A 57,418-nucleotide genomic window follows, 5' to 3' on the forward strand; every position below is an offset into this window, starting at 1 on the left:
GACGTTCCCCTCACGGAGTTGCAGCGTCAGCTGCTCAGCCTACTCGGCGTCCCGGAAGATGCCTTTCGCCCGCCAGACTAGCGACGAAATTCGCGCCAAATTGTGTCCTCGACGTGCGGAATGTAAGTCTTGCCACCACCCGATCCTGGCCACCCATTCTCTTCGTCAAATACTACTTTGGCGCACCGCAGGCGCGGCTGCGGCCCTTTGTCGGCGTCGGTGTCAATTACACGTGGTATTCGAATACTCAACTCAATTCGACTTTCGCCTCAGCATTGCGGCAAGTCGCGGGACCGGGCGGCCAGGCAAAGGCTTCGCTGAGCCCGTCATGGAATCCGGCGTTCAATGTGGGGGCGTCCTATAACATCAGCAAGAACTGGTATGCAACCGCATCCGTGACCTATCTGTCCTTGAAGACGAATGCGACAGTCTCGGCCGTTGCCGCCAATGGCCACGCCGTGCTGACCAACAAGACGCGCATCACGGCTAATCCGGTAATCACCTTTGTCGGGATTGGATACCGGTTTTAGCGGATGAGGGAAATGTATAGCCTCACGCGTTCGCGCGTTCTGGCCTTAAGCATGAATATCGCAAGCACCGTCGCGAGCTCCACATGACAAAACTGCCCGGATACGGTCCGGGCAGTCCTCAGGGATCCAACTCAGATGTCGGCGTAGTCGATACCGGTCAGCACACCCAGATGAGCAACGGTGGAGAAATGCGATTCCTGCTTCGTATCGATGTCCAGCTCGCGCACGTTGCCGCCCAGATCGGTCACAAATGCGCGGCGCCCCCGTGAGTCCAGAGACACGCCAATCCCCTCTTTCAGCTCGCGGGCGAGCACCTGGCGATCAACCAGTCCGGACGCGGTGATTCTTGCGCGATTCAGTGTATTTCCGTCATGCGTATCGTCGCCACGATCCGTCCAGTACAGCATGGTGTCGCGTTGATCGATATCGAGATCGATCGGCTCGGGCAGATCGGCCAGCAAACATTCGACGTCCGGGCGCCGATCGGGTGTCGCACCAGGCGGCAGCTCAATGCCCGCCCTGAAGATGCGGCCCTCTCCGGCATCCGGTGGTCCCTTTTGCGTCCAGTAGACATGCCCGTTTGCCTTATCCAATACGATGCCTACGCAATGGCGGGTCGCGTCGCCCGTATCCTCGGGGAAATTCCCGGTGCGGACGAGTTCCGTCACCTCCGTGCCGTCCAGCCGCGCGCGCATGACTCGCATGCCTTCGCGATCGCACCAATACAGGTGACCGCCCTCCGTGTCCAGCACGAGTTCCTTGGGCGTTCCGGCCATACCGGAAGGCACCAGCACGCGATGCTCGCTTCCGTCGAGCTTCGCGCTTTCGATCGTGCCGTCGTTCGGGGGAACTGCGCCGGAAGCCGGATCGCCGTCGACCAGATGGATGCCGGTTCCCATGTTGGTCCAGTAGACCACCTGGTTTTCAGCATCGACCTTGATGCCGTCGGGCGTGCGCGTAAGGTTCGCGATAACGACCTCGTGCGAACCGTCCGGTGATAGAGCGATGATCGCCGGTGGACGTGCCTGCAGGACATACAGCGTACCGCCATTCTTCGTAGTCACAGTAAGTACCCTCCATCAGGTTTCTATAACCGTCGTCGTACTGGCGGAGTCGATCCGTCGACCCGCCGCTGCTGAACCGATCCCGACAGACTACTTTAGGTTGTGCGAGAACTTCGTGAACGTTTGTCACTTCGAGCGAAGTGGATAGTCGCATGGTCGTCGCCCCAAAGCTGGCCCCTTTCGCTTTGGAGGATTTCAAGCAGCCGGCAAATAAACCCAAAAATCAAAACAATACAGTAACAAAAACTGGCTTGAGCTAGATACGATAGTGGAAAAAGCTGCCTTTCGGCCATAACACGGGTCCTTAGCAACGGGCCTCCATTCCCTTTCCAAACAAGCCCTCAACACCTCCTATGCCACGCCCGATCGTTGCACAGATTCATCCCGAAGCAGTCAGCCACAATCTCTCCCTCGTCAAGCAGCGGGCGCCTCGATCACGGGTTTGGGCCGTAGTCAAAGCCAACGCCTACGGACACGGAATCGATCGCGTTTTCCCGGCACTCGTGAAGGCCGACGGTATCGCGCTGCTCGATCTCGACGAAGCGGTCCGCGTGCGTGAGTTGGGTTGGACCAAACCGATTCTGCTTCTGGAAGGTGTTTTCAGGCCAGGCGACGTGCAAATCGCTCAGCGGTTCGATCTCTCCATGGCCGTGCATTGCGGCGAGCAACTCGACCTGTTGCGCCTGTCGTCGTCAAGCGAACGCGTCAACGTGCATCTGAAGATGAACTCCGGCATGAATCGCCTTGGATTCCGGCCCGACGCGTACCGAGCCGCGTGGGAGCAGGCTAGATCGATTCCGGGCATTGCGGACATCACATTGATGAGCCATTTCGCGAATGCCGACGATGGCGACGTGGCATGGCAGATGGATCGCTTCGATGCGGTGACGCACGGCATACCGGGCCAACGAAGTCTCGCGAATTCAGCAGCCGTTCTGTGGCATCCCGCGGCGCATCGCGACTGGGTGCGACCGGGTGTCGTGCTCTACGGCGGCTCGCCTACCGGTCAGTCGCGCCACATTGACGACGTGGGCTTGCGTGCATCGATGACGCTCAAGAGCGAAGTGATCGGTGTGCAGTCATTGTCGGCGCAGGAAACAGTCGGTTATGGCCGTGCTTTCGCCGCGAATCGCGACATGCGCATTGGCGTGGTCGCATGTGGGTATGCGGACGGCTATCCCCGGCACGCGTCGACGGGTACGCCAATCGCTATCGACGGCGTCATGACGCAAGTAGTAGGCCGTGTTTCGATGGACATGCTCACCGTCGACCTGTCGCCGTGCCCGCATGCGCAGATCGGTTCAACAGTCGAGCTATGGGGCGACCAAGTCAAGATCGATGACGTCGCTCACGCTTCGGGGACGATCGGGTACGAACTGATGTGCGCCTTAGCAAAACGGGTGCCAGTAGAAGTCGTCTGACATTTTGTGTTTACGTAATAATCGCGAGGCGCGTACTATTCGATCCACTAACCATTAAAAATGCGTAGGTCATGGCTTTCAGCGAACCAAGGTCTCCATTTTTCAAGTGGGTGGTGTCCTCCGCTCAAAACCTGAGCGCTGACAACCGGCAAATATTGCTTGCCAACCTGTTCACTCGAACCGCATCGATTGTATTTGCGTCGATCTGCGAAATCAGTGTCTGCGCGACCGCCTACTATCTGTATCCAAGGGCTCTTTACGCTTGGTGGGGCAGCGCGGTGGTCGCGCTGCTGATTACGCGTCTCACGTTGATCTGGGTGTGCTGCCGGCGCAGCGCCCGCAATCTGCCAACCCCCACCTCGGCCTTTCTCTTTGCGAGCCTTCTCTGGGCCGCCTTATTCGGCTTTGGCACCTTTTTGTGCAATACCAGCGGAAATCAGACGCTTTTTCTGCTTGGCAACGTTTGCGCGGTGGGCGTGATCGGCGGATTAGCGGGACGCAACGCAGGCATCCCTCGGCTGGTGCTTCTCCAGATTTTGTTCATTCTTGGGCTATTGGGTTGGGGGGCGGCGCTTTCTCCCGGCTCCGGCAAGCTCGTGCTGCTGTTTCAGGCACCGTTTTGCGCGGCGGGTTTCTTTACCGTGGCATTGCGCAGCAATCGCGACACCGTTGCGTTACTGTTGGCGCGCGAAAACAGTCATCGGCTCGCTCATCAGGACAGTCTCACTGGACTGCCCAACCGTGCTCGCATTACCGAACTTCTGCTGGAGCGCACCGCGGCAGGCTCGTTAAGGCAGGATCATCGTTTCGCGGTGCTACTGATCGACCTCGATGGCTTCAAGGCGATCAATGACAGCCTGGGCCATGCCGCCGGCGATCAGATCCTTCAGGAGGCCGCGATTCGATTGCGCCAAGTGCTGCCGGACGGCGACCTGGTCGGACGCCTGGCCGGTGACGAGTTCGTCGCCATTACCGACGGCACGGCGTTGATCCGCGACGTCAATTTGCTGGCAGGCTGCATCGTCAAAACGCTGGCGCGTCCTTTCGTACTCAGCGAGGCGTTGGTGCATATCGGCGCGAGCGTGGGCGTCTCGCTCTATCCGGAGCACGCAAAGACCGGGCCGCAATTGCTGATCTGCGCGGACCGCGCGTTGTACGCAGTCAAACGCAGTGGCAAAAGCGCCTTTGCTATCTTCGATGCCGTCAGGCACGCATCCGACGAAAGTTTGAGCCTCCTTCGAAGCGATCTGGAAGGCGCGATGCAGTCTTACAGTGATTTGCGCATGGAGTACCAGGCGATTGTCGATCTCGGCGACGACACGATTTCCGGCCGCGAGGCACTGCTTCGCTGGACGCATCCGACTCGCGGCGAGCTTTCTCCCTCCGCATTCATTCCCACCGCCGAACGTACGGGCCTCATCCTCGCACTCGGCGAATGGGCCTTGCTGCAAGCATGCACGGAAGCTGCCACCTGGCGTGATGCAGTGAGCGTCGCCGTGAATGTTTCGCCGGTGCAATTGCGCGAGGAATCGTTCGCGTCGGCGGTCGCGGCGATTCTTCGCAAGACGGGGTTGCCGCCGGCGCGTCTGAATATCGAAGTCACGGAAACGGTGTTGTTGAGCGACGATGTCGTCACCCGGCACAACGTCGAGAAGCTTCGCGCGTTGGGAATCGGCCTTGCACTCGACGACTTCGGCACGGGGTTTTCAACCATGTCGACGCTCGTTCGCTTCTCGTTCGACAAGCTCAAGATCGACAGTTCGTTCGTGAGGGAGTCCGTGCATCGGCGCGAATCCGCGGCCGTGGTTCGCGGGATTGTGGCTTTGGCACGGGAAATTGGCATACCGACCACGGCGGAAGGCATCGAGACGCAGGAACAACTGAATTTTGTGCGCGTCTGCGGATGCACGCATGCTCAGGGTTTTCTTCTGGGCAAGCCGGTCCGGGGTGAGGAGATCCCGCACCTCGAGCACTTGCTCATGTCCGCTAACGCGCGTTCGTGATTCGATACCGAGGTAGACATGGAACCCACATGGCAATTCCAGCTAAGGATCGCCGTCTCACCCGAACTTGCAAGCGATCTGCGTGCAAACCCGGAAGGTGCTTCGCATGCCGCGCTTCGTGATGTGCTACGCCGGCACAACGCGACCTTGAAGTGTCAGTTCGACGCTTTCGCCGACTACGTGAGCGAAGCGGAAAAGCAGGGCCCGGAAAACTATCCGCTTTATCAATGGACCCGGCAGACGATCGAGAACCCGGAGAAGAAAGCGAAGTACTTGCGCTCGTTCACTGTCTATGTGAATGGCGACGAGATATACGGCAAGGAAATCGCCGACGTGATGGAAGCCGAACTACAGACGCTGGTGAGTGACGACGGCATTGAAAGCGTCGCCAGGTTCGATACCAATCCGGCGAATAACCCGCAGCCGCCCAAGCGCTAGCGGTGACACGTAGTCCACCTGCTTTCAATTACGACACTCGCGCGTAACAAACTGTAATTATCTTCTTGGCACCGCTTGCGCGTGAGCGTGGCGGTTGTCGACGCGCGATCGCGTCCGTCATTCATTACCACGGAGATACTCATGCCGACTTCGGCATTCCGGCTTCTTGCGCTCATCGGCGTTGTTGCGGCGACAGCGCTGCTCGGCGCGTGCGGCGACGGCCTATCGTCCGCCTCGCCGACGCCCGCTACGTCGGCCAAGGCGGCATGCGGCAACGCCACCGTCGCCAATGCGCGCATGAGTTGCCCGCCGGGTTTCGTCCCGCCCGCTTCCTGAGATCAGAATTCAAATTAGGTCCATCGCATGGTCACCAAAACGCGTCGAGATTTTCTGAAGATGTCCGCCGGATTGGCGGGCGCGACAGCCGCCACCACCCTGTTTCCCGAATCGATTCGCAAGGCGTTGGCAATCGAGCCGAGTTCGGTGACAGGGACGATCCAGGACGTGCAGCACATTGTTGTCTTCATGCAGGAGAACCGCTCGTTCGATCACTATCTCGGTCACCTGAGCGGCGTGCGCGGTTATAACGACCGTTTCCCCGTGACGTTGCCGAGCGGCCAGCCGGTGTGGTTCCAGCCGCGCCAGGAGGATCCGACGAAGGTGATCGCGCCGTTCCGCTACGACACGAGCAATCCGAACGTCAACGCGCAATGCATCGGCGGCCTGCCGCACACGCGGGCCACCACGCACGGTGCGATCGACAGCGGCCGTGCCGACAAGTGGGCAGTGCAGAAGAGCAATATGACGATGGGCTATCACGTGCGCGAGGACATTCCGTTCCATTACGCGCTCGCCGATGCCTTCACCGTGTGCGATAACTACTTCTGTTCGATCCCGGGCAACACGCATCCAAACCGCATGTATCTGATGACCGGGATGGTCGACCCGCTCGCCACGGGTGGCGGCCCGCTGCTCGACAATACCGACTTCATCGACAACCAGTTCGACAGCATCAAGCTGAAGCCCTTCAACTGGACCACGTATCCCGAGCGGCTCGAGACGGCCGGCATCTCGTGGCAGATCTACCAGCAGGGCACCGGCTTCGACAATTTCAGCGGCAACTACGGCACGAACATGCTGGCCTCGTTCCAGAACTTCGTGAATGCTCCGGCCGGATCATCGCTGCAAAACCGGGGGATGAGTACGCGCACGCTGACGCAGTTGAAGGCCGACGTGCAGGCCAATGCATTGCCGCAAGTGTCGTGGCTGCTGCCGCCCGCCGCGTATTCGGAGCATCCGAAGTTCACACCGCTCTACGGCGCCAATTACATCTCGACGATCCTCGATGCGCTGACCTCGAATCCCGACGTGTGGAGCAAGACGGTCCTGTTCATCATGTACGACGAGAACGACGGTTTCTTCGATCACGTGGTGCCGCCGCAAGCCCCCACGTTGCCGGGCTCGGGCATGAGCACCGTGGACATCTCGCTTGAACGCCATAACGTCGTGACCGCGACGCAAGCCGGCACTTATACCGCCGACAACCTGCCGTACGGCCTCGGCCCGCGCGTGCCGATGACCGTGGTGTCGCCTTGGTCGAAGGGCGGCTTCGTCTGCTCGCAGGTATTCGATCACACGTCGGTGCTGCAATTCATCGAAAAGCGTTTCGGCGTAGTCGAAACCAATATCTCGCCTTGGCGCCGTGCGATTTGCGGCGACCTGACTTCGGCGCTCGACTTTTCGAAGTCTGACTCGACCGTGCCGTCGCTGCCGAGTACGCAAACCTATGTCGCACAGGCCGATATGCAATGCGCGCGTTCCACGGCGCAGGCCGCGCCGGCCAGCACTGCCCAGCAGTTGGTGGCGGCGCAGGAGGCGGGCACGCGGCCCGCGCGTGCGCTGCCGTATGAACTGCATGTGAACGGGCAGTTGCAGTCGCAAGGATATGCGCTGACGTTTGCGAACACCGGCACGCAGGGGGCGCATTTCTGGGTGTACACGGGCGACCCGACTGCGATGCCGCGCCGCTACACCGTCGAGGCCGGCAAGCAGTTGACCGATACGTGGGCATTCGACGCGAACGGCAATTACATGGTGAACGTCTATGGTCCGAACGGCTATTTCCGACGCTTCGCGGGCTCGTCCACTGCGGATGCTGCCGCAAAGCCGGATGTGGTGACCTGTTACGACGTGGCCAACGGCAACGTCTATGTCACGCTATCCAACGCAGGGACTACACCGCTCACGGTCACCGCGGCCGACGTCGCCTATGGCCAGGCGCCGCTCATGTTGACGGTGCCGGCAGGGAAGAGCGTGGAGGCGCATTGGGACCTGTCATGCAGCAGTCAGTGGTATGACTTTCAATTGACGGTCGCGGGCAATGCGAGCTGGTTACGGCGCATTGCGGGTCATGTGGAAACGGGTCAAACCAGCATTACCGATCCGGCTGCAACCGCACCGGTGACGAAGGCGATTTAAACGTGCGGATTCGACGTTTCTTTCAATGTCATTTCGGCGTTGGTGCAAACTGGTAAATCAATTTTACATTTGGCGACAAGGCGCCGAGTTCGTGAGAGGATGGCAGTTCACTTTTTCTCGCGGAGGGCGAAATGGGACTCTTGGATGAAGTAGGCAAGATTGCTGGGGCAGTAGCTGCCGTTGAAGCTGCAGAAAAAGTCGATCCGGAAGCAGGCCTGCTAACGAAGGGCGTTGCCGCGATTGCGGGCTTCGAAGGCGCCGGTGCGTTGGAGTCGCTGGTCGAGAAGAAAGACGGCGAGAAGCAGGTCGAAGCCGACAATGCTCAAGCCACAGACGATACGAATCCGCAGACGTGATTTTTGCGCGGTGAACGGGCCAGTCCTTCGCAGGACTGGCCCGTTTTTTATGGTGCGCCGGGACCGAAGCCTGCCGCAACGCGACCATGGAAACCGGTTGGCGGATGCCGGATAGCAGCGTGATATTCCTGATCTTTGCCACCCATTGCGTGGTCCTCGTTAGCAAATTGAATTTGAGGACGATTCTTTGACCATCTCTGCATTACGCCGGAGCTTGACCCTTGGGTTGCCCATGCTCCTTAGCCTTGGCGCTACAACCACACTGGCCGCAAATACATCCCCGTTGGCCGACATCGAACGCCGCAATGGCGGACGCCTTGGTGTCTTCGCTATCGATACCGGTTCAGGCCGAACCCTGGCGCATCGCGCCGACGAGCGCTTTCTGATGTGCAGCACCTTCAAGGGACTGCTCGCCGCGCAGGCGCTATCGCGCGTGGATGCCGGCAAGGAGGATCTTGCCCGTCTTGTGTCATACACCGAGAAAGACCTTATCTTTACGTCGCCTGTGACGAAGGCTCACGTCGCAGAAGGCGCGATGTCGGTCGGCGCTTTGTGCCAGGCTATCGTCGAAGTGAGCGACAACACGGCGGCCATATTGTTGATGAGAAGCGCGGGTGGTCCCGCCGGTCTGACTCAATTCGTTCGCGGTCTCGGCGATACGGTGACGCGCTCCGATCGGTACGAACCCGAGTCGAACAAATATAGCGGTGTGCTCGATACCACTACGCCTCGATCGATCACGAAGTCGGCGAGCAAAATTCTTCTGGGGAACGCTCTGAGTCCCCAATCGCGTGCGCAGCTGGAAAACTGGATGATCGCCAGCAAGCCGGGTTTGAACCGGCTCCGCGCAGCGCTACCGCCAGACTGGAAAGCGGGTGACAGACCCGGCACAAGCGTGGAAGAAGAAACCAACGATTACGCAATCGTGCGCCCACCGGGACGTGCTCCGCTTTTAATCGCAGCCTATTACGATGCGCCCGCGCTTGGCATGCCCGCTCGGGAGGCCGTCTTGCGGGAAGTCGGTGCTGTATTCGTGAAGTGGGCAGCGGATCGGACATGATGAGCGTTGGCCAGCGCAACCCGCGGATTGTTTTTGGCCCGATTGTGATGGCTCGGGATCCCGACTGATCTGCTCCCGCGCTAACGAGGTTTGCTTCGCACACTCTTCCTCGCGGTCGCGGCGCGCGGCGCATCTTTTGCCGGCAAGGCGCCGCCACCGTTCATCTGCTCCATCCACGACAAGGCGTCGACGTATGACAGGAACTGCTGGAGATACCCGGGCGACAGCTCGCGCATCAGCGAGAGCGACCGATGCACAAGGCTGCTCGAGTTGAGCGGACCGGCATTACCCGGCGCTTTCTTGAGCGACTGCCGTAACTGTTTCTCGGACCGGACCTTGGACCAGGTCTCCCTGAAGTAATCGAGCACCTCCAGTTCAGGATAAGAGGGGCGTCGGTGCGCGGCGTGACCCGCTGCGGGGCCGTTTCCGTCTTGCTGCGCATGGCTGGCGATGTAGTCGATCAGTTCGGCCAGCGCGCCGTGAGCGGGTTTGCTTGATGATGCCGCCGTGCCCGTGCCCGTGCCAATGCCGGTGCCAATGCCGGTGCCAGTGCCAGTTTCAGTTTCAGTGCCGGTGTGAGTGCCAATGCCAGCATCAGCGCCCTCGAATGCCGCGCGCTCGAGATCGCCCGCATAAGCCTCGATCAGTTTGGACAGCCTCTCGTCCAGCAGACGCCTCGCCTCGCCGCTGTGGCTGGCTGCCCGCCGATCCAGCGCCTCGATGAAATGAAAGCGGATGGGATCCAGACGATCGGCGCCGCGCTCGCGCCATGCATCGAGCGTTGTCCGGGCGCCGCTTGTCACACCGCTAGCGCCACTGTTCTCACGAGTCACACTACGCACGGGGCTTCACCGTTGCGGTCGAAGGCCTCGGGACCGGCGCGATTTCCACTCGCCGGTTTTTGGCCCGGCCCTGGTCGTCGGCATTCGAGCTGACGGGCTGCTGAGAACCGAACGCGGCCGCAAATACGGACGAAGAGGGAACGCCTTCATCGATCAACGCACGGGTCACCGTCAACGCGCGCTGGGCCGACAGCTCCCAGTTGTCGGCAAAGCGGCGGTTCGCCTCCCGCACTTGCCGGTCATCGGTAAAGCCGCTCACCATCAGGATCTGGTCATTGGCCCGGAGGTAGGCGGACAGCGGCCCCGCCAGGCTCTTCAGGACGTCCCGGCCTTCGGGCTGCAATTGATCGGAGTTCAGCGCGAACAACACGCTGCCGTTGATGCCGATGCGCCCGTTGACCAGCGTCACCCGGCCCGCTGCCAGCGGGCCTGCCAGCGCCTGTTCCAGGGTCTTGCGGCGCTGCGTTTCCAACTGACGCTGCTTGACCTCTTGCTCAAGCCTGGTCGAGAGTTCCAGCTGCACGCCGATGACGCTCACCAGGATCAGCACGAAGGCGCCCAGCAGCACAGACATCAGGTCGCCGAAGACGGGCCAGATGGGCGCAGTGGTCTCCACGCCGCCGTCGATTTCCTCGCTCATGCCGCTTCGGCTCCAACGGTCGCCCGCTTGCCCGCGAGGTGCTGCAGGTCTTCGACGATCTGCTTCTGCGACATCATGCTCAGGTCGATGACTTCTCGCGCCTGGGCCACGTAATAGGCCAACTGCTCGTCACTGCGCGCGAGGGACTTGTCCAGCGCGGCTTCGATACGCTGCAGGTGCGCGACCAGCGTGGTGTTCGACTCGCCGAACAACTGCACGGCCGCGCCGAATGCTTCGCCCAGGCTCGCCACTTCGACGGCGCTGCCGGTGACCTGCGCGGCCACCGCGCCCAGCTTGCCGGTCTCGAGTTCGACCTTATCGGTGAAACGGGTGCCGACACGATCCAGGAGATCCGCCGACGTGGCGACCAGCGCGTCGACGGCCGAGCGCTGCTCGGTGGAGGCATGGTTCACGGCATCGAGCAGGGTTTCCAGCGTTGCCAGCAGGCGGCTACGCTCTTCCAGCATCGCGGTATCGCGGACCATGCTGTCGGAGAGCTTCTGACGCAATTCGGCGACGACTTCCGCCGCGGCCTTGGGGGCCTCCGACGCGGCTTGCACGAGTTGGGCGATCTCGGCGATCGTGCTGCTCGCGTGCGCCTGTGTCTGGGCCGAGATGTCCCGTGCCGTTTGTGCCAGCGTGTCGCAGATCTCCTGCTGCCGGCCTGCGGTGTGCGCGCCGACCTGCTCCCATTCCTTGCTCAACGTGGAGGCCATCGAACCGAGCGTCTCGGTCCAGGCCGCCAGCCGCTGCTGGTCCCGCGCGGCGAGTTCTGCCTGCAGGTCTGCTGCGGCCTTGGGGGCTTCCGCCGCCGCTTGTACGAGCCGGTCGATCTCAGCGATCGTGTTGCTCGCGTGCGCCTGCGTCTGAGCGGAGATGTCGCGCACGCTTTGCGCCAGCGTGTCGCAGATCTCCTGCTGCCGGCCTGCGGTGTGCGCGCCGACCTGCTCCCATTCCTTGCTCAACGTAGCGGCCATGGAACCGAGCGCCGCGGTCCACGCTTCCAGCCGTTGCTGGTCCCGCGCGGCGAGTTCCGCCTGCAGGTCTGCCGCGGCCTTGGGAGCTTCCGCCGCCGCTTGTACGAGCCGGTCGATCTCGGCGATCGTGTTGCTCGCGTGCGCCTGCGTCTGAGCGGAGATGTCGCGCGCGGTTTGCGCCAGCGTGTCGCAGATTTCCTGCTGGCGGCTTGCAGTGTGCGCGCCGACCTGCTCCCATTCCTTGCTCAACGTGGAGGCCATCGAACCGAGCGTCTCGGTCCAGATCGCCAATCGTTGCTGGTCTCGCGAGGCCAATTCCGTCTGCAAGTCCGTATGCGATTGGCCCACGGTGCGTAGCAGAGACGCCGAGTGCTGCTCGAAGGTCGCAGCGGCGGCAGCCAGAGCTTGCTGATTGTGGCCCGCCAGCTTCTCGCTGACTTGTTCTTGCCGTGACAGCGCCTCGTTCCATGCCGCCGACACGCTGCCAGCCGTTGCGTCGAGGCGCGCTGAGACGCCATCCAGCAGGCCGGCTGAGCGTTGCTCGAAGGTCTCGGTGAATCGATCCAGCGACGTGCCCAGATGCTGGGTGAGCGCCTCGCTCGATCGCTGCTGCCCCTCCAGAGCTTTGTTCCAGATGTCCGCGACGGTGGTGGTGGTTGCCTCGAAACCGGTTGAGAGTCTGTCCAACTGCCGCTGCACGGCGTGCGTGACGGTGTCGTGCAGCGAGGCCGTCTCGCGTGCGAGACCCGCCATCGTGGCCTCCATGACCGGCTGCAGCGCAGCGCTGGCGGCGCGGGTGCTTTCGGCGACGCTCTCCTTCAACGACCGCTCCACAGAGGCAGCAAGGCGCGTGTAGGCGGCCTCGGCCTTGCCGTGGAAGGCGTCCTGGCTGGCGATCTGCCGTTCGTTCAAGGCGAGGCTCTGTTGCTCGATGGCCGCCATCATCGCCTGCAGACGATCGACGAGTGTAGGCATCACCTCGGCCTGCCGCTGCAGGAGCTTGAAGCTTTCCTCGCGCTGATGGGTCTGCGAGTAGATGCGCAAGGTCGTCGCGATCTTCACGTCGAGCATCTGCGCGGCATGGATCCGCTCGCGCCGGCACAACGCGGAAAGCAGCCCCAGCATCGCGGATGTGGCGACGCCCGCAATCGAAGTGCCGAACGCGAAGCCCAGCCCCTTAACCGGTGCGGCGAGCGAATCGCGGATAGCCTGCAGGTCCGTCGCGCTTTCTAGCGCCATGCCGGTGCCTCGCAGGGTCGCCACCATGCCGAGGAGCGTGCCGAGCATGCCCAGCAACACGAGCAAGCCGACCAGATACGGCGTCAGCGCCGGGCCCGGCAGGGCCACACGCTCACCCTCGACGCGCAGACGCACCGCATTGCGCAGGCTGGGATGCAGCGGCTCAAGCCAGGCGCCCAGGCTGGGCTGCGGCGCGGACAGGCCCGCGACCGCACGCGCCAACGTGGAAGTGGCCTGGCCGTAGTGCTGCAGTTCGAGCGCGCCCGCCAGGTAGCAAACGCCGATCAACATTGTGACAGCCAATGCCAGCGCGTTCGAGCCGACGTAGCCGACACCGATCCAGCACACTGCGGCCAGACCTACCAGAAAAACAACGAGATTGAGATATCTGGACATAGTGTCCCAGTTAGCGGGTGCGAAGGGCCGCGAGCAACCCTTCGACCGGTTGTAAACGAACATCCAGTTCGGCAAGCAACACGCTCTGCATATCCTTGCGGAACGCGTCCAGCCAGGCGCCGGGCGTGACTGCTGTGGCGGGTTTGCCCGTTACGGCGTCCGCCGAGGCTTCGGCGTCGGCCAGCGTCTGTTGCTCCGCCTGGCGCAAACGCTCGAAGTGCCCTGCGAGCAAGCCGGGCACTGCGGCCAGCAGACTCCGCTCGCGCTCGCTGAGCGCTCGCTCCATCACGGCGTCCACCACCGCGAGTCGGGCCATGGCGGGCGTTTTGGCGGCCAACATGGCCCGCAGGCGGCCGCGCAGATTGCCGATGCCCGTCTCCATCGTCTGTTGCATGGAGAGATAGCGCTGACGAAAAACCGCGTAATCGACCGGCGCATCCACGGGGGCGCCTTGAGCGAGCGCTTGCGCCGCGGACCCGCGACGCCTCGCGGCGGCAAACACGCTATCGCCGACGATGGCATTCGCCAACGACGCGCGCACGCGGGCGCACTCGCTCTCTTCAGCGTCGCCGAAGGTGCGCGCACCGGCGGCGACGGCAGGCGGAGCGTTGTTCAGCGCCGAGGACAACGCGATCGCGTCGGTCCAGCCGAGCCATTGGCTTAGCCGGTCCGAGAGCGATTGGCTGGATTCGGGAACATCGACGTCCGTCAGGCGAGCAAGTAAGCGAATGAGCGTCGGGCCACTGAAAGCTGTGCGCTGTGGGGCTTGCACCATACCACCAGAGTCAAAAAAGTCAGCAGTTTACACGCCGACGGGGCGGGGGATGCAGCCCCTTAATGAATCGGGCTGCCGGGCGCGGCATTTCAGCGTGGACGACAGGGCACTCGCGATGCCAGGATTTTGGGTGCAGCCGCTCCCGAAAGGGGCACCACGGCATCGGGACATCCGGGTGGCGAGACCACGATTACGATGAACTACTATCATGCGCCGGGGGCGGACCAGACCCCGACGCAGAACTATGAGTTGTTCGAAACGATTGAGTTGAAGAAGAAACGGCGAGGGTGAGCTCGACTATTTCACTTGTCGTGACTTGAAGCCCGGCAGTGTCCGGGCGTCGGGGCTCCACGCAAGGTGAACACCCTGCTCGACGGCTGCCTTGAACTGCGATTCGCTCGTCCACATCGGAATGCGTGTGCGATAGAAATCCGCCCACTGAAATTCGGCGAAGGGTTCCGGCGTCTTTATATAGCCCCCTGCGTCGCGCACGAACGCGGCGAGGCTGCGGAACGGGTCGTCGGTGAGGGCGGAGACCTCATCGGGAATCGCGGAAATGGCTCGCAGGATGCCGCGTTCATCGACGGGATGCACCCAGCGTTTTTCAATCACGGTGTCCCAGAACTTCACGTCTGACAGCCGCGACAGGTCCGCCACGACCTCGGCGAATGCCTTCTTGATGTCACCATCCCACAACGCGCGCGCGAGGTGGTGGTGGTCGATGACGTAGTGCCTGTCACCCTTGCCAATGACGGTTGGAATCGGCGCGCTTTTCAGGAAGTCTTTCAAAGACTTTGCATCCATGGCCAAAAGGCGCTTTCGTTTTGCATTGACTTCCAGCATGCCCACCGTTGCCTGCAGCGGGCGTAGTTGTTCAATGTCGATACTCGTTATCGTTGCCATAGGGTGACCCTCCTTATCCGGGACCATTCTACCGCTGCCCGTGCGGTGGATCGTTGCAAACGCACCCATGGAGATGTGATGGGCGCCTCCGTCGGCAATAGATATGTGGCGTGGCGCACAGCTTGAGGACATCGGTCTGTCGATCATCCCACTTCGCCACGGCCCAGGCTGGACTCCCTTATTCAGAAGCGGTAGGCTATGAGTGCTGGTGACTCTGTTTGGCTACGCTGGTCTTAAACGACAACATGGAGCCTGCACATGGACGTGAGCACGGAAACGCTGGTGGAACTGCTGCGGGAAGTGGAAGCTGACGACCCGATCGACTACGCGGACCTTCCATTTGGTGAGCAGGAACTCAGGCGGCTTGTCATGAGTTCACTTGTCGAGCGTCACCACCTGGTCGAAGCAGGCAACATGTCGATCTCCGACATCCACGCGCTGTATCTGCTTAGCACCGCCAAGCTTGTTCTCGAGAACACGGTGCTTCACGCGAGACTGCTTCTGCTCCAGGGGCAGCAGGTCGACGTACGATCACTGTTGGCTCCGTTCACCCTCAAAGGCAAACCTTAAAGACCGGTAGGTGGCTCTGCCAGTGGCAGCGCATCGGCGCCGGCCTGAGCAGACCACTGCGGCGTGCCTGAAATTGTTTACGAATGACCGGATCAGAGCCGTACGCGCATCACTTTTCAAGTTCCGCAAACAGCCAATCCTGGAAGCTACGCAGCTTCGGCAATTCGGCGCGAGACTTCAGCAGGTTCAGCGTATAGCCGTGCACCGGGAGTCCTTCGAAGCCGAACGGCGCCACTAGCCGGCCCGTTTCCAGTTCGCGTTGCGCCAGAAGCAGGCTTTCGAGGCAGACGCCCAAGCCGTCGACCGCCGCGCTGATCGCCATGAACGATCGATCGAAACGCGGACCGCGTCCGATATCGAGCCGCGTCTTGCGATAGAGACGCATCCAGTCTCTCCACCCCACCAGACACCCCTCGCTATGAATCAGCGCATGGTGCTGTAAATCTGCGACGCTGCGCAGCGGATGTTCCCCCGCCATCAGTGCGGGCGAGCACAGCGGCACGATCGTCTCGGATGGCAACTCGAGCACCATCGTGCCGGCCGGTTGCAGCTTTCTCGGACCGTAACGGATATCGATATCCACCGCTTCCGAGATCAGATTTGTCGCCTCTGACGACGCATTCAACCGCACGTCGATATCCGGATGCGCCGCGCTAAAACGCGCGATGCGCGGCATCAGCCATTGAGTCGCAAAGCTGGGCGTGCAATGGATCGTGAGGATGTCGCTCTTGGCGGCGCGCCCGATCTCGCGGGTGGCTGAGTCGATCCGCGCGAACGCCGCGGTGATTTCCTCAGCGTATTGCCTCCCATAGTCCGTCAGGATCACCGTGCGGTGCAGCCGATGGAACAGACGAATGCTCAATTGCTCTTCCAACAGCTTGATCTGATGGCTGACGGCCGAGGGCGTGACGAACAGTTCGTCTGCTGCGAGCGCGAACGACGAGAGCCGCGCTGCGGCCTCGAATGCCTGTATCGACTTGAAGGTGACCCGATTGTGCATAGCAGCATCAAGGTGAATTGATTTCATCCATTGGCCCATATTAATTCGTTTGAGCGCGTGTGAGCGCGGGATTACGCTTGAGTCACTGGGATCGGCATCACAGCGGCCCCTGCAAAGAGACCCACCAGGAGACAAACAGTGACCACCAGCGAAACCGCGCCGTACGCCAAGCTCGCGGAGCACGCTTACCAGATTCGCCGCAACGCGCTGCGCATGGGCGAAGTGCAGGGCCAGGGTTATATCGGCCAGGCGCTCGATATCGCCGATGTCCTGGCCGTCGCCTACTTCCGCGCCATGCGCTATCGCGCCGACGACCCCGAATGGGAAGGCCGCGACCGCTTTCTGCTATCGAACGGCCACTACGCCATCGCGCTGTATGCCGCGCTGATCGAGGCCGGCATCATCGCCGACGAAGAACTGGAAACCTACGGAAGCGACGACAGCCGTCTGCCGATGTCCGGCATGGCGAGCTATACGCCCGGGATGGAGATGTCCGGCGGCTCGCTCGGCCAGGGATTGACGATCGCGGTTGGCCGCTGTCTGGGTCTGAAGCGCAAGGGCTCGGATGCCCGGGTCTACACCCTGTTCTCCGACGGCGAACTCGATGAAGGCGCGATCTGGGAAGGCTTAATGTCCGCGGCCCACTGGAAGCTCGACAACCTGATCGCGATGGTCGACGTCAACAACCAGCAGGCCGACGGCCCGTCGTCGAGCGTCATGGCGTTCGAGCCGCTGGTCGAGAAGCTCCAGGCGTTCGGCTGGTTCGTGCAGCGCGTGGACGGCAACGATCTCGCGGCCGTCGTCGCCGCGTTCGATGCGGCGCTCGCGCATCCTGAAGCGCAACCGCGGATCATCGTCTGCGATACGCGGATGGGTCGCGGCGTGCCGTTCCTCGAAGCGCGTGAGAAAAATCACTTTATACGCGTCGATGCGCACGAGTGGCAACTCGCGCTGCAGGCGCTGGAAGCCGGGAGAAACGCATGAGCGCCGCCGCACCGAAACCGCGTTTGAAGACGTCGGCGATGATCGCGTCGATCGCCGGAGAAGGGCAGATCACGCGTTCCGCGCCGTTCGGCCACGCATTGGTCGAACTGGCACGCAACCGGCCCGAAGTGGTTGGCATGACGGCTGACCTCGGCAAATACACCGACCTGCATCTGTTCGCGAAGGAATATCCCGAGCGCTACTACCAGATGGGCATGGCCGAACAACTGTTGATGGGTGCCGCGGCCGGCATGGCGCACGAAGGCGCGCAGCCGTTCGTCACCACGTACGCCGTGTTCGCCGCACGCCGGGCTTATGACTTCATCCATCAGGCGATTGCCGAGGACAACCTCGACGTCAAGATCGTCTGCGCCTTGCCTGGCCTCACAACCGGCTACGGCCCGAGCCACCAGGCGGCGGAAGACCTCGCCCTGTTCCGCGCAATGCCGAACCTCACGGTGATCGACCCGTGCGACGCGATCGAAATCGAGCAGATGGTGCCGGCCATTGCCGACCATCGCGGGCCCGTGTATGCGCGGCTGTTGCGCGGCAACGTGCCGGTCGTACTCGACGAATACGACTATCAGTTCGAGCTCGGCAAAGCGAAGCTGCTGCGCGATGGCGCCGAGGTGCTGATCATCTCGTCCGGGATCATGACGATGCGTGCGCTGGAAACAGCCAAGGCGTTGGCTGCGGATCGCGTCGACGTGGGCGTGTTGCACGTGCCGACCATCAAGCCGCTCGACACCGTCACGCTGCTGCGCGAAGCGCGCCGCTCAGGCCGCCTTGTGGTGGTGGCGGAGAACCATACGGTGATCGGCGGTCTGGGCGAGGCGGTAGCCGCCGTGCTGCTGACCAACGGCGTCACGCCGCCGGTCCGTCAGATCGGCCTGCCCGACGCGTTTCTCGACGCTGGCGCGTTGCCGACCTTGCACGACCGTTACGGCATTTCCACCGAGGCGATGTGCGACACGATCAAAGGCTGGCTGCGGTAAAGGTTCATAAGCGTCGATCAGCGCTGATAGGCGCCGACAAGCGCCACACTCATGTAGTCACCGATAGCAAACCATAAACTTCATATTCAGGAGATACGCATCATGTCAGAGTCACGTCTACTCGACGGCAAGGTCGCCGTCATTTCCGGTGGCGCGTCCCCGCGCGGCATCGGCATGGCGACCGCCCGCATGTTCGCGGCGCATGGCGCACGCATCGCCATCTTCGATCTCGACGAAAACGCCGCGGTCGAAGCCGCCGCGTCGATCGGGCCCGAACATCGCGGCTATGTCTGCAACGTGACCGACCGTGGCGCCTGCCAGGCCGCTGTCGAACGCACCGTCGCCGATTTTGGTTCGATCGATATCCTGATCAACAACGCCGGCATTACCCAGGCCGCCAAGCTGCTCGAGATCGATCCGGCAAGCTGGGACCGGATCCTCGACGTCAACTTGCGCGGCGTGTTGTATCTGTCGCAAGCGGTCGTCCCGCAGATGAAGAAGCAGAAGAGCGGCTCGATCGGCTGCATGTCGTCGGTCTCGGCGCAGCGCGGCGGCGGCATTCTCGGCGGCCCGCATTACTCGGCGGCGAAGGCGGGCGTGCTGGGCCTCGCCAAGGCGATGGCTCGCGAACTCGGCAACGACGGCATCCGCGTGAACTGCGTGACACCAGGTTTGATCCAGACCGACATCAACGCAGGCAAGATCAGCGACGACAAGCGCGGCGAAATTCTCGCCGGCATTCCGCTTAATCGTCTGGGCGTACCCGACGATGTGGCCGGCGCATTCCTGTTCCTCGCGTCGAACCTGTCGTCGTATATTACCGGCGCGGTGATCGACGTGAACGGCGGCATGCTGATTCACGGCTAACCCTGGTCCAGCAGGACGGGCCGTCTGGCGGGAGGCCGGCGGCGTCGATGGAGACCCTGTAGTAGAGAACAGACGACCGCTGCGAGCGACACGTGCAGCCGCAGCGGAACAGATTCGAAAAAAAACCATAACGACGCGCGATCCAGGATTGGAGGAAGACACCATGACTACCCGTTCTAACGCCCCGCAGGGCATCAGCCGCCGCACCTTTCTGAAGGCCGGTGCGGCCATGTCCGCCGCCGCGCCGCTATGGAGCATCTCGCGAAGCGCGATGGCGGCCCCCGAGTTTTCGTACAAGCTCGCGACCGGCCAGGACCCGACGCATCCGGTCAACATCCGCGCTCAAGAGGCGATCAATCACATTCGCGAAGCGACCAAGGGCCGCCTCGACATCAAGCTCTTTCCGCAGAATCAGCTTGGCTCCGATACGGATCTGCTCTCGCAGGTGCGCAATGGCGGCGTCGAGTTCTTCAATCAGGCCTCGTCGATTCTGGCCACGCTGACGCCGGCCGCAGGCATCGTCAACACAGGCTTCGCATTCAAGGACTACGACGCGGTCTGGAAGGCAATGGACGGCGATCTCGGCAACTACATCCGCGCGCAAATCGGCAAGGCGGGCATCGTCTCGGTGAGCAAGGTGTGGGACAACGGCTTCCGGCAGATCAGTTCATCGACCCGGGCGTTGCGCACGCCGGCTGATCTGAAAGGCTTCAAGATTCGCGTGCCGCAAGCGCCGATGCTGACCTCACTGTTCAAAGCGCTTGATGCGGGACCGGCGCCGATCAATTTCAACGAGCTGTATTCGGCGCTGCAAACCGGCGTGGTAGAAGGTCAGGAAAACCCGTTGCCGATCATCGCCACGGCCAAACTCTATGAAGTGCAGAAGTACATCAGCCTCACGTCGCACGTGTGGGACGGATACTGGATTCTCGGCAACCGCGCCGCATGGGAGCGTCTGCCTGCGGACATCCGTGCGATCGTCACGCGTGAATTCGAAAAGGCCGCGATGCTGCAACGCGCGGATATCGCCGCGCTCAGCCTCTCGTTGCGCGACGAGCTGAAAAAGAAGGGCATTACCTTTATCGATGTCGACCGCGGGGCCTTCCGCGACGCATTGGCCAAGACGAGCTTCTATCACGACTGGAAAGCCAAATACGGCGACGAGGCGTGGGGCCTGCTAGAGAAGTCCGTCGGAAAACTGGGGTAATGCAATGATCTCGATCTCCTATTCGCACGAGCGGCAGCATCGGTTCGCCTGTGCGCTCGACTCCGCCCTCGGCCATCTGGTGGAGATTCCCGCTGCCTTGCTGGTGCTCGCGGAAATCGTCGTGCTGCTGGCCGGGGTAACGAGCCGCTATCTGCTGCACGCGCCGCTTGTCTGGTCCGATGAACTCGCCTCCATGCTGTTCCTGTGGCTCGCCATGCTCGGCGCCGTGATCGCCTTGCGGCGCGGCGAGCATATGCGGATGACGGCGCTGGTCGGCATGGCGCCGCCGGGTGTGCGCGCCTTTCTCGACGTGGTCGCGATCGCCGCGCCGATCGCGTTCCTTGCGATGGTGATCGGTCCGGCGATCAGCTTCGCGCAGGACGAATCGTTCATCACCACGCCGGCACTCGAATTGTCGAACTCGTGGCGCGCGGCTGCCTTGCCGGTCGGCTCGGCGCTGATGCTGCTGGTCGCCGTAGTGCGGCTCGTCCGCATGGGCAACTGGCGGCTGACGCTTGGCGCGATCGCAACGGTCGGCGCGCTGGTCGGCATCTTCATTGCGCTGGGACCGCTGTTCCGCGATCTCGGCAATATCAACCTGCTGATCTTCTTTGTCGGCCTGGTCGCGCTCGGTGTGCTGAGCGGCGTGCCGATTGCCTTCTCGTTCGGACTCGCCACCTTCGGCTATCTTGCGTTGACCACGAATACGCCGATGCCGGTGGTGGTCGGCCGGATGGATGAGGGCATGTCGCATCTGATCCTGCTCTCGGTGCCGCTCTTTGTGTTTCTCGGCCAGTTGATCGAGATGACCGGCATGGCCGCGGCGATGATCGCGTTCCTCGCGAGCCTGCTGGGGCACGTGCGTGGCGGCCTGTCGTATGTGCTGGTCGGCGCGATGTATCTGGTGTCGGGTATCTCGGGCTCGAAAGCCGCGGATATGGCGGCGGTTGCGCCCGTGTTGTTCCCCGAAATGAAAGCGCGCGGCGCGAAGCCGGGCGATCTGGTGGCGCTGCTCGCTGCGACCGGCGCGCAGACCGAGACGATTCCGCCGAGTCTCGTGCTGATCACGCTCGGCTCGGTGACCGGCGTGTCGATCTCGGCGCTCTTCACGGGCGGCATGCTGCCGGGCATCGTGCTGGCGATTACCTTGTGCATCGTGGTGCAGTGGCGTTATCGGCGCGAAGACATGTCGGGCGTCAAACGTGCAACGGGTGTCGAGATTCTGCGCAAGTTCGTGATCGCGTTTCCTGCGATCGCCTTGCCGTTCGTGATTCGCGCAGCGGTGGTGGAAGGGATTGCGACGGCAACCGAAGTCTCGACGATCGGTATCGCCTACGCGGTGCTGGCCGGCCTGCTGATCTATCGCCGTTTCGAATGGGCGCGGTTGAAGCCGATGCTGATCGATACCGCGACGTTGTCCGGCGCGATTCTGCTGATTATCGGCGCGGCGACGAGCATGGCGTGGGCGTTGACTCAATCGGGTTTCTCGGGACAACTTGCGCAAACGCTCAGCGGTTTGCCGGGCGGCGCGGCGATGTTCATGGCCGCATCCATCTGCGTGTTCGTGATTCTCGGCAGCGTGCTCGAGGGCATACCGGCGATCGTGCTGTTCGGCCCGCTGATGTTCCCGATCGCGCGGCAGATGGGCATTCACGACGTGCACTACGCAATGGTGGTGATTCTGTCGATGGGCGTGGGTCTGTTCGCGCCGCCGTTCGGTGTCGGCTATTACTCTGCTTGCGCGGTGAGCCGCATTCATCCTGACGATGGCATGAAGCCGATTCTTGGGTACATCGCTGCGTTGATGGTTGGTCTGATCATTGTCGCTGCGGTGCCGTGGATTTCAACCGGCTTCCTGCATTGATCTGCTGACGTATGAGGCTGCGCTGTGCGGCCTCGTATGAAAGTCTTTCGCCCAATCCGATTCAATCCGCTTTGATTGCCGCCGCCCTGCATGCCAGGGCGGCGTAGAGGAGCCTTTTGTCATGTCCACCACCGAAGCTCAGTCCGCTGCACCGATTGCTTCGCACGCTTCGATCGTGCCATTGCCGCAGGCCGAGGCAGCGCAAACGACGCCGTTACCGCTCGCCGACGCGATCCGCTTCCTCTCCATCGATGCGATCCTGCAAGCCGGCGAGGGCCATCAGGGTGTGCCGCTCGGCATGGCGGAAATCGCAACCGCGCTGTTCACCCGGCACCTGAAATTCAATCCCGCCGATCCAACCTGGCCCGACCGTGATCGCTTCGTGTTGTCCAACGGTCACGGTTCGCTGCTGTTGTATTCGCTGCTGTATCTAACCGGTTATGCAGCGATCAACCTCGACCAGCTGAAGACCTTCCGCGAACTCGGCTCGCACTGCGCGGGACATCCGGAGTACGAACCGGCGCATGGGATCGAAGCGACCACTGGCCCGCTCGGGCAGGGTATCGCCAACGCGTTCGGGATGGCCATTGCCGAAGCGTATCTCGCGGCGAAATTCGGCAGCGAGCTCGTCGAGCACTACACGTATGCGTTCGTCGGTGACGGCTGTCTGCAGGAGGGCATTGGTCAAGAAATGATTTCGCTGGCCGGGCATCTGCGGCTGGGCAAACTGATTCTCTGCTGGGACGATAACCAGATCACCGACGACGGCAGCACTTCGCTTTCGATCAGCGAAGACGTCTGTGCACGATTTCGCGTGGGCGGGTGGCAGGTGATCGAAGTCGACGGTCACGATCTTGAAGCAGTATCCGCGGCGTTGACGATTGCGCGCGCCGACCCGCGTCCGTCGATGATCGCGTGCAAGACGGTCATCGGCCGCGGCATCGCGCGCTTGCAAGGGCAGCGCGGCGGGCATAGCGGCAAGCTATTTCAGGCAGATGCGGACGCGGCGCGCGAACAACTCGGCTGGCCGCATGCGCCGTTCGAGGTGCCAGCCGACGTCCTGAACGGATGGCGCGAGGCAGGCCTGCGTAGTAGTGAGGAATACAACGCGTGGCACGCGCGCCTCGCCGCCTTGTCGGATGCGCGGTGCGCCGAGTTCGAGCGGGTCCAGGCGGGCGGCTTGCCGGAAGGCTGGCGCGACGTGCTCGACGATTACCGCAAGCGCGCGGTGGAGCGTGACGAGCCGCAGCCTGGCATCACCGTGTCTGGCGAGATCAGCGATCTGTTCGCGCCGCTGCTACCTGAACGCATGATCGGCTGCGCCGATCTCGAAGCGCCCACGGGCCACAAGCGCCAGTTGCACGCTTTCACCGCCGACGACCGCAGCGGTGCGTACGTCCACTGCGGCGTGCGCGAACATCTGATGGGCGCGATGGCCAACGGCATGGCCGCGCATGGCGGCATCATCGCGACCAGCGTCACCTATCTCGCGTTTTCCGACTATCAGCGTCCGGCGATGCGCATGGCCGCGTTGATGGGCTTGCCGGTGCACTTCGTGTTCAGCCACGACTCGATCGGGGTCGGCAAGAACGGGCCGACGCATCAACCCGTCGAGATACTCGCCTCATTGCGCGCGATGCCGAACATGCGCGTGCTGCGTCCCGCCGATGCGGTGGAAGCGGCCGAGTGCTGGGCGCTTGCCTTGGAGCATCGACGCGGGCCGAGTACGTTGGTTTTTGCAAGGCAAGCGTTGCCACTGGTGCGTCGCGAGCACTGCACCGAGTCGTTGTCGCGTCGCGGTGCTTATGTGCTGGCCGAAGCGGAGGGCGGCGCGCGAGTCGTGACGTTGCTTGCCACCGGCTCCGAGGTCGCGTTAGCGTTGCAGGCACGCCGCCAGTTACAGGAAGAGGGCATTGCGACTGCCGTGGTGTCGATGCCATGCTGGGAAATTTTCGACGAACAGCATGCCGACTATCGCGCCGCGGTTTTGGGTTTAAACACGGTGCGCATCGGCGTCGAGGCGGCGCTGCGTTTCGGCTGGGACCGCTATCTCGGCGAGCGCGGCGGTTTTGTTGGGATGAAGGGCTTCGGCGCTTCCGCCTCTGCGGAGACGTTGTACGAGCACTACGGCATCACGGCGCAGCATGTTGTCGCCGAAGCGAAGCGGCATCTGTAAATAAATCATCGAGGAGATGAGCATGCAAAGAATCGTTTTTCTCGACCGCGCCACTCTTGCGCCGCAAATCGTCTTACGCGAGCCGCGCTTCGATCATCAACTGATCGAGCACGATCGCACGACGCCGGATCAATTGCTGAAGCGACTGGACGGCGCATCGATCGCGATCACCAACAAGGTGCCGTTGGCGAACGAGGTATTGGAGCAACTGCCGGATCTGAAACTCGTCGCGGTCGCCGCCACCGGCACCGATTGCGTCGACAAAGCGGCCTGCCAGCGACTCGGTATCGCGGTGAGCAATATTCGCGGCTATGCGATCAACACCGTGCCCGAGCACACCTTTGCGCTGATCCTCGCACTTCGGCGCAATCTGATCGCCTACCGCGACGACGTGCTCGCCGGCGAGTGGCAGAAGTCAGGGCAATTCTGCTTTTTCACGCATGCGATTCACGATCTGGCCGGTGCGCGGCTTGGCATCATCGGCGAAGGGGTGCTTGGGCAGCGCGTCGCGGAAATCGGCAAAGCCTTCGGCATGCTGCCGATGTTTGCCGCTCACAAGGGGAGGGAGGGTCTGGGCCCACTTTACACGCCGTGGGACGAGGTGCTCGCAACCAGCGACATCATCACCGTGCACAGTCCGCTCACACCGAATACGCGGAACATGCTGGCCATGCCCGAGTTCCGCGCAATGAAGCGCAAGCCTTTGATCATCAACACGGCGCGCGGCGGCCTCGTCGACGAAGACGCATTAGTGCAGGCGCTTGACGAAGGGTTGATCAGCGGTGCGGGTTTCGATGTGACCGCGAGCGAACCGCCCCCTGAGGACAATCCGCTGATGCGTGCGGCCGGCCGCTCGAACGTCATTTTGACGCCGCATGTGGCATGGGCGTCGGACGAGGCACAACAGCGTCTTGCCGATCAGTTAATGGACAACATTGAGAACTTCGTAAACGGCGCACCGACCAATCTCGTGCAAGGGGCGTATTGATTGACAGGGGCGCGGTGTCGCGCCGCGCGGATCGTCGGACGAATTGCGTCCGCGTCGATCGCGAAGAGAACTAGCTCGTTGCGGACAAAAATCCGGCCACCCCGGACGAGAAAATTGCCTTTCCCAAACTAGAAATTCGCTAGCATCGCACTGTAGTCTCCCGTGGCCACGGGCGCGGAGAATGCTCGCGGATTTCGGACAATTTTGCCTGGGCCTCGCGTCCGTTCAGCACAAATTGTTTTTTCGCATTAGCATACGTGGGTGTCCCGTGCCGTTCGGTGAAGTGAATCACCGGACCATTGCCGCTGGACCGTCAATGTGTGCGGGTCACGCAAATTATCCCCACATCAACCCATCGCAGGCCTATGCTGCGAACCTGCCGTCCGACATGCTTTTCGAGCGGGCGGCCATCATCAATCCAATCGCATCGATTGAACGAATCGTTGGTTAATATGAGGAAAGTACGTACATCATTGATAGTCGGAGTGCTTCTCGTCGAGGTGGTGTTCGGCGCTTTTTTACTGTTGCAAAAAAGCCAACGCTCGACGGACGACGCCGACGTCACGACGAATAGCTCAGCGGAATTGGCCGCGACTTCCTCCCAAGTGGGTGACGCTCATGTGACCGCGGGAACTATAGTCGGCGCAGCGCCTCTCTCCGGCAACACAGCGACTGACCCTAAACAGTCTGCTGGCGGGACTGTGGTGACGGAATCCGGCGCGCCCTCGCCAGCTAAAGTTGCCGTGCAAGTGCCGCAACTGAACACGCAACCACGCGAGCCGGTCGCGGTTCATGCTTACGTCGCGCCGAAGACCAACCCGGTGCCGCGAACCGAAAGCAGGCGTGACAGTCTGCATCGTCGTGGTTCGAATCTGGTTGCGTCCTCGATCACGGATCAGCTGGTCAAAGAGTCAGCCAAACTCGATCCGGCACTGCCGCCGCCGGCCCAACCCAGTCGTAACGACCCGTATCGTCCCGGCTCGAACCCGGTTGCGGCTGCAATGACTGATCAGCTAGTGAGAGAGTCCGCGAAACTGGATCCGTCACTGCCGCCGCCGAACCAGCCCAACGTGAAATAAGCGCGCGGCGCGAAGCGTGGGCGGCTACCGGTAGAACACGTAGTCCGCGAGATAGGGCGAGCTTCCGGGTTCGTGTTCCGTCGAGCACGGTGCTGCCGGCGCTAACCCGCCGACGGTATGCACGCGCTGTACATATCGCACTGCTGAAAGTGTGCCGCTACCGGACGTGCTATGCGTTTCGAGCAATAGCTGCGGTATGCTCGCCCGTGTTTCGCTGGGCTGCTGCGCGAGCACGTGGCCTACGATCCGGCTGCCATCTTCCGTTTCCCAGGACGGCCCCGCGCCATGCCGGACCGCAGCGTGACCGCTCGCATCGTAGAGCGTTGCTTGTGGGCTCTTGAACACCCATCCTAGACGACGCTGCGCGTCGAATTCACACGAGTAGTTCTGTACGCCGGACGCAGCGAGTGTCATCACGCGCTCGGCTTGGGGTGGGTCGATGGACGCACTCGGGGGACTTGCGGGCGGCATTGCACATGCGGCTAGCATGGATACGGCGATGGTTGCGAAGCTTGCTTGCGAAATATTTCTGAGCATGGATGTCACCTCGAGAGTAGTGCGCCGCGCAGCTATTGCTCCCCTGCTACACGGGAAATTCGATCCCGGACTACGCCAATCGCCTGCTTGAGTGCATAAACGTCATGGAAATAACGCTGCGGCATCTTGATCTGGTTGGCATGCGCATCGATGTGCTCGATCTCGTCCCGCCATCGCGCGATCTGGTCCGGAGTTGGATGGCGGTTTTTCCATATTTCATCTTCGAGCGCTTTGATCTCGCGATACCAGACAATCAGGCGTTTTTTTATCCGTGCCTCTGCCATGCGCGGCAACGCCTGCAGCAGGCCCAGCAATAAAGCCATGAAGGGAAGCAGGATCAGCAGACGTCTTTCGATAAAGCTGGCCAGCCAGAATGGCAGATAACGCTGCAGGAAGGGGCGCCCCGTTTTGAAGTAACGCTCGCTCTCCCCGGAAAGAGGAAATTCCTCGGTGTTCAGATTGGGAAACACGCCAAGCGGCGTGAAGTAATCTTCGCCGCCGTGGACGGTTTTGGCCGCGTCCAACAACAGGTAGGCGAGCGCGGGGTGCAGTGTGTCTTTGGAGACGAGCAACGCGGTGGCGGCGAGCAGCGTGACGTCGGCTTGCGGCAGATCGTTGACGACGCTGGTCGCGGCGCGCGGAAAAATAACCTTGGAGAGCGACGGGAATTTCTGCACCAGCGCATCGGCCTGCGCAAAACTCATCAGCTTGAGATTGCTGTTCAGCAGCGTTGTCTGCATGGGCGCATCGGGCCTGCCGATAAAGAAAGCCGCATCCACCTGACCGTTTTCGAGGGCTTGATAGGCTTTGGCTGCGTCCATTTCGAGCAGCGTTGTATTGTCCCGTGTGATGCCGCTGTACCCGAGCAATACTTGGGAGACGTTCAGCAGGCCGCTGCCGGGAATACCGATTGAAACCTTCTTGCCGCGCAGTTGTGCGAGCCGGTTGATGGTCGACTCGCCGCGGTAGAACACCCAGATCGGTTCATAGGAGACGGCGGCGATTGTCTGCAGGTGGTCGGTTTCTTGAGGGCTGGTGGTGCCGGACTGGATGAAGCCCACCTCGTATTCGCTGTCCGGATCCTTCAGCCGCTGATAGTTTTCGCTCGACCCCGACGAACGGCGGATATCGAGCGTAATGCCATCGCGTTTCAGGATGGGCGCATAGCGATCTGCAAAGCCGCGATAGATCCCGTTGTCTGCTCCAGTTGTGATGACGATTGTGTGGCGGAAGGCGGGCTCGAGTATGACCGAGACTCCCCAACCTAGTGCGGCCACCAGCAGTATCACACCGGCGATGAGTAGCCGCCGGCGACCCGGTGTCATTGGGACTTTTTCGTTGCGATGGAGCGCTGGGTTTTGCCTGGGCATTGTTTGCTGGTTTCGTTCGGCGCTGCTCGCCAGCATGGATAATGCAGCGCCTTGAACACCTTGTCCACATTCGCACTCAAGGTGACTATCGTCGCGATGCGTGAAAAATCAGTGCCTCGAGGCATGTTGCGCGCCATCCGGCACGAACACATAACCATGACTGCGGACGGTCTGGATGAACCTTGGCGCGGAGGGGTCTGTTTCGAGGATCCTGCGCAACCGCCATACCTGGACACCGACCCCTCGATCGGTATGATCGTCTTCCGGGCCGTGCAGCAACTCAAGCAAGCGCTCCCGGGTAAGCGTACGCATGGGGTTATTGACGAAGATCTTAAGCAGCGCGAATTCTCCCGCCGATAGCGTGAGCCGGCTGTTCTCTACGTTGAGCGTGCGCAACTGAAGATCCAGCGTGAATGGGCCGAATCCGACCACTGCATGTTCTTCCCGCGCGGCGGCCGACGCAGATAGGGTTTGCCGCCGCAATACGGCCCGCATGCGCGCAAGCAGTTCGCGAGGATTGAATAGTTTGCCGATGCAGTCGTCCGCGCCCATTTCGAGTCCCACGATCCGGTCCATGTCGTCGGGCCCCGAGGCCAGAATCACAGGGACGGTGTTGCCCGCGGCACGTAGCGTGCTCAGCGCTGCGAGGCCGTTCACCCCTTGCATGATCTGGTCGAGGACAATCAGATCGGGCGGGTTCCGTTCGATTTGTTCCCCGAGCGATTTCACTTCGTGCAAAACGGAGACCGCCATGCCCTCTCGTCCGAGGAAGTCGACCAGCGACCCAAGGAGTTCGACATCGTCGTCAACGACCAGTATTTGAGTTGTCATGGCAAGGAAATCGAACGCATAGGCCCGGAAACAGGTTTGCAATAGCGTTCGCTGCCCCATCACGGTTACCGGGTTTGCCGCGCCAGCTTTCAGTACCGTCAGACTGCTGGTGGCCCGCGAACGTCGTGCTCCAGCTTCTTTAACGGAGCGGCCGGCGAGAATCCGTCGCGGAGTGTCGATTTTTTATTTGCTCAACTCGCCATGCTGTTCTGGTCAGTGCATACGCCGCCTTACTGGGGTTGCACGCGGCGAATTGGCGGATAGTGAAACCTTTGTTCGACATGGACCGCGCTCGGTATGTAGATGCGCAGCATGATGTAAAACAATCCATCTGGCGCGGGTAGCCAGTTAGATCGCATCGCGGCGTCAAGCGGTGGCGTTGCCGATATGTGCAACGACAGGCCACGCTCATCGTAGCGAAGTTGCGGTGAGCGATCCCCGATGGAATGTCGGTCGATCGCGTTTTCCACCAGCATGCAGGATGCTTTGTCGTACATCGTGATCGACCAGAATGCCTGTGCCTGCGGCAGACCATCGGGTGGAAATGAGAGCTCGTAGGCATAGCGCCCGTCGAGCGGATGCCCTTCGTTGTCGCAATCGGCGGTGACGTACATCGCTTCCTCGACGCCGAGCGCACCGATGTAGTTCCTGCTGACATGCGCGCGCGTCAGGTAGTCATCGCCGAACGAAGCGCGCACTTCCACCGGCAGGAACCACCCGCCACCGAGCGCCGATGGTTGGGGCACGCCCAGTTCGCCGATCACCTGATCGAGCGCGCTGCCGAGCGTGGCGAGTGCGGGCGCCTCGAGCATCGATACGTCAATATTTGCACCGATGCCGACGGCTGCATAACGGGCGACGACTGCGGATTCGGCGGCCGGCGGAGGATTGCGCACGAGCGCCGCGTTGACCACGGCCGTATAAAGGCGCGGATCGCCGGTTGCCGCACGTCGCGCCACGCCGACGTCGAAACGCCGCTGCGCGGGTTTACCGCTGAGCGTCTTCAACACGAAGCGATCCTGCAGGGCATGCGCGGCGGCCAGATCGTCCATTCCGTCGACCAGGATGCGGCCGATCAGCCAGACGTCTCGCGTGGGACAGGCAATCGGCGTGAGATCGCCATCGACGGGCGGTGCAACATCGCCGTAATAGAGAAGAAAACGCCGCGCGCCATTGCCGGTCGTGCGCGTGCCAATGGATTCGAACGGGTTGGTGTAGAAGTCGAGCAGACCGAGTACGTAGTAGCGGGCCGCCGTGTCGGGCACTTCCAGCACGAGCGGTTCGTCGCCGACGTCCAGCCATGCGCTGAGGTATAGCGTGTCGTTGTTGGGCGTCACGATTTCGCGGTTGCGCGGACCCAGCAACTGGCGCCCGCGCACCATCTGATTGACCCAGCCAACTGTCGAATCCGGACTGTCGCCGGCAAATTGACCGCTGTCGTCGCGACGCGGGCACATCGCTGCGCGCGCTCGCGCCATTTCGAATAGTGGCAGGGTATAGAGCACCGCATCGCGGGCGAGTGCGGTGATGTTTTCACTTGCAGAACAAGACATGGATGCCGCTCCGGCTATGGACAGGAAGGAGTCGAGCCTACCGGGACGGCAAGATAACGGAACTAGGGTTTCGCTATGTTAAACACGTATGGAAGCGGGATAGCAGGCGTGCTTCAATGGGCACAAGCACGCTCCGAGCGCTTTTTCCGTACCAAACGATGGTTCCGAACCCACTCCGTAACCCCCAGTTCGCCACAACGCTCGCTCATGGCCTCGCGTTGTTGAACTGCTTCAAGGTGGACGACGCGATTCTCAGCAACAAGGACTTCGCTGAGCGCACTGGCCTGTCGAAAGCAACGGTGTCGCGGCTGACCTATACGCTCGGCATGCTCGGCTTTCTGCGCTATGACAACACCGTACGCAAATACCGGCTGGGCGCTGCGGTCGTGTCGGTCGGTTACCCTCTTCTGCAAGGCCTGCGTATCCGCGAACTGGCGCGACCGCTGATGAGGGAGCTCGCCGACGTGGCGCGCGGTTCGGTGTCGCTCGGTTTTCGTGACCGCTGGCACATGGTGTATGTCGAGACCGCGCGCGGTCATGAATCGCCGGCGTTTCGCCCGGATACCGGTGCAACGCTACCCATTCTCGCTTCCGCGATGGGCCGGGCCTGGCTAGGCCGCGCCGAATCCGCGCAACGCGCTGCCGTGCTCGAACAGGTTCGCGTCCGCGATCCTGCGCAATGGGACGCCTATCAAGCCGGTCTGGAGGGCGCTCTGCGCATGTTTGCAGAGCACGGCGTTGCACTCAGCGAAGGCGATTTCGACCGAGAAATCCATGCGGTCGCCGTACCGATGCGCGAACCGATCAATGCTGAAACTTTCGTTTTCAATTGTGGCGTGCCGCGCTTGCAACTGACCGACAGGACACTCGTCGACGAGATCGCTCCGCGCCTCGTGGCGATGGTGGACACACTCGAACGGCAGCTTGCGTCGCAGCATGTGTCCGGCGACGAAGCAGGGACCTCGCCCAGTCCGTTCCCCAAGCAAACAACCATGGACTCATTTCCCGACGACGACGACCGTCAATTCGCCTTCACGCTCGCGCGTGGTTTGGAAATCCTGCGCTGTTTTCTGCCAGGCGTTGCTGCGCTTGGCAACAAGGATTTCGTCGAGCGTACGGGTTTGTCGAAGGCAACGGTGTCCAGGCTTGCCTACACGTTGACCGAACTCGGCTACCTGCGCCATGACAAAGTGGCGCGCAACTATCGGCTCGGCGGCGGTGTGCTGTCGATGGGCTATCCGCTGCTGGCCAGTATGCGCATTCGACAGATCGCGCGCCCGTTCATGCGCGAGCTTGCGCTTCAGGTACGCGGGTCCGTATCGCTTGGCATGCGCGACCAGTCGAATATGGTCTACATCGAATGTTGTCCGGGAGATAAGCGAATTCGTGCGCGGCCCGACGTCGGTGCGGTGCGTCCGATTCTGCGGATGGCGATGGGACGGGCGTGGCTCGCGGCTGTGACGCCGCAGGAACGTGAAGTCGCGCTGAACCGGCTACGCATCGCCGTGCCGGACCAGTGGCAACTTTATGGCGCGCAGGTGCAGCAGGCGCTTCACGACTACCAGCAAGCCGGCGTTTGCTTCTCCTATGGCGATATGCAGAAGAACGCCTACGGCGTCGCCGCGCCGTTGTGTGCGCAGATCGACGCAGAGACGCTGGTGTTCAATTGCGCGGTGCCGGCACAATCGGCGCAGGGACGCCGGTTGATCGACGATATCGCACCACGACTCTTGACGATGGTCTCAAACGTCGAGATTGCGGCTGGCCTGCGGTAGGGCTTGCAGCGGTCGGGCCGCTCGTCTGTTCATGCCTGGTGATTCATTCGCAGACTAACCTTGAGTTTCCTATCCTGGCGCGCTAAATTGCGGCTCGCGGATCATTGCGGTTGCCCTCGGGGACGTTGTACATCACCCGGTTTGTAACGTATTCGCAAGGAATACTGATGTCGGATCGGCCTGCCGGCGAAGGAAACGATTTGAGTGAGCGACCGTCTGGACGTGGCGAAACTTCGCTGACTGGATGGGTGGCCTTGGGACTCGCGGGCCTGCTCGGCGCCCTGAGCCTTTTGAAAACCCTACCCGTCGATCTGCGCTGGAGCGCAGTTCTGGCGAGCGCGTGCCTGAACGTGTTCGTTGTCACGATATGGCACTCGTCTAGGGCACGCACGCCGCCTGATCCGGCACAGGGATCGGGCTGGAAGCGGGGCGTAAGTTTCGTCAGACAACTTGTCTGGCAAGATGCTGAGGCGCCGTCCTTGAGTCTCGCAGTCCGGGCTTTCCACTGGCAACCGTGGGGCGTGGCCATTTGCGGCTGCCTTTCCGTGGCGATCGCCGCGACGGCGTTGCGGCCCGTTTCGCCCGCCACACTCGTTCACGCGATGGTTTCGTCGTCCCTTGTGATCGTTAGCGGCGCTGCTGCGCTAACGCTTGCTTTTCTCACACTCGTCGCCGAACGCTTCTATGCACAGGATGCGGAGCAATCCCATGCCTCGGCATCGGTATCGGTATCGCTCGCCGGCATGCTGCGCGTCCTGGTGGCGTGTGCTCTTGCTGCGGCGCTGTCAGCGGCGTGGTTCGTCTATCTGCACACGGCGCTCGATCTGCTGGTGCATGTTGCCGCGGTGTTCACTGCTGCGATTGCCGTCGAAATGCTGATCCGCGCCACGCTTCTGTGGTTCTTCGCGCCGCGCGCCGGTGCAAACGCGGCTCATGTCCCGTCGAGCATCATCGCGGGTCTGTTGCGTTATCGCCGCTCACCGCTCTCGTCGATCGGCGCTGAGTTGCGTGACCGCTACGGTATCGATCTGCGTCAGAACTGGGTGCTGCGCAGTTTCGTGCGACTGTTGCCTGTCACCGTTGTAGCGATGGTGGCGTGTGCGTGGCTGTTGACGTCCGTCGTCGTGCTAGGCCCGTCCCAGCGTGCGGTATACGAACGGTTCGGTGCGCCGGTAGCGGTTTGGCCGCCGGGCCTTCACTTCGGTATGCCCTGGCCTTTCGGCAAGGCTCGCCTCGTCGACAACGGTGCCGTGCACCAGATCATCGTGTCAGGTGGCGCCGACGACAGCAGCGTCGCGGCGCCATCTACTTCCGCAGACGGCCCGACGCCGAACAGCTGAATCGTCTCTGGGACGTCCAGCATCCCTGGGAGACGAGCCAGGTGATCGCAGGCGCAACCGGCGAGCAGCAGAGCTTTCAGATCGTAAACGCCGACGTTCGGCTCGACTACCGCGAGGGCTTGAGCGATACGGCGGCGCGTGCGGCACTGTACCGGTCTGTCGATCCGGAGAGCACCGTCCGCTCGATCGCCAATCGCGAGGTGGTGCATTACCTCGCGTCGCATACGCTGCAGGCTTTGCTCGAGACGAGTCAAACGGCGATGGCCGAGAGCGTGCGCCGTGCCGTTCAGCGGCAACTCGACCAGCTCGCGAGCGGCATCGAAGTCGTGGCGGTGGTGATCGAGAGCGTGCATCCGCCGTCGGGGGCGGCCGCGGCCTATCACGACGTGCAGGCAGCGCAGATTCGAGCGCAGGCGAGTGTTGCCGAGGCACACGGCTTTGCGGCGGGCTTGCTCGGCAATGCGCAGCAACAGGCACTGACGAATGTCGCCCAGGCGAGCGCCCGGGCGGCCGACACAACGGCGGCGGCGCGTGTGCAGCAAATCAACTTCGAAGCCGACACGGTGGCATACCGCCTCGGCGAACCGGCTTTTCCCTTCGAGTATTACTTGAGCAAGTTGCAGCAAGGATTGCAGAACGCGCGCATCACGGTGATCGACGACCGGCTGACGGCCGACCGCCGGGCAACCATCGACCTGCGCTCGTTCACCGCGGGCGATCTCGCCGGTATTCCTCACGGCAATTGACGTCCCGGCTGCATCGTATGCGCATCGTACACGGGTCGTACAGATACGCACGCCCAATGTCGGCGAAGCTGTTTTTAAGGTGACGATATGAGTTTGTTCCATTCGCATGCAGACGGTCACGATCACGGTCATGGGCACGGGCACCATCATCATCACGGCGGTGGCGATGCGCAGGCCGCGGGCGGCGGTCCGTTCTATATCCGGGTTCTGCTTGCGTTGCTCTGCGTGGTCGTGGCGATCGCGGTGGCGAGTTTCATCTCCGTGCGTGCAGGCGAAGCCTCGGTGATCACACGCTTCGGTCAACCCGTGCGCGTGCTGCTCGAACCTGGCCTCGCGTGGCATCTGCCGGCGCCGATCGAAGCGGTGGTGCCGGTCGACCTGCGCTTGCATACGACGTCGAGCGGCTTGCAGGACGTGGGCACGCGGGATGGCTTGCGGATCATCGTGCAGGCGTATGTCGCTTGGCGCGTCGCAGCGGACCCGAACGACGTGCGCCGTTTCGTTCGGGCCGTGGGCAACCAGCCCGACGAAGCCGCGCAGCAAATCCGCTCGCTGCTCGGCTCGTCGCTGCAAACCACGTCGGCTGGGTTCGACCTTGCGTCGCTGGTCAACACGGATCCGTCCAAGGTACGCATCTCGGCCTTTGAAGACGCTTTGCGCAGTCAGATCGACGCGCAACTGTACTCGGCTTACGGCGTGCATGTCGTCCAGGTGGGGCTGGAGCGCCTGACGCTGCCGGCCGTGACGCTCGCGGCCACAGTCAGCCGGATGAGCGCCGAGCGCGAGACGGTGGCCGCGCAGCGCACGGCCGACGGCAACCGCGAGGCCGCGCAGATTCGCTCGGATGCGGACCGCGATGCCCGGCTTGCCGTCGCCGATGCGAATGTGAAAGCGGCGGAGATCGAAGCGCAGTCCCGTAAGGACGCGGCCGCGATCTATGGCAACACCTACGCGGGCAATCCGCGGCTCTACACGATGTTGCGCTCGCTCGACACCCTCGACACGGTGGTCAGCGCCAATACGAATCTGATTCTGCGCAGCGATGCCGCGCCGTTCCAGGCCCTGGTGCAGGGCCCCACCGAACTGCGGTCCGAGCCGTTGCCGCAGCCGGGCGTCGGCACGGCGTCCGCGTCGAAGAAAGCCAGGTCCACGCGATGAATACGGACACCGGCTTGCCGCCGCTCGGCCCTGTCGCCCAGGCGGTACGACTCTCGTTCTGGTTTATCGCCGCCCTGGTCGTGCTCGCCGCCGGCGCTTGGGCCGGGTCGAACATCCGGCGCATTCCGCCTGATAGCCGGGCGGTCGTGTTGCGATTCGGCTCGTTCGTGCGCACCCAGGAAGCGGGTCTGCTGATTGCATGGCCACGTCCCTTCGAGTCGACGTTGCTGGTGCCTGGCAGTGCACGGGTTCTCGAGCAACGCATCCAGTCGCTCGAACGTGATCCGCGTGCGCGCGCCGCGGATATGAATTTGCCGGAAGCACCACCCCCGGCTCAAGGACAATCCGACACCGGGGCCGTGATCGGGCCGCAGGATATGCCCTCCGGTCCACCGCCCGCGCCGGACAACGCGGCCAGCCCCGACATGGCGCCGCCCGGTGTGCAGTTGTCCGACGCGCTGGCCGGCTCCGGCTATGTGCTCACTGGCGACAACGGCGTGTTGCAGTTGCGCGCCACGCTGTACTACCGCGTGGTGGATCCCTATGCCTATGTCCTGCAAAAAGATCAGCTTGCTGCGGCGCTCGAGCGGATTGTGTCCGCATCGGCGGTCGATGTCGTCGCCCAGCGTGATCTGGATGCAATCCTCGTCGCACGTCCCGAGTTGTTGTCGGCGGATCAGCAGGTCGCGATAAAGCGTGAGCGTTTGCGGGGCGATCTCGCGCAGGAAATCGAACGCCACTTGCGCCAGCTCGATGCGCAGCACGCGGGACTCGGCGTGGAAGTCGCGCGCGTCGACGTCGAGGTGGCATTCCCGGCGGCCGCCGTAAGCGCGTTCAATTCGGTGCTGACCTCGCTGCAGGTGGCCGAGCGCAGCATGGCCGAGGCGCGCACGTCCGCTGAAAAGATACGCCAGGATGCGCAACAGGATGCCGACCGGATCGTGCAGAACGCACAGGCGAACGCCGTTGAGCGTGTCGCCACCGCGCAGGCTAAAACCCTGACCATCCAGCAACTGGAAGTGCCGCTTCGCACCAACAGCGATCCTGGGCTTCTCGCGCGCGTGTATCGGGACCGCATCCAGTCGATCCTCTCGAAAGCGGGCAGCGTGACGACCGTCGGACCGCACGACACATCGAATCTGATCTTGCCGGGAAATGCGCGATGAGCACCGGAGTCGAGCACACAACGCACACAGGTGACCACGCCTCGCACTCGGATGAAGCGAACCGCATGGCTCAGGGGCGCGCGATTGTTTTGTCGGCCTCCGAGCAACGGGGCGTCACGCGGCAAGTCGCGCTTGCCTTGCTGGCCGGCGGCCTGCTGATTTTGTCGACGGCATGGCACACCTTCGCTCCGGCGGATGAAGCGCTTGCGCAGGTCCTGGCCGGGCTCGCTTCGCTGGTCGTCGCCGGACCTGTGTTCGCCGGCGCGTGGTACAGCCTGAAGTCACCCAGTCTGCACGGCGTGACTGACCGGCTGATCGCACTCGCCATGCTGGCGGCGTGGGCGGTGGGAGATATGGCGACGGCCGCGTTGTTGCCGATCGTCATGACGTTCGGACATGCACTCGAAGAGCGCAGCGTGCTCGGATCGCAGGAGGCGATCCGGGCGCTCGGCAGGCTGACTTCGGGCAAGGTGCGGCGCGTGAAGGCGGACGGCTCGATCGAGGAAGTCCAGTATGACGCGGTACGGGCGGGCGACCACATCGAAGTCGTAGCCGGTGCGCGGATTCCGGCCGACGGTGTGGTTCAGCATGGCGACTCCAGTGTCGACAATGGGCCGATTACCGGCGAGTCGGTGCCGCTCGACGTTGCGCCGGGCTCGACCGTATTCGGCGGCGCGATGAATCTCGACGGTCCGCTGCGTATCGAAGTCACTCACGCGGGCAGGCAGTCGACGCTCGGCAAGATCATCGAGCTGATGCAGCGTGCGGAGCAGGCGAAGCCGCCGATTACGCAGATACTCGAGCGCTACATGGGCGGTTATTTGTGCCTCGTCCTGCTGATCGCGGCGATCGTGTGGTTCGTCTCGGCGAATGCATCGGCGATGCTGGCCGTGATTGTCGCGGCGTGTCCGTGCGCGCTGGTGCTCGCCGCGCCGTCGACGGCCATTGCCGGCATTGCGGTCGGCGCGCGCCACGGCATTCTGTTCAGAAGCGCCGCGTTTCTCGACAAGTTTGCGCAGATCGATTCGCTGGTGATCGACAAGACCGGCACGTTGACCTACGGCGAAATGCGTGTCGAAGACGTGATGCTGGAACCCGGCGCCGACGCGGCGCAGGTGCTCGAGCTCGCGGCGCGGCTGGGCGGCAGCAGTGCGCATCCGGTGAGCCGCGCGCTGCTGCGTTACGCGACTGAAGCCGGACCGGTTGGATTCGAACGGGAGCCGTTCGAACACGCACGCGAACTACGCGGATTGGGCGTGCTGGCGGAGACACCCGAAGGTGTCGCGGTGCTGGGCCGCTACGGCTTGCTCGCGGACTACGTGCAGGCTTTGCCGGAACCGCGCCGCGAGATCGAAGGACCTTGCGTCGGTCTTGCATTGAACGGCCGATTGCTCGCGTGGTTCGGGTTTGCCGATGCGCTGCGTGCGGAAGCAAAAGATGCACTGGCGGAATTGCGGGAGCTCGGGTTGACGCGCCAGACGCTGTTGACCGGAGACCGCGAGCCGGTGGCGCGCAAACTGGCAGCGGAGACCGGCATTGCCGTGGTCGTCGCGCAGGCGCTGCCGCACGACAAGCTCGATTACGTGGTGCGGGAAATGGCGGCTGGTTATCATCCGCTAGTGGTGGGCGACGGCCTGAACGATGTGCTCGCCATCAAGGCCGGCCCCACCAGCATGGCGATGGGCGAGCGAGGCATCGACATTGCCGTGGCGTCGGCCGATGTCGTGCTGCTCGGCGACGACTTGCGTCGTATCCCGACGTGTGTCCGCCTCGGGCGGCGCTGCCTGCGCACCGCGGCAGTCAATGCCGCGATCGGATTGGCGTGGACGGTTGCCGTGATCGCGCTTGCCGCGACCGGCGTGCTCAGCGCCGTCTGGGTGGCGCTTTTGCACAACCTCGGCACATTCATTGTGATCGCGAATGCGGGGCGGCTGCTGCGAATGGACGAAGGTGTTCAGCCGGACGGTCGCTAATGGTAGCTTCAAGGCCCCAGGTTATCGCATAGCCATGCGCCCAGGTCCCTGGTTTTCTGGCGCTTGCGTTAACGCGCGACACCACCGCCCGTATCTATCCCTCAAGCGATTCCCAGCGCCTGCAATATCGGTAGATGTATTTCAGCAAAGCGATTCGCTTTCGCAATCAGATCGCCGCTGGTGTTCAGTGGGCTAGCTGAAACTCCCTCGATGGCGTGAGCTGGCGCGGGACTCGTGCGCAAAGCAGCTTCGGCGAATTCGGCCCACTGTGCGGGTTCTCTTAAGTGACGTCGCCTCGCCAATAGGAAGAGCTGTGGCACACGGGGAATCAAAATGCCCGATCCGGACACCGGACTGACCAAAAATTGTACGTCCCCATGCTGGAGCGCCTGCTCGCAAATAGCGGCGTTCAGCCTGTCCGATGACGGGCGAGCGAGCTCAATTTGCGCCTCATCCTGCACATTCAGCAACACGCCGGCCCCCACTAACAATGTCACGGCCTTGACGATGAGGGGGAGCGTAATGCCACGTTCGCGGACGCCGTTTTCGATATCGGCGAGGCTTGCGGGGCGATGGCTGGCAAGCGCGTCGAGAATCGGACCATATGTGCTTTCCGGCAACGTCGCTTCTCCCAGCGCTCCGCGCACCTTCAGCAGGACCGAAGCCCTCGGCAGCGCCAGCATGACGCGATGCGCGCGCAGCGCGGTCTGCTGCGCCTCTTCACCGAGCGCCCGGCTCCCTTTGACCCAGTAGTCTCGCCGCATCGACCGGTTGATGCAAAAGTCTCGTACGGTCTCACGTAAAGCGGTATCTGGAATACCCGCCAACAAGGCGCGTTGAGCTGGGTTGAGATTGATCTCGTCAACGTGATCGCGATAGTCTGCAGAGCAGCCATAAGTCAAACCGCTCGCGGCAAGCGATGACGTGACCTGCGAGAAGGTCATGGGCTGCCAGTCACGATTGAAATATTCATGTGCGAGGTAGTGTGTGTTCTCCTCGCACAATGCGTCGACACGTTCAGCCAGCAGCGGGTTGACCACTGCGTAACCGGGTTGCGTCGCAAGCACGGTCTTGACGAAGTCCATCGCCGCTGCAATGTGCGTCTGGACTTGCGTTTCGGCGGGCGCGCCGCCGTGTGCATTCAGCCGCGCGCTCGCCTGGAAATGACAGTGCATCAATTCGCGCACCGGCAACATCGCGGCCCACCCGGGCTGGGTGTTATAGCTCATATACACGACGCCGCCGTCATTGAGTTTGCGTCGTATGAAATCGGCAATGAGCACACGGTTTTCGTCGGAAATCCAGCTCCAGATGCCGTGCATGCCGATGAAGTCAAAATTCGGCAAATCGTCTCGCATGCAGAATTCTGCGAAGCTTTCAGCGAACAAGCTCGCCTGCGATCCGGCGCACTGTGTCAGTTGCCGTGCAAAGCTCGCATGAGACGGGTTGAAGTCAGTGCCGAACCATTCTGTCGCTGACCCGGCTGCGTGGATATTCACGCTGACGCCGTGGCCGAACCCTAGCTCGCAGGCGGTACGCAGGACCGGAGGGGTGAGTCCCGACTGTAGCAACGGAAGTTTAAGGCGCAGCGGATCCAGTTCGTCGCAATAGCCGTACGTGTACGCAATACCATCAATGCTGCCGGCTTCCCACTCACTCACGTTCTAGCTCTCGTTGTCTTCAAGGATCGCCGTGCTGGCGTGTTGCGAAGCCTCTCATAGCGCAGGCTCCTTTGTCTATCCGCAGTTCGACGCTAAATGTTCCTCCGCGTTTTTCCCGCACTGATGGCACGTCCTTCAGGTTCTCATAAGGTAACGTCCTTTACATTCATGCGCCGATAGCAACGCCCCCAATCGACAACGGTCCCTCAAATGAATAGTCGCGACTCCCAGCCGCAATCCGATGTGTGGTCCGATTGGCTGTTGCATATTCGGCATGCCGATGATCAGGGGCACGAACAAGCCCTCCATGCCGAACTCAAACACTATGCGGACCGCGTTCTGGACGGCGCGAGACTTGCTCCTGGCATGACGCTCGCCGACATCGGTGCCGGTGATGGACTGATCGGCTTTAGCGCTATCGACCGCATAGGCCCATCACTGCGCGTGCTTTTCACAGATATCTCCGCGCCTCTGCTTCGGCACACTGAAGCACTCGCAGTTCAGCGAAACATTCAGGATCAATGCGTCTTCATCCAAGGCTCCGCCGAATTGCTGAATGGCATTGAGGGTGACGCTGTCGACGCAGTCACGACTCGCGCAGTTCTCGCTTATGTCCCCGACAAGATGGCCGCCTTGCGGGAATTTCACCGGATTCTCAAACCCGGCGGCAGAATATCGATCTCTGAACCGATCATGCGCGACGATGCAATCGAGGCAAGCTCGCTGAGGCAAATCGTTGAAGGTCTGCCCGAGAAAGCCGGAGACAACTTCTTTCACCTGCTGCATCGCTGGAAAGCCGCTCAATTTCCCGATACTGAGGAAAAAATTTCTGCGAGTCCGATTGCAAACTACGGCGAACGCGATCTGGTCCGCTTCGCATTAGATGCAGGGTTCACGGATGTTCATATGGAGTTCCACATAGACGTACGCCCCGCGATCACCTCCTGGGATGTGCTGCTTGGTAGTTCACCTCACCCTTGGGCTCCGCGGCTCGGCGACATTCTCGCGAACCAGTTCACAGCGGACGAACGGCTGTTCTTCGAACAAATCTTCCGCCCGCAAGTTGAAGGTGGCCGATTGGCCACGGCCGACCGGACCGCTTACCTGACCGCAGGAAAGCCTCCTCGCTGACGCGCACAGCCGCTTCCATCACTTAGCTGAGTTTCAGTTCGGAAACGCCGGTGGCCCAAGGACCTTTTGCCGAACCAATGTGAAGTGTTTGAACACCCGGCGCTCGGTAGTCGTCATCTGGGCTGTGGTTCCCGGCATTGCTTTAGGGTGACTATACTTAAAAACGCCGCCTCTGATTCAGGTTCACCGGACTCCGGTGATAGAGGCGCCGGGCAGGATTTCAACGCGAACCGGCCGGGTCGCGGGGGAGGCATGTATGTTCAAGCATCTGCTGGTACCGACCGACGGCTCGGCGCTTTCTGAGGCGGCCATTCAGATGACGGTAACGCTCGCGGCAGAGAACGGAGCCAAAGTCACGGGACTCCATGTCATCCCGGAGTTTCATCTCCTCGCCTATGGCACGGAGATGATCGCGGACAACGAGGAGCAAATCATTCAGGCCGCGCGACAGCGTGCGGATGACTACCTCGGGGTTATCAAAAGAGCTGCTGCGCAAGCGGGTGTCGAGTGCAATACGGTTGCCTTGAATCGCGCCCATCCTTATGAGGCGATTATCAGCGTTGCAGCAAAGCAGGACTGCGACCTCATTGTTATGGCGTCCCACGGTCGAAGCGGCATGCGGGCGTTTTTGCTCGGCAGCGAGACCCAGAAGGTCCTGACGCACAGTCAGATCCCGGTCCTCGTCGTCCGGCAGTCGACGCCGACTGATTCTAAAACCGCTCCACCCTGAACGGCCGCGTGTCCACGAGCGTTTCCTCGTGGGTCATCATCTCTGCGATCAGCCGGCCCGTGACCGGGCCTAGCGTGAGCCCGTGGTGCGCGTGGCCAAACGCGAACCACAAGTCTTTATGATTTCTCGCGGGCCCGATGATCGGCATCATGTCGGGCGTGCAAGGGCGCCGTCCCATCCACGCTTCGTCGTCGAGACGCTCGCCCAATGGAAACAGCGTGCGCGCAATCGGCTCGACCGCGGCGAGTTGCGTGGGCGTTTTGGGCGCATCGCAGTGCGCGATTTCCGCCCCCGTGGTCAGGCGGATGCCTTTTGCCATGGGTGCGATCAAGTAGCCTTTCTCGACGTCCAGAACCGGATGATTTAGCCGGGCCGCTGCCTGGGGCGCATAGTGCATGTGGTACCCGCGTTTGACGGCAAGCGGCAAGCGGTAGCCGAGTCGTGAACTCACGCGATCCGACCATGGTCCCAACGCAACGACCGCCGATGAAGCGGTGATCGTTCCCGCTTCCGTATCGACCGCCCAACCCTCACGCAGCGAGTCCGCATCGCCGATGAAGAACCGTCCTCCCAGCGCTTCGAAATACTTCGCGTAGGCGGTGACGAGCGCGTTGGGATCGCTCACGGAATCGGATGCCGTATAGCGCAATCCGCCTAACAAGGCCTTGTCGAGATCGGGCTCCTTTTGTTGCAGGCCGCTTGCATCCAGCGATTCGAACTCGACGCCATATTCCCGATGCCACTGTTCAGCGTGTTGAATTTCCGCGTCCCGTACCTTTTCGGTGCGAAACACCTTTATCCAGCCGGTCTGGCGCAATAACGCGCTTGCGCCTGCATCGGCTGCCAGCGCGCGGTGCTCGTCCACGCAATGTTCGATCAGTGTCGAGTACGACCTGGCGATAGCGGCGTGCTTTGCCGGATGAGAATTGCGCCAGTATTGCCACAGGAACGGCGCCGTCTTGAGCATGGCATCGGCATGGTAGCGAACATCCGGCGACTGGTTGCGTGCGTACCGAAGCAAGGTGCCGAGGTCGCGTGGAAACGCATAGGGATACACACCTTCGCGCTGGATCAGCCCGGCGTTACCGAACGACGTTTCGTTGCCGGGCAGCTTGCGGTCGACAAGTGCGACCTGGCGGCCGCGCTTTTGTAGATGCACGGCAACGGACACACCGACAATGCCCGCCCCGAGCACGACGGCATCGAATTTCATTGTTGTCATCAACTCACCTGGTGCCGGTTACGCGACATCATCACGTAACGACAACGGGTTAGCAAGCTGACGGACACCAGGCGGCGTCGCGGTCTGCTTCGCTTATCCGCCTCACTTACTCGCTCGCAGACTCTGCGGGAAGCTCGTCGCTTCGCGCGGGTCGGCGTACGGCTCGCACCTTCCCGCTGTTTCCGCCCCCGCAGAAGAACTGATCGCCGCCATCGGCTTCAAGCCCCGACACGATCAGGCCGGGCGGCATCTCGAGGCTCTCCAGCACTTCCCCCGTACTAGGATCGACTCGCCTCAACTCGCTCGCTTCATCTTCCCAGGTGCCGTGCCAGAGCTCTCCGTTGCTCCAGGTGACACCGGTGACGAAGCGGTTGGACTCGATGGTGCGAAGAATCGCCCCTGTTTCGGGATCGACCTGATGGATCTTCCGGTCGCTATAGCGCCCCACCCAGAGCGTCCCTTCGGCCCACGCAAGCCCTGAGTTACCGCCACCGCCGGGCGCCGGAATCGTACCCAGTACGCGGCCGGTATCCGGATCGATCTTCTGGATGCGATCGTCGGCGATCTGAAACAGGTGCTGGCCGTCGAAGGCCGTTCCTGCCCGCGCGGCGACATCGATCGAGCGCAGCGTTTCTCCGCTTGCCGGATCGAAGGCGGTCAGCTTGTCTCCGGTAGCAATCCAGACGTGCTGACCGTCATAGGTGACCCCACCAACGTTGTCGACACCCGGAAAGGGTCCATATTCACGCACGATTTTGGCGGCTGATCTATTCATGGTTCGATCCTAATCACTCGGGTAGGGGAGCGGGGAGTAACAAAGTCGTCGTGAATCCGGGCATGGGCGGCGTCATCCAGCGTCGCGCCCGCCCGCGGCCGAACGATTGCACCTTGCCGGCTGCCGCCAGCGTGTCGAGTGCCCGCTGCATGGTGCGCTGGCTGGCGTCCAGCGCAATCGCGAGCGCCGAGCTCGACCACGACTCACCGTCGGCGAGGAAGGCGAGCACCATCGCATGCGGTTCTTCGACCGGCCGCGCGAGCACGACGACCTCGCTCGCGCCATGCGGCACCAGTGCAAAGCCCCGCTTCGTCGCGCTCACGCCGGCCAGCGTCCCAAGCAACGCGCGAAGCCGTCCGACTTCGACTCGCAGCCGCGCGCGATGCGATTCATCGGCGTGCTTGGTCCGGAATGCGCGCGCGATGAGTGCGTCCCTCGACACGTCTTCTGGCCACACTTCGGCCAGTGCGCGCGCGAGCGTGAACAATACCGGACGCCTCGCGAGCGGAACCACGATGTTTTCTTCACGTACGACATAACGGCACGCGTCCACGACGAGCGCCTTCGACGCCAGCAACGCCTCGACCTCCTCGAGCAGGAGGGGCCGTTCCTCGCCATGCGCAAGCAACCGCGCCGCGGGCGTGTTCAGCAAAAGGAGTGCGCTTTCGACCTCCGCCGTCAGCGACGGGATACCTGCATGGCGCGCGGCGCGCTCGGCCCTCGCGAGCGCAGCGCGCGCTGTTTTCGTCTGGAGGCGGCGCATCGCGATTCCAGCGACGACCAGTTCGTGGGCGGCTCTCGGCGCGGGCGGGAAGGGCGCGGGATCGAGTTTGGCGAGCAGGTGCTCTGCTTCGTCGAGGCGCCCGATCAATAGCAGGCGGCGGACTTCGAGATACCGCGCATGCGCGGCGTTCAGCAGGTCACCGTGGGCTTCGAGCGTTGCCCGCGCGGCGTCGAGCGCCTTCGCGGGCCAGCCCAGATCGCGCGAGGCGAGCGCGATTTCGGCTTCGGCGACCACACATCTCGCGCGGGCCACAGGCTCTTTCGGGCCGAAGGCGCGCGCCGCACTTCGCACCAGCGCTTTCGCTCGAACCAGATCGCCGAGCTGCGCCATCGCGATACCTCGCAGCGCGAGCGCAGGCGCGTCGTCACGCAAGGCGACGCGGTTCAGTGCGCCGAGCGGGTCGCCCGCCGCGAGCGCCCGCGCCGCGGCCGTCACTAGCGAGTCCATGGTCGATTCGAATCACGCCACACTTGTCACTCCCACCGTTCGGGTGCCCGTGACTAATCTAGCACGACCACCAACCAGTAAGTCGTATCGGCAACTGAACGAACGACGAAGGACACCCAAGGAGGGAAGCATGACCACGACACATACGACCGGGACACGTGAAGAGTGGCTGGCCGCGCGGCTCGAACTGCTCAAGGCGGAGAAGGCGCTCACGCGGCAGAGCGACGCGCTGGCGCAGCAACGGCAGGCGCTGCCCTGGGTGCGAATCGACAAGGCCTACCGATTCGAAACCGATGCGGGAAGCGCCTCGCTGGCAGACCTCTTCAAAGGACGCTCGCAGCTCCTCGTGTACCACTTCATGTTCGGGCCCGACTACAAGGCGGGGTGCCCGTCGTGCTCGTCGATCGCGGATGGGTTCGAAGGCTTCGTCGTTCATCTGGCGAATCACGACGTCACGCTTTCGGCGGTGTCGCGGGCGCCGCTCGAAAAGCTGCAGGCGTACCAGCGCCGGATGGGGTGGACGTTCCCCTGGGCGTCCTCGTACGGCAGCGACTTCAACTTCGACTTCAACATCGCCTTCACCGAGGCGCAACAGCGTGAAGGAAGCATTGAATACAACTACGAACGCGGCGGCCACGTGATGGACGAGACACAGGTCGTCCCGGAGCCCGTCGCCCAGTTCGCGGCCACCTGCGGAACCGACGCGGCGACATTCACGCGCGATAGGCCGGGCATGAGCGCGTTCGTACTCGAGGACGGTGTCGTCTATCACACGTATTCCACCTATGCGCGCGGCCTGGACGGCCTCTGGGGCATGTATCAGTGGCTCGACCGCACCCCGAAGGGTCGCAGCGAGACGGGTGTCTGGTGGAAGCGCCACGACGAGTACGAGAAGCGCTGAGCCTGATGATGGAACACGTTAGCGCAACCGGAGGCCGGGAGATGCCGGGACGTCCGATCGACATGTTGGTTTCGCAGCGGGCGTTCTTCGCCGTCTCGGCGCTGCTCTTCGCCGTCAGCGCGGCGGTCACGATCGTTAGCGCCACGTCCATGTCGGCGATGGGCGAGATGGCGATGCCCGGCGGCTGGACGATGTCGACGGCGTGGATGCGGATGTGCGGACAGACGTGGCCTGGCCTCGCGGCGTCGTTTCTCGGCATGTGGATCGTGATGATGGTCGCGATGATGCTGCCATCTCTCGTCCCCATGCTGTGGCGCTATCGCCAGGCCGTCGGCGGGACAGGTGAAGCGCGTCTGGGCTGGCTGACGGTGCTAGTGGGCGTGGGGTACTTCCTCGTGTGGGCCGCGCTCGGCGTGGCCGTATTTCCGCTGGGCGTTGCGCTTGCGGCGCTGGAGATGGAGCTGCCGGCGCTGGCGCGCGCCGTTCCGATCGCGATCGGTGTAATCGTGCTGATCGCTGGGGCGCTGCAGTTCACCGAGTGGAAGGCACGCCGTCTTGCCTGCTGCCGCGAGGCGCGGGGTCGCTGCTTGATGTTGCCTGCGTCGCCCGCCTTCCCCGCGGACGCTGCCGCGGCATGGCGGCACGGCTTGCGCCTCGGCCTTCACTGCAGCTACTGCTGTGCCGGATTGACCATGATCCTTCTTGTTGCCGGGGTCATGGATTTGCGCGTGATGGCTGTCGTGACGGCAGCTATCACCGTCGAACGTCTCGCCCCACATGGTGAGCGGGCGGCGCGCGTGATTGGGGCCGGCATCGTCGGCGGAGGGGTGTTGCTGATCGTGCGAGCGGTGGGATTGGGATGAGGCGCCCGCCATCGCGATGACAATCAGTCTGTCACGCCGCCGTAACTGCGTTGTCCCCGCAGACGCATGGCGATGCGGCCAAACGCACGCCATTGCTGTGCGATCAACCCGTCGCCGTAGGAGCGCCCTGCGCCGTGCGGTGCGGGCAACTGGTCACGAATGCCGGTCGGCTCGACGGTAGGGTTCCACGACGCAGTTCTGAACATCATGTCCCACCACGGAAACAGCACGCCGAAGTTACAGCCGTAGCGCGTGCCTTCATGGCCGTAGCCGACTGCGTGATGACGCCGATGAAAAATCGGGCTCACGATCACGCGTTCGAGCAGCCATCCATACGGCAGGCGCGCGTTCACGTGCTGCACGCTCTGCATGAAGTTGCTGACCGCAACCAGCACGACGAACTGCGTCGGCTGCACGCCGATGAACAGCGAAATCGCGGCGAAGAACGCGGCCTGAACGATGTCGTCGAGAAAGTGATTGCGGTCGTCGTTCCACAACGACATCTGCTGCTGGCTGTGGTGCACGGCGTGCAGTTCCCACCACACGCCGAAGCGGTGCTGCCAGCGGTGATACCAGTACCCGAAGAAATCGAGCACGATCAGATAGATGAGGAACGACACAACCGGCTGATCGGTGACCCCCGGCCACAGCCCGTCGATGTCGATGTTCGGCACGTCGTAGATCGCCATCAGACTCTGCCAGTGATCGAACAGCGGCTGCAGCATGAAGAAGAACGCGATATTGATGATGCCGAGCTTGGTGATCCACGTGTAGATCACATCGGCTCGCAGCGCTTTTCGATCGGACCACGCCTCGATAGGCCGCAGCGCTTCCAGCGGCCGCAAGGCGATATACGTGATCAGTATTTCCAGCACGCCGATGATCACCCAATAGAGTGCGTCGTAGGTGTCCTCGTCGTAGCCCATCAGGCCGAAGCGATAGAACAACGGCTGTACCACGTCGACGTACAGGAGTGTCTGCAACGCCGAGATGCCATTGTCGAGTTGCGCGACGATTTCGTGAATCATCGAAAACCTCTTGAAATTGCGGGTGCTGTCATCAAAACGAAAGCCTGTTCAGTCTGGATTGGGCGCATACACGGGCGCACGGTTGGCAAAATACAAACCGTGCGGTGAGCGTCCGACCAAGATTGTGTCGATAAGTTTATGTGTCGTCAGATCAATGATGCCGACGTGCCGCGAAAAGCGGAATGTGACCCACAGATAGCGACGATCCGCGGACAGTTCCATGTCGTCAGGCCCGGGCATGAGTCCGGTGATGTCGGCGGTCTTCGTCAGCGTGTTGTAATCGAGAATGCTGATCGTGCTTTCCACGCGGTTCGTGAGGGCCACGTGCTGGCCGTCGTCGAGGTTGCGGAAGTTGTGTGCGCCGCGCCCCGTCTGGATTCTTTTCACGACTTGTTGCTTGTGCCAATCGACCACGGCGACGTCGTCTTCGCCCGTCATGCCGATCAACAGATAGCGGTCGCCTGGCGTCATCCAGAGGCCGGCGGGCGTATTGCCCACATGCAGTTTCCACAGCACCGCCTGCGTCGCCAGATCGATCGCGGCAACTTCGCCTGTGTCTTGCAGCGTGACGAATACGGTCTTGCTATCGGACGAGAAGGTCATGTGACTCGGCGTCTTCGAAAGCGGGACGCGTTTGGCAAGAGTCATGTTCTGGCCGTCGTAGTGGTACACGTCGACGCGATCCAGTCGCAGGCCAGCGGTTACGAACCATTTGTGATCGGGCGAGAAACCGAGCTGATAGGGGTCTTCAATATCCTCGACCTTGCGCTGCACCTTGCCGGTGTGGGGATCGAGAAACATGAGATCGTTCGAGATCGAATCCGCGACGATGAGCGAGTGACCGTCGGGCGTAATCATCAAATGATGCGGTTCCTTACCGGTCGGCTCCGTGCCGATGACCTTGTGCGTAGCGGGATCGATCAGCGTCAGTTGGGCTTCGCCGGAGTCGAGCACGATGACGTTTTCGGTTGCCTGCGTCGGCATGGCCATGGTTAGCGAGCAGTAAGTTAGCGCGGCAAGCGCGCCGGCTTTTTTAATCGAAACGATAGAAATTGGCATCTGAACGATAGACGGGCAGGAAACAATTTGGGGGAGCAATCATGGCCGCGGGCGCAAGAGGATTCAGCGCGCGTGGAGCGCGCTTATCCCGTAAATGCCTTAACGCGCCAGTTCGCTCGGTCGATGACACGCGGCACGGTGTTATTTATATGAAGGGTTCGACGATGGCTGAAGTCATGAAAAAAACGATCTGGCGCTACTTCGTTCGAGCATGTCGAACCGCTCATTCATGCGCGACCGTAACACCGGCGCTCATTGCCCCGCACCAACCATCCGCTTCGATTTCGCCCGGCGCACGAGCATGTTCAGTGCCTCGACAAACGCGGAGAACGCCATGGCCGCGTAGATGTAAGCCTTCGGCACGTGTGAACCAAAACCCTCCGCGATTAGCGTCATGCCGATCACGAGCAGGAAACCGAGCGCGAGCATCACGATGGTCGGATTACGATCGATAAAGCGCGACAGCGGGCTGGCGGCGAACAGCATCACCGTGACCGCGGCAATCACGGCAACGAACATGATCGGCATGTGCTCGGTCATCCCGACCGCCGTGATGATGCTGTCGACCGAAAACACGATATCGAGCACCAGGATCTGTCCAATCGCGGCCATTGCGGTCAACTGCACTGTCGTGTTCGCCTTATCGCGTGCTTCTTCTGCATGGACGACGTTGTGGTGAATTTCACTCGTCGCCTTCCAGACGAGGAACAGGCCGCCACCGAGCAGGATCAGGTCGCGCCATGAAAACGCGTGGCCGAAGAACGTCACGGCGGGCGCGGTCAGTTGCGCAATCCAGGCGACGGTGCCGAGCAGGGCTAGCCGCAGCACGAGCGCGAGCATGATGCCCATGCGCTGCACGCGAGCGCGCTGTGCTTCCGGCAGCTTGTTGCTGAGGATCGAGATGAAGATCAGGTTGTCGATACCGAGCACGATTTCCATCACGACCAGCGTGAGAAGCGCCGCCCATGCGGCGGGGTCGGCAACGAGGATGAGTAAAGAGTCCATGGGGTCCGTAAGCAAAAGGTGACGGGTAACGTCGGGTTGCCGTCATCATCGCCGTCTTCATGGTTCGAATAAATCAGTGATAATCTGAGTGACATATCGTTTTTTTCGAAGTGTCACCAACATGCTCAACTACCGCCATCTCTACTACTTCTGGATCGTCGTGAAGGAGGGCGGCTTCGCGCGCGCGGCCGAGCGTCTCGACATGGCGGTTCAAACGATCAGCGCGCAGGTTCGCGAACTGGAAAAATCGATCGGGCGTCAGTTGCTGAAACCCGCAGGGCGCGGCGTCACGATGACCGAAGCCGGCGAGACGGCATTCAATCGCGCGGAGCAGATTTTTCAGATTGGCGAGGCGCTGCTCGACGAGATGCACGAGACGGGCGGCGAACGTATTGCGCGGCTCGCAGTGGGTCTTTCCGACGGTATCTCCAAGCTCGCCGCGCACGCGCTGCTGGCGCCGGTGCTCGATACGCCGTCGCTCAGGCTGCTATGTCACGAAGGCGAACATGCGCAACTGTTGTCCGAGCTCGCGCTCCATCGGCTCGATCTCGTCCTGGCGTGCCAGCCCGCGCCGCACAACGCGGACCTGCGCGTCGTGAGCCAGCGCCTCGTCGGTTCGCCGGTCGACTGGTATGGCCCCGCGGAGCTCATTCGCAAGTCCACCCGTGCCGGCTTTCCGCAGTGCCTGGCCGATCTGCCCGTACTCCTGCCCACCGGGCACGGCGCGTTGCGCGCGCGGCTCGACCGGTGGTTCGAAGCCGAAGGGATCCGGCCGCGGATCGTTGGAGAATTCGAAGACAGCGCGCTGATGGCGGTGTTCGCTGCGCGTGGTCTCGGCGTGTTTCCGCTCGCAGAATTGGGCGCGGAGGACGTGGCGCTGCTGCGAGGGCTGCGCTGGCTCGGCCGGGCCGAAGGCGTGGTCGAAGAGATCCACGCAATCCGCTCGCGGCGCGGGCAACATCATGCGCTCGCTTCTCAGGTGGTCGCTGCCGTCCGTGCGTGAGCGCGCGGCGCGTCCGGCAGCGGGATGTGCCGGCTTGCGCAACACCCTATCGGATAAGATACGGCTCGCCGTATTTTCCGAATAGAAGGAGTGTTTTCAGTGATTCAACCGAGCAACGTGTTCAAGGATAACCTCGCCCAACTGCCTGCCATCGACGGTATCGAACGTATCGATCTGCTCGACGGCAAGGGCGCCGTGGTGGCAAGCATCGAGAACAAGCCGGGCAAGCAGGGCTCGCTGGCGGTGTACAACTATCTGCAGCAGGCCTTCGGCACGCTGGACGCCAAGGCGGCCGAACACGGCCTCGCAGTGTTCGCCGAGCATACGGCAGACGCGCGCAACCGCCCGGGTGCACACCCGAACGTCGACCATTTGCTCGCGATTGTGGCCGGTGGGGAAGCGTTGCGCATCGACGTTGTCGCAGCCGGCTGAGCGGGCCGCTGTTGCACGGCACGGCGTGGATCGCGTGACTCCGGTCCGCGCTGTAACCCGTACCGGTTCACCTTAACGTTCCGGCCTACGGATGAATACCTGAATCGTTGACGTCAAGAATAAAGTCAACGAATGCCCGCAGCGGAGCCGGCATATGCGTCCGGCTCGGGTAGTACAGAAACGGTCCCGTGAAGGATTGGCACCACTCATCGAGCACCGGTACGAGCGCGCCGCGCTCTATGGCCGGCCGAAGAAATTCATCGAACGAATAGACGATCCCCAGTCCCTCGATGGCCGCGCCTCTTTCCAGTTCGATCACGGAGGCGATCATCGGTCCGTTTGGCTCGATCCGCACGATGTCGTCGCCCCGTCTGAACTCCCAGGTCGCGAGCACGCCGCTGTCGAAGCGGTGTCCGATACACGCGTGGTTCAGTAGTTCGCCCGGATGTTGCGGTACGCCACGGGCCGCGAGGTAGGACGGCGAAGCCGCCGCGACGAAATGTTGAACGCGTGGGCCGATCGGCACGGCGATCATGTCGCGCTCGAGGCGTTCGTCGTAGCGGATGCCGGCATCGAAGCCCGCCGCGAGGATATCGATGAACGTGTCGTTGGTCCCGACGTCAACCGTGATACCCGGGTGAGCGGCAAGGAAGCGGGAGAGGAGAGCGGGCAGGATTTCTCTTGCCGCGATCGATGGAACGTTCAACCTCAGCGTTCCAGTAGCGCTCTCACGAAAGAGGTTCACCGCATCCAGCGCGATGGCGATTTCCCCGAACGCCGGCGCGAGCCGCTCGAAAAGACGCTGCCCTGCTTCCGTTGGCGTGACGCTGCGCGTCGTGCGGTTGAGCAGCCTGACGCCGAGTTGCTGTTCGAGCCTCCGAACCGCTTCGCTAAGCGATGAGGCCGACAGGTCGCTCGTCAGCGCCGCGGGGCGGAATCCGCGTGCCCGTGTGACGGCGACGAATGCTTTCAAATCGGAAAGATCGGGTTCCTGCATTGTTCGCTTTTCCGCACGGGTTATCCAGATTGAGGTGGATTATCGCACGCCGGAAATCGGCCGATACTTCAGGTCAAGCGCCTTTCTTGCGGCGCAACTACCGAGGAACATCATGAAACAGCTTCAACTGGGTAAGACGGGTCCGCAAAGCTCTGCCATTGGTCTTGGCTGCATGGGCATGTCAGGCATGTACGGTCCCTCCGACCGCGCCGAAAGCATTGCCACGATCCACGCCGCGCTCGAAGCCGGCGTCACGTTGCTCGATACAGGCGATTTCTACGGCTCCGGCCACAACGAAATCCTGATCGGCGAGGCCCTGAAAAGTGCGCCGCCGTCACGTCGCGACGCGGCGATCATCAGCGTGAAATTCGGTGCAATGCGCGATCCGGCAGGTGGCTGGTCGCTCTACGATGCACGTCCCGCAGCGGTCAAAAACTTTCTCGCCTATTCGCTGCAGCGGCTGGGCGTCGATCACATCGACATCTATCGTTCTGCACGGCTCGATCCCAACGTGCCTGTCGAAGACACGGTCGGAGCAATTGCTGACATGATCAAAGCCGGCTATGTGCGGCACGTCGGCTTGTCCGAAGTGGGCGCGACGACCATCCGCCGTGCCGCAGCGGTGCACCCGGTGAGCGACCTGCAGATCGAGTACTCGCTGATTTCGCGCGGCATTGAAGACGAGATCCTGCCGACGTGCCGCGAGTTGGGGATTGGCGTGACGGCGTACGGCGTGTTATCCCGCGGTTTGATAAGCGGCCACTGGAGCAAGGATTCCGCGGGGAAGGGCGATTTTCGCGCCATGAGTCCGCGCTTTCAGGGAGACAATGTCGATCACAATCTCGCGCTCGTGGATGCGCTGCGCAAGGTGGCTGATGCAAAAGGTGTCTCGGTTGCGCAGATCGCGATTGCGTGGGTTGCAGCCCAGGGCAGCGATATCGTGCCGCTCGTTGGCGCGCGCCGGCGCGATCGTCTTGCCGAAGCGCTCGGGGCGGTTGATGTGACGCTCACCGCAGACGATCTGACTGCGATCGCACTGGCAGTACCGCCTGGAGCTGCCGCAGGTGAACGTTACGCCGCGGCGCAGATGGCGCATCTCGACAGCGAACAGGGTAGTGACGGCCACACTGCGTGACGCGTCGCTGCATTGACAGGTCGTGCAAACCGGGTGAGCCTCGCGCTGTTGAATACGCTGCGGCGTGGCTTCACCCTGCTTTTACTCCGTTTTCAGCCCGATTTTCACCCCGTAGTCAGCGCGTCAGAAACGGTGATCCCGGTCAGTACCCGGCGTGAACGAGACACCACGCAATACCTCACCAGATCCCGCGCTTCGCAACGCGACGAATTTCTCGCGGGAGGCGCCAGACGCACTCGTATTCGCGAGCAGGTCGCGAATGGCCACGAGCTCGTTCGGATCCGCGCCAATATCACCGTTGCCGCTGACGGTCGACGTGATTGCCCAGAGCGTCACTGTGCCGTCATGTTCGACGCGGCCGGTCAGGTTGCGCAGCCCATCCGTTGCCGGCACCCATGGCAGTCCGGTTGCCGTATTGGAGCCGGTCGGGTATCCGGGCACCACGTATTGCTGGCCCAGGTTCAGGCCAGCCTGCAAGGTGTAGGCGACCGTCCACTTTTTCGCACCGGCGTTGTACACCCACTTCTGCAGACCGGCGCCAGTCTGCAGGGCTGCGTGCGTGTAAAGATCGGGGCCACCCGTGTAGCCATCGCCCTCGTCCGCGACATAGAGCGTCGTCGCGTTGGCGAACCAGAGGCCAAACGGATAGGAGAGCGTGGTCGCGGTCTTGTTGGGCGTCGACGGGAAGCCGGCCAGCACGCACATATTGTTTGGCAGTCCGTTGGTTTGGACCGTGGCGGGGTCGTAAGAAAGCGGCGTGCTGGGCAACGCTGCATTGGCGGCGGGCACACCCGTACCAGACGGGCAGGCTTTTCCAGTGGTATCCACGAAGTACACCGTGTTCACGCCGTTGCTGCCACTGCCCTTCGTAAAGTAGAGGACGTTGTTGAATATTGTCATGCCCCGGAAGTTATCGTCCTTGCCGATCTTGTCCGCTGGCCCGCCAAGTTCAGTGACCGAAAAGCTGGCGAGCGGCGTCGGCGTTCCCGGGTCCTGCTGCGCCTCATGCTTTTTCGTCGAGTCGATGAATTGTGCGCCTGCGCCGAGGATTACGCCGGCCGGTTGGGGGTTGGCGCCGTTACCCGCGTTGCCGGCCGTGTAGAAAAAATCCTGGCCATCGCGGTTATTCAGAATCGCCGAACGTCCGTTGTTTCCGCTATAGGCGTTCGTCTCGGTGACGCGCAAGTGCCCATCGCGGTCCATGCGAGCGACTGCCCGATAGTAGCCATGCCCCACCGGATTAGTGGGATCGACTACGCCTGGCGTGTTCGAATTGGAAACGTCCAACGTATTGACCGGCGCCACATAACCCATAAAGGTCAGGTACTGGCCGTCGAGCGAAAGGTTCAGGCCGAGTTCCGATTTGGAGCTGAAGCTGGTCACGAGCTGGTCGCGTCGCGAGGTTTTCTGCAAGCTGTTGGGCACTTCGAGCGAGCTTACCCACTCGCCTGACGGCGTAAGCTGATCGAGAATGATCCGCGAAGTGATGCCGAAGCTGCCGTCATAGCGGTTGTTGTTCCATACATACGGATAGGTGCCGTCGTTCGGCGCTCCGGTGGCCGCGCCACAGCCGCCCTGAGTGGCCGCGCAATTCGGCGGTAAGACCGCGCCAATCTGAACGTTGCTTGACTGGTTGTCATACACGCTTCGACTTACAACCAGTAAGCCTGGCTCGAAGCGGCTGTCGCCGCGGAACTCGGGCTGCTCGGCATGTGCGTTGAGGGCGGCGGCGCAGAGCACCAGTGCTACCGTGGAAGCCGGTCGGGGGAATGACAGGCGGCGTGTCGCGTTGCAGACGGGAGTCGTTTTCATCTGTAGATTCCGGGCGGGGAGGTGGACGTTCTTTTCAGACGGACTAGCACGTACAACCCGGTTACCGTAACAACGTTTGATGAAGGATTAGTGGCGGCGACTTCGGTGCATACCCGCATTGGGCCTGACGAGGATGCCCGTCTGGCACTGCCGCGATTTCGCTCATGATAAAGGCTGGGACGTCGCGCGGTTACTCGCGGTTATTGGTAGAACCCGGGGAAGCGCTCGAACTGCCGTTTCGCGTCGGCCGGGTCGACGCCCTCTTTCAGCACCGCGCTGGAAAAGCCTGTTCTTTCCATCTGTACGAGCTGGTCCAACAGAACGTCGCCCGTCGCGCGAAGATCGCCCTTGAATCCAAGTCTGCGGCGCAGGAGATAGGCTTGACTGTACGCGCGCCCGTCCGTGAAATGAGGAAAGTGAAGGTCGATGCGCTCGATGCTTCCAAGCTGATCGCCGAGTGCCGCCGGGTCAGCGTCATTGGCGAGCTGAACGGGATTCGCGATATCGTCAGTGAGATGCTCTGACGTCGTCAAAATTCTCAGGCGGGTGCCGTTTTTCACAGTGAGACCTCCGCTTTCCAGCGGGCGCCGTTGGCTGCGGTCTTGAACGGTTCCAGTCCGACGCGCCTTAGCGTTTGAATAAACGTCTCCCGCGTTCCACCGGTGCTGCGGAGATCGCGGTAAGTCGCAAGAATCGCCTCGATCACGTCAGGAATCTCGGGTGCGGAGAACGATGGGCCGATCACCTTCCCCGGCTGCGCAGCGCCACTCGACTGCTTGCCGTCCGCTCCGCCGAGCGTGACCTGGTACCACTCCTCACCGTCCTTGTCGACGCCGAGAATGCCGATGTGACCGCTATGGTGATGGCCGCACGAGTTGATGCAGCCGCTGATGTGCAGGTCGACTTCGCCAATGTCGTCGAGTTCGTCCAGGTCCTGGTAGCGTTCGGTAATCGCTTGCGCGATGGGAATCGAGCGTGCGTTGGCAAGCGCGCAAAAATCGCCACCCGGGCACGAAATCATGTCAGTGAGCAGATGGACGTTTGCGCTTGCCAGATCGGCGTCGCACGCGGATTGCCAAAGCATGAACAGGTCATCGACATGAACCCATGGCAACACGAGGTTCTGCGTATG

At 62.1% G+C, this 57,418-nt stretch carries 52 protein-coding genes (1 of these 52 cut by a window edge); 30 read left to right on the forward strand and 22 right to left on the reverse strand.

Translation table 11 applies throughout. The features are described from left to right. Positions 1 to 113 precede the first annotated feature (113 nt). Positions 114 to 530 carry an OmpW/AlkL family protein gene (locus GNZ13_RS46390; RefSeq protein ID WP_407945707.1) on the forward strand — a complete coding sequence of 139 codons (417 nt, stop codon included), beginning with the start codon at positions 114 to 116 and terminating at the stop codon, positions 528 to 530. Between the two features lie 131 nt (positions 531 to 661). On the opposite strand, the gene GNZ13_RS46395 is transcribed toward GNZ13_RS46390, so the two are convergent. After that, complete coding sequence (locus GNZ13_RS46395) at positions 662 to 1,594, reverse strand: SMP-30/gluconolactonase/LRE family protein (protein ID WP_172177660.1); 933 nt, start codon at positions 1,592 to 1,594, stop codon at positions 662 to 664. A gap of 353 nt (positions 1,595 to 1,947) precedes the next feature. On the opposite strand from GNZ13_RS46395, the gene alr reads away from it, so the two are divergent. The 7 genes from alr (at position 1,948) to bla (ending at position 9,350) form a co-directional block, all read left to right on the forward strand. Beyond that, positions 1,948 to 3,015 (forward strand): alanine racemase, encoded by a 1,068-nt coding sequence (gene alr / locus GNZ13_RS46400; protein ID WP_172177662.1) that lies wholly within the window; start codon positions 1,948 to 1,950, stop codon positions 3,013 to 3,015. A gap of 71 nt (positions 3,016 to 3,086) precedes the next feature. Beyond that, a complete protein-coding gene (locus GNZ13_RS46405; RefSeq protein ID WP_172177664.1) occupies positions 3,087 to 5,018 on the forward strand; it encodes a putative bifunctional diguanylate cyclase/phosphodiesterase in 1,932 nt (643 codons plus the stop codon). Positions 5,019 to 5,036: 18 nt separating this feature from the next. Further along, positions 5,037 to 5,456: a hypothetical protein gene (locus tag GNZ13_RS46410; protein WP_172177666.1), complete on the forward strand. Its 420-nt coding sequence runs from the start codon at positions 5,037 to 5,039 to the stop codon at positions 5,454 to 5,456. A 141-nt stretch (positions 5,457 to 5,597) separates the two neighbouring features. Continuing rightward, positions 5,598 to 5,792 (forward strand): hypothetical protein, encoded by a 195-nt coding sequence (locus GNZ13_RS46415; protein ID WP_172177668.1) that lies wholly within the window; start codon positions 5,598 to 5,600, stop codon positions 5,790 to 5,792. Positions 5,793 to 5,819: 27 nt separating this feature from the next. After that, positions 5,820 to 7,934 carry a phosphocholine-specific phospholipase C gene (locus GNZ13_RS46420; RefSeq protein WP_172177670.1) on the forward strand — a complete coding sequence of 705 codons (2,115 nt, stop codon included), beginning with the start codon at positions 5,820 to 5,822 and terminating at the stop codon, positions 7,932 to 7,934. Positions 7,935 to 8,065: 131 nt separating this feature from the next. Further along, a complete protein-coding gene (locus tag GNZ13_RS46425; protein ID WP_172177672.1) occupies positions 8,066 to 8,290 on the forward strand; it encodes a hypothetical protein in 225 nt (74 codons plus the stop codon). A gap of 232 nt (positions 8,291 to 8,522) precedes the next feature. Beyond that, the gene (gene bla, locus GNZ13_RS46430) at positions 8,523 to 9,350 is read left to right on the forward strand and encodes a class A beta-lactamase (RefSeq protein ID WP_236002488.1); all 828 of its coding nucleotides are present in this window, start codon (positions 8,523 to 8,525) and stop codon (positions 9,348 to 9,350) included. 80 nt (positions 9,351 to 9,430) lie between these two features. Here bla and GNZ13_RS46435 read toward each other — a convergent pair whose 3' ends face one another. From GNZ13_RS46435 to GNZ13_RS46455, 5 genes are all read right to left on the reverse strand, one after another. Then, positions 9,431 to 10,192, reverse strand: coding sequence for a DUF2894 domain-containing protein (locus GNZ13_RS46435; RefSeq protein ID WP_328807402.1), 762 nt, complete (start codon positions 10,190 to 10,192; stop codon positions 9,431 to 9,433). After that, positions 10,185 to 10,832 carry an OmpA family protein gene (locus GNZ13_RS46440; protein ID WP_172177676.1) on the reverse strand — a complete coding sequence of 216 codons (648 nt, stop codon included), beginning with the start codon at positions 10,830 to 10,832 and terminating at the stop codon, positions 10,185 to 10,187. The genes GNZ13_RS46435 and GNZ13_RS46440 overlap by 8 nt, the downstream gene beginning before the upstream one ends. Beyond that, complete coding sequence (locus GNZ13_RS46445) at positions 10,829 to 13,444, reverse strand: DUF802 domain-containing protein (RefSeq protein ID WP_172177678.1); 2,616 nt, start codon at positions 13,442 to 13,444, stop codon at positions 10,829 to 10,831. Before GNZ13_RS46445 ends, GNZ13_RS46440 begins: the two co-directional genes overlap by 4 nt. 10 nt (positions 13,445 to 13,454) lie before the next feature. Next, complete coding sequence (locus GNZ13_RS46450; RefSeq protein WP_172177680.1) at positions 13,455 to 14,219, reverse strand: DUF3348 domain-containing protein; 765 nt, start codon at positions 14,217 to 14,219, stop codon at positions 13,455 to 13,457. A gap of 297 nt (positions 14,220 to 14,516) precedes the next feature. Continuing rightward, positions 14,517 to 15,269, reverse strand: a complete 753-nt coding sequence (locus tag GNZ13_RS46455) for a ParB-like protein (RefSeq protein ID WP_172177682.1) — start codon at positions 15,267 to 15,269, stop codon at positions 14,517 to 14,519. A gap of 111 nt (positions 15,270 to 15,380) precedes the next feature. Between GNZ13_RS46455 and GNZ13_RS46460 the strand changes: the two genes are divergently transcribed. Beyond that, entirely contained in the window at positions 15,381 to 15,692 is a 312-nt protein-coding gene (locus GNZ13_RS46460) for a hypothetical protein (protein WP_172177684.1), read from the forward strand. A 109-nt stretch (positions 15,693 to 15,801) separates the two neighbouring features. Here GNZ13_RS46460 and gcvA read toward each other — a convergent pair whose 3' ends face one another. Further along, the gene (gene gcvA, locus GNZ13_RS46465) at positions 15,802 to 16,719 is read right to left on the reverse strand and encodes a transcriptional regulator GcvA (RefSeq protein ID WP_236002490.1); all 918 of its coding nucleotides are present in this window, start codon (positions 16,717 to 16,719) and stop codon (positions 15,802 to 15,804) included. Positions 16,720 to 16,830: 111 nt separating this feature from the next. Here gcvA and GNZ13_RS46470 point away from each other — a divergent pair, with 111 nt between their 5' ends. The 8 genes from GNZ13_RS46470 (at position 16,831) to GNZ13_RS46505 (ending at position 26,852) form a co-directional block, all read left to right on the forward strand. After that, positions 16,831 to 17,676, forward strand: a complete 846-nt coding sequence (locus GNZ13_RS46470; RefSeq protein ID WP_172177686.1) for a transketolase — start codon at positions 16,831 to 16,833, stop codon at positions 17,674 to 17,676. Beyond that, entirely contained in the window at positions 17,673 to 18,671 is a 999-nt protein-coding gene (locus GNZ13_RS46475) for a transketolase family protein (protein WP_172177688.1), read from the forward strand. Before GNZ13_RS46470 ends, GNZ13_RS46475 begins: the two co-directional genes overlap by 4 nt. 102 nt (positions 18,672 to 18,773) lie before the next feature. Beyond that, complete coding sequence (locus tag GNZ13_RS46480) at positions 18,774 to 19,538, forward strand: SDR family NAD(P)-dependent oxidoreductase (protein WP_172177690.1); 765 nt, start codon at positions 18,774 to 18,776, stop codon at positions 19,536 to 19,538. Positions 19,539 to 19,701: 163 nt separating this feature from the next. Then, complete coding sequence (locus GNZ13_RS46485; RefSeq protein WP_172177692.1) at positions 19,702 to 20,745, forward strand: TRAP transporter substrate-binding protein; 1,044 nt, start codon at positions 19,702 to 19,704, stop codon at positions 20,743 to 20,745. A 4-nt stretch (positions 20,746 to 20,749) separates the two neighbouring features. Further along, positions 20,750 to 22,609, forward strand: coding sequence for a TRAP transporter large permease (locus GNZ13_RS46490; protein ID WP_172177694.1), 1,860 nt, complete (start codon positions 20,750 to 20,752; stop codon positions 22,607 to 22,609). Positions 22,610 to 22,730: 121 nt separating this feature from the next. Then, a complete protein-coding gene (gene tkt / locus GNZ13_RS46495) occupies positions 22,731 to 24,785 on the forward strand; it encodes a transketolase (RefSeq protein WP_172177696.1) in 2,055 nt (684 codons plus the stop codon). 22 nt (positions 24,786 to 24,807) lie between these two features. Continuing rightward, complete coding sequence (locus GNZ13_RS46500; RefSeq protein WP_172177698.1) at positions 24,808 to 25,773, forward strand: D-2-hydroxyacid dehydrogenase; 966 nt, start codon at positions 24,808 to 24,810, stop codon at positions 25,771 to 25,773. Positions 25,774 to 26,204: 431 nt separating this feature from the next. After that, positions 26,205 to 26,852: a hypothetical protein gene (locus GNZ13_RS46505; RefSeq protein ID WP_172177700.1), complete on the forward strand. Its 648-nt coding sequence runs from the start codon at positions 26,205 to 26,207 to the stop codon at positions 26,850 to 26,852. 24 nt (positions 26,853 to 26,876) lie between these two features. Here the strand turns inward: GNZ13_RS46505 and GNZ13_RS46510 are convergent, their stop codons facing one another. The 4 genes from GNZ13_RS46510 to GNZ13_RS46525 form a co-directional block, all read right to left on the reverse strand. After that, a complete protein-coding gene (locus GNZ13_RS46510; RefSeq protein WP_172177702.1) occupies positions 26,877 to 27,389 on the reverse strand; it encodes a DUF3455 domain-containing protein in 513 nt (170 codons plus the stop codon). 32 nt (positions 27,390 to 27,421) lie between these two features. Further along, a complete protein-coding gene (locus GNZ13_RS46515; RefSeq protein ID WP_172177793.1) occupies positions 27,422 to 28,714 on the reverse strand; it encodes a TAXI family TRAP transporter solute-binding subunit in 1,293 nt (430 codons plus the stop codon). 153 nt (positions 28,715 to 28,867) lie between these two features. Beyond that, complete coding sequence (locus GNZ13_RS46520; RefSeq protein WP_172177704.1) at positions 28,868 to 29,590, reverse strand: response regulator; 723 nt, start codon at positions 29,588 to 29,590, stop codon at positions 28,868 to 28,870. 230 nt (positions 29,591 to 29,820) lie between these two features. Next, complete coding sequence (locus tag GNZ13_RS46525; protein ID WP_172177706.1) at positions 29,821 to 31,143, reverse strand: DUF1254 domain-containing protein; 1,323 nt, start codon at positions 31,141 to 31,143, stop codon at positions 29,821 to 29,823. Between the two features lie 116 nt (positions 31,144 to 31,259). Here GNZ13_RS46525 and GNZ13_RS54045 point away from each other — a divergent pair, with 116 nt between their 5' ends. The 6 genes from GNZ13_RS54045 to GNZ13_RS46555 all read left to right on the forward strand — a co-directional run bounded on the left by GNZ13_RS54045 (position 31,260) and on the right by GNZ13_RS46555 (position 39,301). After that, positions 31,260 to 32,918 (forward strand): IclR family transcriptional regulator, encoded by a 1,659-nt coding sequence (locus tag GNZ13_RS54045; protein WP_328807403.1) that lies wholly within the window; start codon positions 31,260 to 31,262, stop codon positions 32,916 to 32,918. A 167-nt stretch (positions 32,919 to 33,085) separates the two neighbouring features. Next, positions 33,086 to 34,258: an SPFH domain-containing protein gene (locus GNZ13_RS53235; RefSeq protein WP_236002492.1), complete on the forward strand. Its 1,173-nt coding sequence runs from the start codon at positions 33,086 to 33,088 to the stop codon at positions 34,256 to 34,258. A 41-nt stretch (positions 34,259 to 34,299) separates the two neighbouring features. Then, entirely contained in the window at positions 34,300 to 35,004 is a 705-nt protein-coding gene (locus GNZ13_RS53240) for an SPFH domain-containing protein (RefSeq protein ID WP_328807404.1), read from the forward strand. 87 nt (positions 35,005 to 35,091) lie between these two features. Continuing rightward, entirely contained in the window at positions 35,092 to 36,162 is a 1,071-nt protein-coding gene (hflC, locus tag GNZ13_RS46545; protein WP_172177708.1) for a protease modulator HflC, read from the forward strand. After that, on the forward strand, positions 36,159 to 37,328 hold the full coding sequence (locus GNZ13_RS46550) for an SPFH domain-containing protein (RefSeq protein WP_172177710.1): 1,170 nt from the start codon (positions 36,159 to 36,161) through the stop codon (positions 37,326 to 37,328). The genes hflC and GNZ13_RS46550 overlap by 4 nt, the downstream gene beginning before the upstream one ends. Then, complete coding sequence (locus tag GNZ13_RS46555; protein ID WP_172177712.1) at positions 37,325 to 39,301, forward strand: heavy metal translocating P-type ATPase; 1,977 nt, start codon at positions 37,325 to 37,327, stop codon at positions 39,299 to 39,301. Before GNZ13_RS46550 ends, GNZ13_RS46555 begins: the two co-directional genes overlap by 4 nt. A 101-nt stretch (positions 39,302 to 39,402) precedes the next feature. On the opposite strand, the gene GNZ13_RS54050 is transcribed toward GNZ13_RS46555, so the two are convergent. Beyond that, a complete protein-coding gene (locus tag GNZ13_RS54050; protein WP_172177714.1) occupies positions 39,403 to 40,962 on the reverse strand; it encodes a methyltransferase regulatory domain-containing protein in 1,560 nt (519 codons plus the stop codon). A gap of 210 nt (positions 40,963 to 41,172) precedes the next feature. On the opposite strand from GNZ13_RS54050, the gene GNZ13_RS46565 reads away from it, so the two are divergent. Together GNZ13_RS46565 and GNZ13_RS46570 are read left to right on the forward strand one after the other, a co-directional pair. After that, positions 41,173 to 42,093 carry a class I SAM-dependent methyltransferase gene (locus tag GNZ13_RS46565; protein ID WP_172177716.1) on the forward strand — a complete coding sequence of 307 codons (921 nt, stop codon included), beginning with the start codon at positions 41,173 to 41,175 and terminating at the stop codon, positions 42,091 to 42,093. Between the two features lie 256 nt (positions 42,094 to 42,349). Continuing rightward, on the forward strand, positions 42,350 to 42,823 hold the full coding sequence (locus GNZ13_RS46570; protein WP_172177718.1) for a universal stress protein: 474 nt from the start codon (positions 42,350 to 42,352) through the stop codon (positions 42,821 to 42,823). Here GNZ13_RS46570 and GNZ13_RS46575 read toward each other — a convergent pair. From GNZ13_RS46575 to GNZ13_RS46585, 3 genes are all read right to left on the reverse strand, one after another. Then, on the reverse strand, positions 42,804 to 44,036 hold the full coding sequence (locus tag GNZ13_RS46575; protein ID WP_172177797.1) for an NAD(P)/FAD-dependent oxidoreductase: 1,233 nt from the start codon (positions 44,034 to 44,036) through the stop codon (positions 42,804 to 42,806). The genes GNZ13_RS46570 and GNZ13_RS46575 overlap by 20 nt on opposite strands. A 115-nt stretch (positions 44,037 to 44,151) precedes the next feature. Beyond that, positions 44,152 to 44,820, reverse strand: coding sequence for a Vgb family protein (locus GNZ13_RS46580; RefSeq protein ID WP_172177720.1), 669 nt, complete (start codon positions 44,818 to 44,820; stop codon positions 44,152 to 44,154). Positions 44,821 to 44,833: 13 nt separating this feature from the next. Next, complete coding sequence (locus GNZ13_RS46585) at positions 44,834 to 46,051, reverse strand: helix-turn-helix domain-containing protein (protein ID WP_172177722.1); 1,218 nt, start codon at positions 46,049 to 46,051, stop codon at positions 44,834 to 44,836. Positions 46,052 to 46,181: 130 nt separating this feature from the next. Here GNZ13_RS46585 and GNZ13_RS46590 point away from each other — a divergent pair, with 130 nt between their 5' ends. Then, positions 46,182 to 46,952: a DUF899 domain-containing protein gene (locus tag GNZ13_RS46590; RefSeq protein WP_172177724.1), complete on the forward strand. Its 771-nt coding sequence runs from the start codon at positions 46,182 to 46,184 to the stop codon at positions 46,950 to 46,952. 41 nt (positions 46,953 to 46,993) lie between these two features. Then, positions 46,994 to 47,815, forward strand: a complete 822-nt coding sequence (locus tag GNZ13_RS46595; RefSeq protein WP_236002493.1) for a DUF2182 domain-containing protein — start codon at positions 46,994 to 46,996, stop codon at positions 47,813 to 47,815. A gap of 23 nt (positions 47,816 to 47,838) precedes the next feature. Here GNZ13_RS46595 and GNZ13_RS46600 read toward each other — a convergent pair whose 3' ends face one another. The 3 genes from GNZ13_RS46600 to GNZ13_RS46610 all read right to left on the reverse strand — a co-directional run bounded on the left by GNZ13_RS46600 (position 47,839) and on the right by GNZ13_RS46610 (position 50,907). Further along, positions 47,839 to 48,843, reverse strand: a complete 1,005-nt coding sequence (locus tag GNZ13_RS46600; RefSeq protein ID WP_172177726.1) for a sterol desaturase family protein — start codon at positions 48,841 to 48,843, stop codon at positions 47,839 to 47,841. 48 nt (positions 48,844 to 48,891) lie between these two features. Further along, positions 48,892 to 49,902, reverse strand: a complete 1,011-nt coding sequence (locus tag GNZ13_RS46605) for a YVTN family beta-propeller repeat protein (RefSeq protein ID WP_172177728.1) — start codon at positions 49,900 to 49,902, stop codon at positions 48,892 to 48,894. Positions 49,903 to 50,154: 252 nt separating this feature from the next. After that, a complete protein-coding gene (locus GNZ13_RS46610; protein WP_172177730.1) occupies positions 50,155 to 50,907 on the reverse strand; it encodes a TerC family protein in 753 nt (250 codons plus the stop codon). A gap of 121 nt (positions 50,908 to 51,028) precedes the next feature. Between GNZ13_RS46610 and GNZ13_RS46615 the strand changes: the two genes are divergently transcribed. After that, a complete protein-coding gene (locus tag GNZ13_RS46615) occupies positions 51,029 to 51,910 on the forward strand; it encodes a LysR family transcriptional regulator (RefSeq protein WP_172177732.1) in 882 nt (293 codons plus the stop codon). 99 nt (positions 51,911 to 52,009) lie between these two features. After that, positions 52,010 to 52,342 (forward strand): DUF2322 family protein, encoded by a 333-nt coding sequence (locus GNZ13_RS46620; RefSeq protein ID WP_172177735.1) that lies wholly within the window; start codon positions 52,010 to 52,012, stop codon positions 52,340 to 52,342. Between the two features lie 85 nt (positions 52,343 to 52,427). Here GNZ13_RS46620 and GNZ13_RS46625 read toward each other — a convergent pair whose 3' ends face one another. Further along, positions 52,428 to 53,339, reverse strand: a complete 912-nt coding sequence (locus GNZ13_RS46625; RefSeq protein WP_172177737.1) for a LysR family transcriptional regulator — start codon at positions 53,337 to 53,339, stop codon at positions 52,428 to 52,430. A 112-nt stretch (positions 53,340 to 53,451) separates the two neighbouring features. On the opposite strand from GNZ13_RS46625, the gene GNZ13_RS46630 reads away from it, so the two are divergent. Beyond that, the gene (locus GNZ13_RS46630; RefSeq protein ID WP_172177739.1) at positions 53,452 to 54,474 is read left to right on the forward strand and encodes an aldo/keto reductase; all 1,023 of its coding nucleotides are present in this window, start codon (positions 53,452 to 53,454) and stop codon (positions 54,472 to 54,474) included. A 123-nt stretch (positions 54,475 to 54,597) separates the two neighbouring features. Here the strand turns inward: GNZ13_RS46630 and GNZ13_RS46635 are convergent, their stop codons facing one another. The 3 genes from GNZ13_RS46635 to GNZ13_RS46645 form a co-directional block, all read right to left on the reverse strand. Continuing rightward, positions 54,598 to 56,286, reverse strand: coding sequence for a hypothetical protein (locus GNZ13_RS46635; RefSeq protein WP_172177741.1), 1,689 nt, complete (start codon positions 56,284 to 56,286; stop codon positions 54,598 to 54,600). Positions 56,287 to 56,486: 200 nt separating this feature from the next. Next, positions 56,487 to 56,846, reverse strand: coding sequence for a DUF934 domain-containing protein (locus tag GNZ13_RS46640; protein WP_172177743.1), 360 nt, complete (start codon positions 56,844 to 56,846; stop codon positions 56,487 to 56,489). Then, positions 56,843 to 57,418: the 3' portion of a nitrite/sulfite reductase gene (locus tag GNZ13_RS46645; protein ID WP_172177745.1), read on the reverse strand. Its footprint extends 1,212 nt past the window's final position; the window shows 576 of its 1,788 coding nt (coding positions 1,213-1,788); its start codon lies beyond the right edge, outside the window; it ends in the stop codon at positions 56,843 to 56,845. Before GNZ13_RS46645 ends, GNZ13_RS46640 begins: the two co-directional genes overlap by 4 nt.

Origin of the sequence: Paraburkholderia elongata (genome assembly GCF_013177735.1) — a bacterium.
GTDB classification, from domain to species: domain Bacteria; phylum Pseudomonadota; class Gammaproteobacteria; order Burkholderiales; family Burkholderiaceae; genus Paraburkholderia; species Paraburkholderia elongata.

Excerpts from the sequence above, each read along its gene's own strand:
- GNZ13_RS46635 (WP_172177741.1), bottom strand. The coding sequence starts at position 56,286 with ATGAAAACGACTCCCGTCTGCAACGCGACACGCCGCCTGTCATTCCCC.
- GNZ13_RS46520 (WP_172177704.1), bottom strand. The coding sequence starts at position 29,590 with ATGACAACTCAAATACTGGTCGTTGACGACGATGTCGAACTCCTTGGG.
- GNZ13_RS46630 (WP_172177739.1), top strand. The coding sequence starts at position 53,452 with ATGAAACAGCTTCAACTGGGTAAGACGGGTCCGCAAAGCTCTGCCATT.
- GNZ13_RS46625 (WP_172177737.1), bottom strand. The coding sequence starts at position 53,339 with ATGCAGGAACCCGATCTTTCCGATTTGAAAGCATTCGTCGCCGTCACA.
- GNZ13_RS46565 (WP_172177716.1), top strand. The coding sequence starts at position 41,173 with ATGAATAGTCGCGACTCCCAGCCGCAATCCGATGTGTGGTCCGATTGG.
- GNZ13_RS46410 (WP_172177666.1), top strand. The coding sequence starts at position 5,037 with ATGGAACCCACATGGCAATTCCAGCTAAGGATCGCCGTCTCACCCGAA.
- GNZ13_RS46575 (WP_172177797.1), bottom strand. The coding sequence starts at position 44,036 with ATGAAATTCGATGCCGTCGTGCTCGGGGCGGGCATTGTCGGTGTGTCC.
- GNZ13_RS46415 (WP_172177668.1), top strand. The coding sequence starts at position 5,598 with ATGCCGACTTCGGCATTCCGGCTTCTTGCGCTCATCGGCGTTGTTGCG.
- GNZ13_RS46605 (WP_172177728.1), bottom strand. The coding sequence starts at position 49,902 with ATGCCAATTTCTATCGTTTCGATTAAAAAAGCCGGCGCGCTTGCCGCG.
- GNZ13_RS46455 (WP_172177682.1), bottom strand. The coding sequence starts at position 15,269 with ATGATCGACAGACCGATGTCCTCAAGCTGTGCGCCACGCCACATATCT.
- GNZ13_RS54045 (WP_328807403.1), top strand. The coding sequence starts at position 31,260 with ATGGGCACAAGCACGCTCCGAGCGCTTTTTCCGTACCAAACGATGGTT.
- GNZ13_RS46570 (WP_172177718.1), top strand. The coding sequence starts at position 42,350 with ATGTTCAAGCATCTGCTGGTACCGACCGACGGCTCGGCGCTTTCTGAG.
- GNZ13_RS46405 (WP_172177664.1), top strand. The coding sequence starts at position 3,087 with ATGGCTTTCAGCGAACCAAGGTCTCCATTTTTCAAGTGGGTGGTGTCC.
- tkt (WP_172177696.1), top strand. The coding sequence starts at position 22,731 with ATGTCCACCACCGAAGCTCAGTCCGCTGCACCGATTGCTTCGCACGCT.
- bla (WP_236002488.1), top strand. The coding sequence starts at position 8,523 with ATGCTCCTTAGCCTTGGCGCTACAACCACACTGGCCGCAAATACATCC.
- GNZ13_RS46475 (WP_172177688.1), top strand. The coding sequence starts at position 17,673 with ATGAGCGCCGCCGCACCGAAACCGCGTTTGAAGACGTCGGCGATGATC.
- GNZ13_RS46420 (WP_172177670.1), top strand. The coding sequence starts at position 5,820 with ATGGTCACCAAAACGCGTCGAGATTTTCTGAAGATGTCCGCCGGATTG.
- GNZ13_RS46610 (WP_172177730.1), bottom strand. The coding sequence starts at position 50,907 with ATGGACTCTTTACTCATCCTCGTTGCCGACCCCGCCGCATGGGCGGCG.
- GNZ13_RS46585 (WP_172177722.1), bottom strand. The coding sequence starts at position 46,051 with ATGGACTCGCTAGTGACGGCCGCGGCGCGGGCGCTCGCGGCGGGCGAC.
- alr (WP_172177662.1), top strand. The coding sequence starts at position 1,948 with ATGCCACGCCCGATCGTTGCACAGATTCATCCCGAAGCAGTCAGCCAC.
- hflC (WP_172177708.1), top strand. The coding sequence starts at position 35,092 with ATGAGTTTGTTCCATTCGCATGCAGACGGTCACGATCACGGTCATGGG.
- GNZ13_RS46500 (WP_172177698.1), top strand. The coding sequence starts at position 24,808 with ATGCAAAGAATCGTTTTTCTCGACCGCGCCACTCTTGCGCCGCAAATC.
- gcvA (WP_236002490.1), bottom strand. The coding sequence starts at position 16,719 with ATGAAATCAATTCACCTTGATGCTGCTATGCACAATCGGGTCACCTTC.
- GNZ13_RS46450 (WP_172177680.1), bottom strand. The coding sequence starts at position 14,219 with ATGGTGCAAGCCCCACAGCGCACAGCTTTCAGTGGCCCGACGCTCATT.
- GNZ13_RS46510 (WP_172177702.1), bottom strand. The coding sequence starts at position 27,389 with ATGCTCAGAAATATTTCGCAAGCAAGCTTCGCAACCATCGCCGTATCC.
- GNZ13_RS46480 (WP_172177690.1), top strand. The coding sequence starts at position 18,774 with ATGTCAGAGTCACGTCTACTCGACGGCAAGGTCGCCGTCATTTCCGGT.
- GNZ13_RS46445 (WP_172177678.1), bottom strand. The coding sequence starts at position 13,444 with ATGTCCAGATATCTCAATCTCGTTGTTTTTCTGGTAGGTCTGGCCGCA.
- GNZ13_RS46595 (WP_236002493.1), top strand. The coding sequence starts at position 46,994 with ATGCCGGGACGTCCGATCGACATGTTGGTTTCGCAGCGGGCGTTCTTC.
- GNZ13_RS46590 (WP_172177724.1), top strand. The coding sequence starts at position 46,182 with ATGACCACGACACATACGACCGGGACACGTGAAGAGTGGCTGGCCGCG.
- GNZ13_RS46460 (WP_172177684.1), top strand. The coding sequence starts at position 15,381 with ATGGACGTGAGCACGGAAACGCTGGTGGAACTGCTGCGGGAAGTGGAA.
- GNZ13_RS46440 (WP_172177676.1), bottom strand. The coding sequence starts at position 10,832 with ATGAGCGAGGAAATCGACGGCGGCGTGGAGACCACTGCGCCCATCTGG.
- GNZ13_RS46580 (WP_172177720.1), bottom strand. The coding sequence starts at position 44,820 with ATGAATAGATCAGCCGCCAAAATCGTGCGTGAATATGGACCCTTTCCG.
- GNZ13_RS46600 (WP_172177726.1), bottom strand. The coding sequence starts at position 48,843 with ATGATTCACGAAATCGTCGCGCAACTCGACAATGGCATCTCGGCGTTG.
- GNZ13_RS53235 (WP_236002492.1), top strand. The coding sequence starts at position 33,086 with ATGTCGGATCGGCCTGCCGGCGAAGGAAACGATTTGAGTGAGCGACCG.
- GNZ13_RS46515 (WP_172177793.1), bottom strand. The coding sequence starts at position 28,714 with ATGACACCGGGTCGCCGGCGGCTACTCATCGCCGGTGTGATACTGCTG.
- GNZ13_RS46425 (WP_172177672.1), top strand. The coding sequence starts at position 8,066 with ATGGGACTCTTGGATGAAGTAGGCAAGATTGCTGGGGCAGTAGCTGCC.
- GNZ13_RS46490 (WP_172177694.1), top strand. The coding sequence starts at position 20,750 with ATGATCTCGATCTCCTATTCGCACGAGCGGCAGCATCGGTTCGCCTGT.
- GNZ13_RS46550 (WP_172177710.1), top strand. The coding sequence starts at position 36,159 with ATGAATACGGACACCGGCTTGCCGCCGCTCGGCCCTGTCGCCCAGGCG.
- GNZ13_RS46525 (WP_172177706.1), bottom strand. The coding sequence starts at position 31,143 with ATGTCTTGTTCTGCAAGTGAAAACATCACCGCACTCGCCCGCGATGCG.
- GNZ13_RS46615 (WP_172177732.1), top strand. The coding sequence starts at position 51,029 with ATGCTCAACTACCGCCATCTCTACTACTTCTGGATCGTCGTGAAGGAG.
- GNZ13_RS46555 (WP_172177712.1), top strand. The coding sequence starts at position 37,325 with ATGAGCACCGGAGTCGAGCACACAACGCACACAGGTGACCACGCCTCG.
- GNZ13_RS46485 (WP_172177692.1), top strand. The coding sequence starts at position 19,702 with ATGACTACCCGTTCTAACGCCCCGCAGGGCATCAGCCGCCGCACCTTT.